This window comes from Sutcliffiella sp. FSL R7-0096 (assembly GCF_038595065.1).
Lineage (GTDB): Bacteria > Bacillota > Bacilli > Bacillales > Bacillaceae_I > Sutcliffiella_A.
Map to the genome: position 1 here is coordinate 2,535,127 of NZ_CP152003.1, position 57,671 is coordinate 2,592,797.

At 37.3% G+C, this 57,671-nt stretch carries 60 protein-coding genes (1 of these 60 running past the window's edge); 6 read left to right on the forward strand and 54 right to left on the reverse strand.

Translation table 11 applies throughout. The annotated features are described in order from the left end of the window. Positions 1 to 21, reverse strand: partial view of a S8 family serine peptidase gene (locus MKY77_RS12855; protein WP_339146240.1) — the beginning only. 804 nt of this gene lie to the left of the window's left edge; 21 of the gene's 825 nt are visible here — the first part of the coding sequence; it begins with the start codon at positions 19 to 21; its stop codon lies beyond the left edge, outside the window. 776 nt (positions 22 to 797) lie between these two features. Here MKY77_RS12855 and MKY77_RS12860 point away from each other — a divergent pair. Then, the gene (locus MKY77_RS12860; protein ID WP_342515348.1) at positions 798 to 1,994 is read left to right on the forward strand and encodes an IS110 family transposase; all 1,197 of its coding nucleotides are present in this window, start codon (positions 798 to 800) and stop codon (positions 1,992 to 1,994) included. A 200-nt stretch (positions 1,995 to 2,194) separates the two neighbouring features. Here the strand turns inward: MKY77_RS12860 and MKY77_RS12865 are convergent, their stop codons facing one another. The 25 genes from MKY77_RS12865 to MKY77_RS12985 all read right to left on the reverse strand — a co-directional run bounded on the left by MKY77_RS12865 (position 2,195) and on the right by MKY77_RS12985 (position 24,090). Continuing rightward, the gene (locus MKY77_RS12865) at positions 2,195 to 2,839 is read right to left on the reverse strand and encodes a kinase (RefSeq protein WP_064099872.1); all 645 of its coding nucleotides are present in this window, start codon (positions 2,837 to 2,839) and stop codon (positions 2,195 to 2,197) included. A 422-nt stretch (positions 2,840 to 3,261) separates the two neighbouring features. Continuing rightward, a complete protein-coding gene (locus tag MKY77_RS12870; RefSeq protein ID WP_342515349.1) occupies positions 3,262 to 3,711 on the reverse strand; it encodes a hypothetical protein in 450 nt (149 codons plus the stop codon). Between the two features lie 144 nt (positions 3,712 to 3,855). Further along, a complete protein-coding gene (locus MKY77_RS12875; protein WP_339146244.1) occupies positions 3,856 to 4,551 on the reverse strand; it encodes a GNAT family N-acetyltransferase in 696 nt (231 codons plus the stop codon). 257 nt (positions 4,552 to 4,808) lie between these two features. Continuing rightward, complete coding sequence (locus MKY77_RS12880) at positions 4,809 to 5,279, reverse strand: DUF5662 family protein (RefSeq protein ID WP_339146246.1); 471 nt, start codon at positions 5,277 to 5,279, stop codon at positions 4,809 to 4,811. Positions 5,280 to 5,459: 180 nt separating this feature from the next. Further along, a complete protein-coding gene (locus MKY77_RS12885; RefSeq protein ID WP_339146247.1) occupies positions 5,460 to 5,912 on the reverse strand; it encodes a hypothetical protein in 453 nt (150 codons plus the stop codon). 198 nt (positions 5,913 to 6,110) lie between these two features. After that, on the reverse strand, positions 6,111 to 6,560 hold the full coding sequence (locus MKY77_RS12890) for a hypothetical protein (RefSeq protein ID WP_339146248.1): 450 nt from the start codon (positions 6,558 to 6,560) through the stop codon (positions 6,111 to 6,113). A gap of 239 nt (positions 6,561 to 6,799) precedes the next feature. Beyond that, complete coding sequence (locus tag MKY77_RS12895) at positions 6,800 to 7,576, reverse strand: alpha/beta hydrolase-fold protein (RefSeq protein WP_339146249.1); 777 nt, start codon at positions 7,574 to 7,576, stop codon at positions 6,800 to 6,802. A gap of 206 nt (positions 7,577 to 7,782) precedes the next feature. Beyond that, positions 7,783 to 8,271 carry a hypothetical protein gene (locus tag MKY77_RS12900; RefSeq protein WP_342515350.1) on the reverse strand — a complete coding sequence of 163 codons (489 nt, stop codon included), beginning with the start codon at positions 8,269 to 8,271 and terminating at the stop codon, positions 7,783 to 7,785. Positions 8,272 to 8,283: 12 nt separating this feature from the next. Next, positions 8,284 to 9,240, reverse strand: coding sequence for an aminoglycoside phosphotransferase family protein (locus tag MKY77_RS12905; protein ID WP_342515351.1), 957 nt, complete (start codon positions 9,238 to 9,240; stop codon positions 8,284 to 8,286). Between the two features lie 363 nt (positions 9,241 to 9,603). After that, on the reverse strand, positions 9,604 to 10,140 hold the full coding sequence (locus tag MKY77_RS12910) for a rhomboid family intramembrane serine protease (protein WP_342515352.1): 537 nt from the start codon (positions 10,138 to 10,140) through the stop codon (positions 9,604 to 9,606). A 451-nt stretch (positions 10,141 to 10,591) separates the two neighbouring features. Beyond that, on the reverse strand, positions 10,592 to 11,059 hold the full coding sequence (locus tag MKY77_RS12915; protein ID WP_339146255.1) for a DUF4306 domain-containing protein: 468 nt from the start codon (positions 11,057 to 11,059) through the stop codon (positions 10,592 to 10,594). 281 nt (positions 11,060 to 11,340) lie between these two features. Next, entirely contained in the window at positions 11,341 to 11,709 is a 369-nt protein-coding gene (locus MKY77_RS12920; RefSeq protein ID WP_339146257.1) for a topoisomerase, read from the reverse strand. 43 nt (positions 11,710 to 11,752) lie between these two features. Further along, positions 11,753 to 12,724 (reverse strand): anti sigma factor C-terminal domain-containing protein, encoded by a 972-nt coding sequence (locus MKY77_RS12925; RefSeq protein WP_339146259.1) that lies wholly within the window; start codon positions 12,722 to 12,724, stop codon positions 11,753 to 11,755. Next, positions 12,708 to 13,220, reverse strand: coding sequence for an RNA polymerase sigma factor (locus MKY77_RS12930; protein WP_339146260.1), 513 nt, complete (start codon positions 13,218 to 13,220; stop codon positions 12,708 to 12,710). The genes MKY77_RS12925 and MKY77_RS12930 overlap by 17 nt, the downstream gene beginning before the upstream one ends. Positions 13,221 to 13,780: 560 nt before the next feature. Further along, a complete protein-coding gene (locus MKY77_RS12935) occupies positions 13,781 to 14,578 on the reverse strand; it encodes a hypothetical protein (RefSeq protein ID WP_339146261.1) in 798 nt (265 codons plus the stop codon). Beyond that, positions 14,571 to 14,810, reverse strand: a complete 240-nt coding sequence (locus MKY77_RS12940; RefSeq protein WP_339149811.1) for a sigma-70 family RNA polymerase sigma factor — start codon at positions 14,808 to 14,810, stop codon at positions 14,571 to 14,573. Before MKY77_RS12940 ends, MKY77_RS12935 begins: the two co-directional genes overlap by 8 nt. A 57-nt stretch (positions 14,811 to 14,867) precedes the next feature. Further along, on the reverse strand, positions 14,868 to 15,314 hold the full coding sequence (locus MKY77_RS12945) for a DivIVA domain-containing protein (RefSeq protein ID WP_339146262.1): 447 nt from the start codon (positions 15,312 to 15,314) through the stop codon (positions 14,868 to 14,870). Positions 15,315 to 15,490: 176 nt separating this feature from the next. Next, on the reverse strand, positions 15,491 to 16,114 hold the full coding sequence (locus tag MKY77_RS12950; RefSeq protein ID WP_342515353.1) for a DUF3885 domain-containing protein: 624 nt from the start codon (positions 16,112 to 16,114) through the stop codon (positions 15,491 to 15,493). Between the two features lie 246 nt (positions 16,115 to 16,360). After that, positions 16,361 to 16,747 (reverse strand): DUF6262 family protein, encoded by a 387-nt coding sequence (locus MKY77_RS12955; RefSeq protein WP_339146265.1) that lies wholly within the window; start codon positions 16,745 to 16,747, stop codon positions 16,361 to 16,363. Between the two features lie 22 nt (positions 16,748 to 16,769). Then, positions 16,770 to 18,743 carry a tyrosine-type recombinase/integrase gene (locus tag MKY77_RS12960; RefSeq protein WP_339146267.1) on the reverse strand — a complete coding sequence of 658 codons (1,974 nt, stop codon included), beginning with the start codon at positions 18,741 to 18,743 and terminating at the stop codon, positions 16,770 to 16,772. Then, positions 18,727 to 19,815: a tyrosine-type recombinase/integrase gene (locus tag MKY77_RS12965; RefSeq protein ID WP_339146269.1), complete on the reverse strand. Its 1,089-nt coding sequence runs from the start codon at positions 19,813 to 19,815 to the stop codon at positions 18,727 to 18,729. Before MKY77_RS12965 ends, MKY77_RS12960 begins: the two co-directional genes overlap by 17 nt. Positions 19,816 to 20,087: 272 nt before the next feature. Beyond that, positions 20,088 to 20,717, reverse strand: coding sequence for a cell wall hydrolase (locus MKY77_RS12970; protein ID WP_339146271.1), 630 nt, complete (start codon positions 20,715 to 20,717; stop codon positions 20,088 to 20,090). A 422-nt stretch (positions 20,718 to 21,139) separates the two neighbouring features. Next, complete coding sequence (locus MKY77_RS12975; protein WP_339146273.1) at positions 21,140 to 22,564, reverse strand: phospholipase D family protein; 1,425 nt, start codon at positions 22,562 to 22,564, stop codon at positions 21,140 to 21,142. Positions 22,565 to 22,659: 95 nt separating this feature from the next. Continuing rightward, entirely contained in the window at positions 22,660 to 23,769 is a 1,110-nt protein-coding gene (locus MKY77_RS12980) for a PQQ-dependent sugar dehydrogenase (RefSeq protein WP_339146275.1), read from the reverse strand. A gap of 117 nt (positions 23,770 to 23,886) precedes the next feature. Beyond that, complete coding sequence (locus tag MKY77_RS12985; RefSeq protein WP_339146277.1) at positions 23,887 to 24,090, reverse strand: DUF6501 family protein; 204 nt, start codon at positions 24,088 to 24,090, stop codon at positions 23,887 to 23,889. 105 nt (positions 24,091 to 24,195) lie between these two features. Here MKY77_RS12985 and MKY77_RS12990 point away from each other — a divergent pair, with 105 nt between their 5' ends. Next, on the forward strand, positions 24,196 to 24,894 hold the full coding sequence (locus MKY77_RS12990; RefSeq protein ID WP_339149812.1) for a class I SAM-dependent methyltransferase: 699 nt from the start codon (positions 24,196 to 24,198) through the stop codon (positions 24,892 to 24,894). Between the two features lie 25 nt (positions 24,895 to 24,919). Here the strand turns inward: MKY77_RS12990 and MKY77_RS12995 are convergent, their stop codons facing one another. Next, a complete protein-coding gene (locus MKY77_RS12995; protein ID WP_339146279.1) occupies positions 24,920 to 25,372 on the reverse strand; it encodes a hypothetical protein in 453 nt (150 codons plus the stop codon). A gap of 239 nt (positions 25,373 to 25,611) precedes the next feature. Between MKY77_RS12995 and MKY77_RS13000 the strand changes: the two genes are divergently transcribed. Beyond that, entirely contained in the window at positions 25,612 to 26,199 is a 588-nt protein-coding gene (locus MKY77_RS13000) for a cell wall hydrolase (protein ID WP_342515354.1), read from the forward strand. A gap of 49 nt (positions 26,200 to 26,248) precedes the next feature. On the opposite strand, the gene MKY77_RS13005 is transcribed toward MKY77_RS13000, so the two are convergent. Together MKY77_RS13005 and MKY77_RS13010 are read right to left on the reverse strand one after the other, a co-directional pair. Further along, entirely contained in the window at positions 26,249 to 26,440 is a 192-nt protein-coding gene (locus tag MKY77_RS13005; RefSeq protein WP_339146282.1) for a DUF2187 family protein, read from the reverse strand. A 57-nt stretch (positions 26,441 to 26,497) separates the two neighbouring features. Next, a complete protein-coding gene (locus MKY77_RS13010; protein ID WP_339146283.1) occupies positions 26,498 to 27,361 on the reverse strand; it encodes an alpha/beta hydrolase in 864 nt (287 codons plus the stop codon). Between the two features lie 148 nt (positions 27,362 to 27,509). On the opposite strand from MKY77_RS13010, the gene MKY77_RS13015 reads away from it, so the two are divergent. After that, positions 27,510 to 28,046, forward strand: a complete 537-nt coding sequence (locus tag MKY77_RS13015; protein ID WP_339146284.1) for a YhcN/YlaJ family sporulation lipoprotein — start codon at positions 27,510 to 27,512, stop codon at positions 28,044 to 28,046. 64 nt (positions 28,047 to 28,110) lie between these two features. Here MKY77_RS13015 and MKY77_RS13020 read toward each other — a convergent pair whose 3' ends face one another. The 10 genes from MKY77_RS13020 to MKY77_RS13065 all read right to left on the reverse strand — a co-directional run bounded on the left by MKY77_RS13020 (position 28,111) and on the right by MKY77_RS13065 (position 38,723). Beyond that, entirely contained in the window at positions 28,111 to 28,278 is a 168-nt protein-coding gene (locus MKY77_RS13020) for a hypothetical protein (protein WP_339146285.1), read from the reverse strand. 56 nt (positions 28,279 to 28,334) lie between these two features. Further along, positions 28,335 to 29,537, reverse strand: a complete 1,203-nt coding sequence (locus tag MKY77_RS13025) for a toxic anion resistance protein (protein ID WP_339146286.1) — start codon at positions 29,535 to 29,537, stop codon at positions 28,335 to 28,337. Between the two features lie 18 nt (positions 29,538 to 29,555). Beyond that, positions 29,556 to 30,203 (reverse strand): 5-bromo-4-chloroindolyl phosphate hydrolysis family protein, encoded by a 648-nt coding sequence (locus MKY77_RS13030; RefSeq protein ID WP_339146287.1) that lies wholly within the window; start codon positions 30,201 to 30,203, stop codon positions 29,556 to 29,558. Between the two features lie 202 nt (positions 30,204 to 30,405). Beyond that, a complete protein-coding gene (locus MKY77_RS13035; RefSeq protein WP_339149813.1) occupies positions 30,406 to 31,806 on the reverse strand; it encodes an NAD-dependent succinate-semialdehyde dehydrogenase in 1,401 nt (466 codons plus the stop codon). A 108-nt stretch (positions 31,807 to 31,914) separates the two neighbouring features. After that, a complete protein-coding gene (locus tag MKY77_RS13040; protein WP_339146288.1) occupies positions 31,915 to 33,117 on the reverse strand; it encodes an MFS transporter in 1,203 nt (400 codons plus the stop codon). 335 nt (positions 33,118 to 33,452) lie between these two features. Beyond that, positions 33,453 to 33,959, reverse strand: coding sequence for a YusW family protein (locus MKY77_RS13045; RefSeq protein WP_339146289.1), 507 nt, complete (start codon positions 33,957 to 33,959; stop codon positions 33,453 to 33,455). A gap of 52 nt (positions 33,960 to 34,011) precedes the next feature. Further along, positions 34,012 to 34,668 (reverse strand): phosphatase PAP2 family protein, encoded by a 657-nt coding sequence (locus MKY77_RS13050; protein ID WP_339146290.1) that lies wholly within the window; start codon positions 34,666 to 34,668, stop codon positions 34,012 to 34,014. A 300-nt stretch (positions 34,669 to 34,968) separates the two neighbouring features. Further along, on the reverse strand, positions 34,969 to 36,894 hold the full coding sequence (locus MKY77_RS13055; protein WP_339146291.1) for a VWA domain-containing protein: 1,926 nt from the start codon (positions 36,892 to 36,894) through the stop codon (positions 34,969 to 34,971). Between the two features lie 10 nt (positions 36,895 to 36,904). Continuing rightward, on the reverse strand, positions 36,905 to 37,747 hold the full coding sequence (locus MKY77_RS13060; RefSeq protein WP_339149814.1) for a MoxR family ATPase: 843 nt from the start codon (positions 37,745 to 37,747) through the stop codon (positions 36,905 to 36,907). Between the two features lie 193 nt (positions 37,748 to 37,940). Then, on the reverse strand, positions 37,941 to 38,723 hold the full coding sequence (locus MKY77_RS13065) for a TerC family protein (protein WP_339146293.1): 783 nt from the start codon (positions 38,721 to 38,723) through the stop codon (positions 37,941 to 37,943). A 413-nt stretch (positions 38,724 to 39,136) separates the two neighbouring features. Here MKY77_RS13065 and MKY77_RS13070 point away from each other — a divergent pair, with 413 nt between their 5' ends. Then, positions 39,137 to 40,501 carry an MATE family efflux transporter gene (locus MKY77_RS13070; RefSeq protein ID WP_339146295.1) on the forward strand — a complete coding sequence of 455 codons (1,365 nt, stop codon included), beginning with the start codon at positions 39,137 to 39,139 and terminating at the stop codon, positions 40,499 to 40,501. Positions 40,502 to 40,606: 105 nt separating this feature from the next. Beyond that, entirely contained in the window at positions 40,607 to 40,984 is a 378-nt protein-coding gene (locus MKY77_RS13075) for a hypothetical protein (RefSeq protein ID WP_339146296.1), read from the forward strand. Between the two features lie 539 nt (positions 40,985 to 41,523). Here the strand turns inward: MKY77_RS13075 and MKY77_RS13080 are convergent. The 15 genes from MKY77_RS13080 to MKY77_RS13150 all read right to left on the reverse strand — a co-directional run bounded on the left by MKY77_RS13080 (position 41,524) and on the right by MKY77_RS13150 (position 57,359). Further along, a complete protein-coding gene (locus MKY77_RS13080; protein WP_339146298.1) occupies positions 41,524 to 42,348 on the reverse strand; it encodes a CAP domain-containing protein in 825 nt (274 codons plus the stop codon). Between the two features lie 381 nt (positions 42,349 to 42,729). Then, positions 42,730 to 43,881, reverse strand: coding sequence for a homogentisate 1,2-dioxygenase (locus MKY77_RS13085; RefSeq protein ID WP_339146300.1), 1,152 nt, complete (start codon positions 43,879 to 43,881; stop codon positions 42,730 to 42,732). Between the two features lie 45 nt (positions 43,882 to 43,926). After that, complete coding sequence (locus tag MKY77_RS13090) at positions 43,927 to 44,838, reverse strand: fumarylacetoacetate hydrolase family protein (RefSeq protein ID WP_339146302.1); 912 nt, start codon at positions 44,836 to 44,838, stop codon at positions 43,927 to 43,929. Positions 44,839 to 44,857: 19 nt separating this feature from the next. Then, complete coding sequence (locus MKY77_RS13095) at positions 44,858 to 45,466, reverse strand: flavin reductase family protein (RefSeq protein WP_339146304.1); 609 nt, start codon at positions 45,464 to 45,466, stop codon at positions 44,858 to 44,860. Positions 45,467 to 45,485: 19 nt separating this feature from the next. After that, positions 45,486 to 46,574, reverse strand: coding sequence for a histidinol-phosphate transaminase (hisC, locus tag MKY77_RS13100; RefSeq protein ID WP_339146306.1), 1,089 nt, complete (start codon positions 46,572 to 46,574; stop codon positions 45,486 to 45,488). 58 nt (positions 46,575 to 46,632) lie between these two features. Beyond that, on the reverse strand, positions 46,633 to 47,751 hold the full coding sequence (gene hppD, locus MKY77_RS13105; protein ID WP_339146307.1) for a 4-hydroxyphenylpyruvate dioxygenase: 1,119 nt from the start codon (positions 47,749 to 47,751) through the stop codon (positions 46,633 to 46,635). Positions 47,752 to 47,870: 119 nt separating this feature from the next. Then, a complete protein-coding gene (locus MKY77_RS13110; RefSeq protein ID WP_339146309.1) occupies positions 47,871 to 49,307 on the reverse strand; it encodes an FAD-dependent oxidoreductase in 1,437 nt (478 codons plus the stop codon). Beyond that, positions 49,308 to 50,561 (reverse strand): dihydrolipoamide acetyltransferase family protein, encoded by a 1,254-nt coding sequence (locus MKY77_RS13115; protein WP_339146311.1) that lies wholly within the window; start codon positions 50,559 to 50,561, stop codon positions 49,308 to 49,310. It lies immediately after the preceding gene. Between the two features lie 17 nt (positions 50,562 to 50,578). Continuing rightward, a complete protein-coding gene (locus MKY77_RS13120) occupies positions 50,579 to 51,574 on the reverse strand; it encodes an alpha-ketoacid dehydrogenase subunit beta (protein ID WP_339146313.1) in 996 nt (331 codons plus the stop codon). Beyond that, positions 51,574 to 52,638, reverse strand: a complete 1,065-nt coding sequence (pdhA, locus tag MKY77_RS13125; RefSeq protein WP_339149815.1) for a pyruvate dehydrogenase (acetyl-transferring) E1 component subunit alpha — start codon at positions 52,636 to 52,638, stop codon at positions 51,574 to 51,576. The genes MKY77_RS13120 and pdhA overlap by 1 nt, the downstream gene beginning before the upstream one ends. 16 nt (positions 52,639 to 52,654) lie before the next feature. Continuing rightward, on the reverse strand, positions 52,655 to 53,791 hold the full coding sequence (locus tag MKY77_RS13130) for a Glu/Leu/Phe/Val dehydrogenase (protein ID WP_339149816.1): 1,137 nt from the start codon (positions 53,789 to 53,791) through the stop codon (positions 52,655 to 52,657). Positions 53,792 to 53,814: 23 nt separating this feature from the next. After that, positions 53,815 to 54,213, reverse strand: coding sequence for a thioesterase (locus MKY77_RS13135; RefSeq protein ID WP_339146314.1), 399 nt, complete (start codon positions 54,211 to 54,213; stop codon positions 53,815 to 53,817). Between the two features lie 322 nt (positions 54,214 to 54,535). Further along, positions 54,536 to 55,330 carry an ABC transporter ATP-binding protein gene (locus MKY77_RS13140; RefSeq protein ID WP_339146315.1) on the reverse strand — a complete coding sequence of 265 codons (795 nt, stop codon included), beginning with the start codon at positions 55,328 to 55,330 and terminating at the stop codon, positions 54,536 to 54,538. Beyond that, on the reverse strand, positions 55,308 to 56,330 hold the full coding sequence (locus MKY77_RS13145) for an ABC transporter permease (protein WP_339146317.1): 1,023 nt from the start codon (positions 56,328 to 56,330) through the stop codon (positions 55,308 to 55,310). Before MKY77_RS13145 ends, MKY77_RS13140 begins: the two co-directional genes overlap by 23 nt. Before the next feature lie 30 nt (positions 56,331 to 56,360). Next, positions 56,361 to 57,359, reverse strand: coding sequence for an ABC transporter substrate-binding protein (locus tag MKY77_RS13150; RefSeq protein WP_339146319.1), 999 nt, complete (start codon positions 57,357 to 57,359; stop codon positions 56,361 to 56,363). Positions 57,360 to 57,671: the final 312 nt, after the last annotated feature.

Genomic DNA, 57,671 nt, shown 5'->3' on the forward strand with positions numbered 1-57,671 from the left:
AAACAAAATGTTTTTCTTCATTATTATACCCTTTCCAAGTATAGAGTCTTTTTCCACCTCCCTATTATTAATAATTTCTAAATCAGAAATGGAATAATATTGAACAATTGTAATTATAGCGAAATTTATTAATGAAACAATACAACTTCATATTATTCGCAAAATGTTCACAAAGTATTTACAATTCATAAGTATATATATATATCTTCTAAAGTATTATGAGATTCCTTGCGAACCTCTTCTAGGATATGAAATAAATTTATCGCTTAATCCACGGATAATTATTGTTTATTTTGATCCGTGAGATCATCAGATAGTGACTTAGGTACCACATGCTTGCACATATTCCGCATTATGTTAATTAAGTCGCAGGTACCTAAAATATGAAGATAATAAATGTAGCTAATAAACCCCAACTATCCATAAAACTCATTTCCACTATCGCTCAATACAATTACTTCAAAATTTAGAGATTCCTAAAATAAGTTATTCTTCCTTTTCCTAATAAATCAACGCTGATCCTTGTTCCAGGATAGCGCCCTTCGTATTATAAGGTCATTCAGATTGCTTATTTATCTGGTTGGCCTATTTTTTATAGGTTATTCTTTAGGTAGTCGGGGTAGGACGTTCGCGCCCTTGGGACTAATTGATCCCGTCCGTTATACTGTCCACCCCCTACTTGTAGAAACATGTTTGAGGCTGGTTGGGGCTTGGACCCCGCATAACAAGCGAAGCTATGATACTACAAGATAGACAGGGGCTACCGACAAATCTAATAATTGGAGATGTGATAGACTATGGATCCAGTGATTGGCCTGGATGTCGCAAAAGGAGAAAGCCAAGTTCAAGCTTTCCTGGCAAGAAAGCGCCCCTTCGGAAAGAGCTTTAAGTTTAAGCATGATACTAATGGACTGCGAGATTTTTATGTATTTTACAAAGAGGTAGAACGGCAAGCTGACGCTGAACCTGTCATCATTTTTGAATCTACAGGTCATTACCACGAACCGATTTTACAGTATCTTGAGGAGAGAAGGATTACTTATTACTTAGTTAATCCCGTTGTTTCTTACGAAACGAAAAAAAGTAGCCTCCGAAAAGTAAAGTCAGACCCAGCTGATGCGAAACATTTGTGTGAACTGTACTACAAAGAAGACTTAGTAGCCTTTCACAGAAAAAGTGTTCAAACGATGAACTTGAGAAATTTGTGTAGGCAACACGATTCATTAACGCGTAATTATGTTCAACTTAAATTACAATTTCAAACCATTCTTGATCAAGTGTTCCCTGAATATAAAGGTGTTTTTAGTAATTTATATTCGCCTATATCATTAAAGACTTTACTCACTTACCCTACTTCAGATGACGTATTGAAGATACAAACTGATGAAATAGCTAAGGAGATGCATAGTCTAGGAGGTAGAAGATCATTTGGTTGGTTTTGCGAAAAGGCATTGAAGTTAAAAGAGGCAGCAGAACGGAACCCATTTAAGAAAACACTGTATCAAAGCCATTTAGTTACTCTAAAAATGTATATTCAAATGCTTCTTCAACAACGAGAATTTCTCAACGTACTTGAGCAGGAAATTGATAAATTAGCAATGCATTTTGAGGATTATGAGATCCTTCGCTCCATCCCAGGGGTGGGTTCTAAAATTGCAGCTACTCTTATCTCAGAAATAGGTGAAGTCACACAATTTAGTCACCCGAAAAAGCTAGTAGCTTATGCAGGCATTGATCCTCGGATTTACCAATCAGGGAAGTTTACAGCATCTATCAATCGCATCACCAAGAGAGGATCTACAAAGCTACGTCAAACACTCTATACAGCTGTTCAGTGTGGGTTAACAAACAACCGAAATGCGAAACTCCGAGAGTTTTATGACAAAAAAAGAAGTGAGGGCAAGCCTCACAAAGTAGCCATCATAGCTTGCGCCAACAAGCTATTGCATTGGATTTATGCCATCTTAAAACATAAGCAAAAGTATACAGCATAATCCTATACAAATAATCACATCATTTACAAAAACTTCAAATGAAATTATTGAAGTTTTTTTGTCATGCATGTTTTTATTATAACATCTTTAATCTAGTATTATTACTTAAAAAGTGTTGACTTATATTAGCTGGTATAATTGAATAAAGTCCTATTTAGTGAAGAAAAACGCTAAATTCTACTACTTGAAATAAATTATTTTTACTGGACATCTGTCTTTTCTACGATCCTATAGATGTAATCCGCATTCTCTATAGGGTTTTCTTTATTAAGGTAGTAATCTTCAGCTAACCAATATCTTTTTTGATATTTTTCCATTCTAGTTTGATAAGCACCAAGATAAACATCTCTGCCCAATACTCTCTTGGATCTTAACTCATGGCTACATTCAAGAAAAACACTAAAATCAAAGAAACTACGCCATTCTTTTCTTAGTAAGAAAACCCCTTCAATAATAATGATTGCATTAGATGGTATGTTTACATTTTTATTCCGTATAGCGTTTATTGAATGATCATAAAAAGGTAGAGTAATAGGACTATTGTTTCTATTCAACTTTCTAAACAATTCTCCCTGAATTAGTTCGACATCCCATTGCAGATAGTAATATTCGTACCATTCAGCATTACCTGTTTGGTAACGTTTCTCCCTTTCAACAATGTAATCATCAATATGTAAAATAACAGTTTCGTAACTAGCTGCTATTAACTCACGTTTAAGTTTGCAAGCAAGTGTGGTTTTACCAGATCCACCTAATCCATCAATTCCAATGATAAATGGTCTGCCTCGTGAATATTCACACTTATACTGAGCTAACAGTGTTTCTGTCAACTTCCCTATTTCCATATATACTCCTCCCACAATCCGTAAGTTACGACTCATAAATACAAGTCCAACTTATTTTTTGTGTATTCTTCTCACAATATAAGAAATTTGCTAAAAGTATTAAGCATTATCTTATCGATATTTGTTTCCACATTAGTAGGCTTTGCTTTAATAACTAAAAATTTTGAATTACTACCTTATAAATAATTTCTAGTTCTTCTTCAGAACCCTATAGAAACACACCTAGTCCAGTCCAATTCTTACTTCTTTGTAAGGTTGCGTCCCGAAAATACGGATTTACAACCTTATTCTGTTTGAAGTGCTAAAATGAAGGGTTTAAAAAAGGAAATCCACGGGCGTTGGACCCCGTCGTTTTTTCGTTTATATGTATTAGCATTGTTCAAGCATCGTTCGCCAATTAAAGTTATAAATTTTAGTTCAATCTATTCACTGAATGTTATCAACCATCTACCATCTTTTTCAATTAAGCGATACAAACCAATTCCACCGTTTAGCCCCTCGAATACAGCATAGGTATTTATAAAACAAACCGCTTGACCTTCTGTAAATGAACAGCTTGGTTCATTTATATGATACTTTGTAAGTTTTAATGGATCTGCTGCTTCTGCTTTTAATCTTTCGTAGGTTTCATCATTTAATGATTCTCTATCTAAATATTTAAGCGAATCTTCAAAATTATAGTCATCCGTTAAAATATGCAGATATTCTTCTAAAGCATGAATAGATTCTCTTTCATTAGAACCTTCTTCATAATTTAGATATTCTTTTACTTTAGTATCAGATGATACGAGTTTAGAATCATTTTGAGAGTCCACTAATAAAAATATAATCCCTCCTATTAAAAAAACAAATAAACAAGCAATTAATGACAATTTTAATTTTGACAAAAACATAAAGCACCATCCTTCTTATGTTTAATTATGTTGAAAATAGCCGAAAACTTGATTTCAAGATAACTATACATTTCTTCAACTATAGCTCCAGATTGCGGAAGATGTAATTTAAGTTATTCGCTGTTATTTTATTTGTAAATTATCTTCTAGTTCCATCTTTTTAAGACAATTATTAAGGACCTTTTTATCAATTCCATTTACAAAAGAATACTTTTCTTTATAAATCGCTCTTATAGCTATTTTGATTTCTTCTTTACTTTGTTTAATCATATCTAAATTCTTAATAAAAAGGTTAAGTGGTATATCTTCCATCTCATTATGTAGAGATGGTTGTAGATATTTAATTTCTTCGTACTTTTTATAGTTATTTCTAGCAAAAAATCTATCTCTTTTGATACAATCTTGCTTTTCTTCTTCCGTATGTACAATATCCTCAGTTTCTGTTTCTAAGAAAATAGCTTTAAGTGATGAATTTCCAGCTGATATGGCATCTTTAAACAATAAATCTTCTAATTCAGCTAATGTTTTCGATCCTAATCCATTACTTCGAACAAGAGGATTAGTTGCTATATATACAATGAATCCTGAATTTACATCAGCAAAATAGTGTCCTGTTGCAAATGAAACAAGCTGATTTCCTTCCAACCCAATCAAAAAATGATAGTTATTCGGTCTTCTTGTCTTAGCATATTGTAAACTTTGAAGAAAAACACTATGCGGTTCTCTCACTTCAATAGGAAATGCCTGATCATATAATTCCATAACATTTTCTAGGTTAATTAAATTATCCTCTGAAATTTCTACCCACTGTATCGTCATAACATAACCACCTGTATAATATTCCATCATTTGTGTTCAATTGATTCTTATATAATTCTTATTCAGGAATCCTGCCCTATTGCTTAATACCAATTATTTCAAATACCAACCATTTACCATTTACTCAATATATTTTTTCACATAAAAAACAAGCTTACCTTGTTCCAGATAAGCTGGTATTAGGGAAAATCATTTGTGTTAATTTAGAAGATATGCACAAATTAGGTTATTTAATAAAAGGAGTTAGTATGGATAATTCAGCTTATTTTTTTGGCATCATCTTCTCTTATATTTCTAATAATAATCTCAAGTTCTTTTCTCGTATCCGGATGTACTACAATCTTATCTGTAAGATCTAAGGTAGAATATTTGACTTTTCTTCCCCATTTCCTTGAAAACGAACGCCAATCACAGACCATTTCAATGAGATATTTTCTCGGCATAGGCAATGCCTGTTTATTTTTCGGATCCACAACCCAATATTCCCAGTGATGCTTATTTTTATGTTGATGGTGCAGCCAGGCATTTTTCCATATCAATTCATCTTCAGCACTTTTTTCTCCATAGTAAAAAAATTTTTTGGCATAGGGAAGAAACTCTTTTGGCGAAAACTTTGACCAATCATGAATAATGCCTTGTATGTATAACCCTTGTTTCCAACATTCAATAAGAACGTTTAGTTTATGGTCAAGGATGTATAGGAAATTCCTCCAACAAGCTTTTAACATATAGTTATCACTTCCTAACCGAAAATTGTTATGTATAAGTTCTTTTTTGATATTTCATATTCCTATTGTTTCAATAGTTAAAAGCTAACTAATAGGGTAGCATAATCTTCAACACTTGCGCCCTATAATGGAATAACTACATTGCTTCATTAGTTCAACGCAGTATACAGTTAAATAAAATTAATTATTCAAATGTGTTGAGAAATCATTAAATGCATCTAGTACATCATCACCTAAAGGATGCCCAAAGTCTTGTGTTTTCAAAGGTAATATTCCTTCGCTTTCAAGTTGTTTAAAATACCATTTAAATCCTTTGTCAATAGCTTCTAGATAGTTTTCTAAATTAAATTTATATTTATAAATATTTTCTTTGGGATAATTGGTAGTATATTCAATAAAAAGGTTTACACCATCACTAAGAAACCTATAATAATCAGAATTTCCATGACAATCTAATTGCGCTTCTTTGATTTCTCCTTTATAAAGTTGTACAAGAGTAAAAAAGAAATGTGGTATTGCTATAAAACCTAAACCCGATTTAAAACTAAATAACTGTGTACCATCTGAAACGTCAATTTGAATGTTGCCGCCTTCAAAATGAATATCAATAAAACATTTATAGTTTGATTCCATAAATTTCACCCCTTCAACAATATATACTTCAACTAAAGTCTCGTTTATTTAATTTTATTTCCAGTAAATTCTAATATTTTTACATTAATATCTAAATCAATTATGAATTAAATGGCTTACTATTTATCAAAGCACAAATCCTTTGTTCTGGAAATGCTCCTAGATTGCTGAATAATAATATCCTATAAAAATTCAACACTAATAATTTTCAATTGTTGTAACACCATACTCTGTAACTAAAATGCGATGCGATAATTCTTCTAACCATATTTTTTCATTAAGTTTAATTAATCCATACTCATATTGATATGTACGACTTCCAATATTGATATTGATGTGCTTTGGATTTTCTAAGACATTTCGAATGGGTTCTTGATACCATTGTTGTACAGGGATTCTATATAATTCAAGAACATCTCCTACTTCCATATACTTATCTATATAAGTCCAGAAGTCTTTGTTGCCCAATCCCCTTGCTTCATATAAATATGGCAAAGTTATAATTTCTTGAACTATTTTAATCCAATATGGATCTAAATCAAGAACAAAGAAACTCAATCCCTTTTCAAAAAAGCCTCCATTATTTTCCTCAATTTCCTTTGGAATAATAAAGGGCTTTGTTGAGGCTAAAAACTGAATTTCCGACAAAGTACCACTTCCTTCTTAACAACAATAATTTCCTCGTTATTCAGCTATCCTGCCCATTTGCTTAATACCAATTATTTCATAATCTAATAATTCCTACAATATGAAATTCCCTTTGACCACGACAAAAATGGCGCTGATCCTTGTTCCTGGATTGCGCCCGATTGCTGAAGATCGTTGATTTTGGTAAAGGCTACACATGTCTTCTAGTAAAGCTCCAGATTGTAGCATATTGGTGAGTATTAATCTTCATATAAATATTTAATAATGTTGGGAAAACGTTCTCTCCAAGATTCTTCGTTATGAACAGCATCTTCAATGATTGCAAAATGATAATTAATGCTTTTAATTTCTATTACATTTTTAAAGGAGATATTTGAGTTCAGGTAAGCACTTGAATCAAATGAGGCTGTTTCCTCTTTGGTTCCTACATCAAAATAAAACCTTTTAATATCTGTTAGGTCGCTTTTTTCGGCAAAGTTCTCTATGTCCTTTTGGTTTAGCCAATAAGCATTAGAAAGTGCAGCTACTCTTTTATATATGGAAGGATACTTACACATAGCATAGGTAGATATTAACCCTCCAGCTGAACTCCCAGCCATAGCAGTATCATCAACAATTGTTCTATACTTATTATCAATAAAAGGCTTTAGTTCTTTTGTGATAAATTCTATGTATTCTTCTCCTTCTCCACCTAAGTCAATTGAATTATCTATAAATAAACCTTCATTAACACTTTTCTCACTTACCCAAGGACCGAACTCATCTGAACGTTTTGTACCTTCTCCATTACAATCAATACCTACTACGATGATTTCTTTGCCGCTCTTTAATATACAATCCGCAATTCTCCAACTTGAACCAAAAAAGGAGTCTTCATCTTTAAATAGGTTTTGTGCATCGTGCATATATAACACTGGGTAATCCTTTGTTGAATTAACATATCCGCTCGGTAGTAATACGCTTATCTTCCGAGCTCTATTTAATGCTGTAATTTTAACTTCAAAAGTTTCAACCATACCTTTACTTCCTCTCAATTTTAATAACCATGTTATAAACAAATATTCAACAAACCCGTTTACTTAATTCCAATTATTTCATAATCTAAAAATCCCTTCAATAAGATATTTTCTTTGGCCAATATAAAAAAGGGTGCTGATCCTTACAGGATGCGCCCGATTGCGGAATAACAGTGAGGTATAGATTTCAGACCAAACTTACTTCCTTAATATGAATCTTTCATTAACTCTTGAATTTTGATTCTTAATTTCTCTTTAATTTCTCCATGACTTTCATCTGTATATTTATATTTTGGATCGCTCCATTTTTCACTAGAGTATTGCCAAACAGGATATGGAATTCGTTCTTTAGGTTCCCAATAATATCGGGGAAAAACATGTGCGTGTAAGTAAGCATCTGTGTTGCCATAAATGGAATAGTTGACTCTTCTAGGTTTACAAACTTCCAATATGGCTTCTCCAATCAAACTCATATCTAACAAATAATCACTACGTTCTTTCACATTAAGTGCTTCTAGTGATTCAAATGGCTTTGTGGGTAATAATACAGTATAACCAGGTAAGAATTGGGTGTCTCCAATAGCTGCAAAACCACTCTTCATTTTTACAATAACCATCGGGTTTTCCCCACTATGTGCGGTTGCAATCCTATCTTTTTTCCACTCTTCCTTAAAATTTGTTATCATCTTTTTCATCCCTAATAACCTTTAGTTAAAAAAGTCCCCTTCATTCATTAGTGTAATGTGGTTCTGTTGTTCATACCATCTTGGTTTAAATAGTTCGAAGTCGTTATGATCTTCTAATATAGTATGTAATCGATCAATCATTTCATTTACTTGGTCAGGTGCAAATCGTAGTGACCACACCACTGATGAAAAGATAACCATGGCAGCATAAACAGAATAGAGCACCCAAAAATCGTCTGGGACTTCGTTATTAAAATAACCTTTAATTTGACCGATGGAAAAGGGTACACTCAATTCTCTTTGAAATAAAGCTACTTTTACAAAATCGTGTATAGGGTCTCCCCAATCAAAGTTATCAAAGTCTATTACCCCGGCATATGTATTGTTAAATACTATAATGTTGCGTAAGTGAAAATCATCGTGCTGAAATTGATTGGGACGCTCTTTTAGCAAATACTTATTCTCTTCAATAAAATTTATAATTTTATCGTCATTTTTAATTTTTATTCCGCAGGATTTATAAGCATCGAGATATCGATAATGCTTCTCCATCGCTCGCTCAAACCACGGTTTGATTGACAAGAGGGCCTCAATATCATGCATTCTAGCTAGTTCCTTACCAGCTTCTATACCAATCACGTATTGTTCTTTATCTGTAAGGTTAGGTAATGCTTCTTTTACATCTACACCCTCAATATAGGAATAAAAAGCATAAAAAATATTTAAATCCGTAAGAATGCCCTTTTGAATTGGCTGAGGAGATTGAACATTGTTTTCTTGTATGTGTTTCAGCAGTTGAAACTCAATTTTCTTCTTCTCATACCCGTTGATATTCCCTATCTTTAATAAGTACTTTTTGTCTTCAAGACAAACTATGTATTTCTCATCTAGAGAATATCCTTTAGATAACTTTTCAATTCTATTAGCGCTTTGTAAGAAAGCTATTCTTTCCTGAAGAGTATGTAGAACGTCCTTCATTATTAACCTCCAATTTAATGAACTCTTGTCCACTTATCAAAGTTACTCAACATCCCCTTCCACGTTTTCTACGTTTGTTTGTGTACCTTCCTTCAACAAATCCCTTACAATCTTAGCATATGAAAGTGCATACCGTTCATTAATTTTTAAAAAATCCGTGTTCTTTTTCTAAGTTCGCAGCCCTAAAAATGTAAAATAAGCGCCAATTCTTGTTCCAGAATGGCGCCCGATTGTTGAAAATCTCTTATTAATATCTTATGAAGAGAACCATTTAGTGAAAGAAGAATTGATCTTAATCTGCAATCCTATTATTTAGAAATCCAATGAAAGCAACTTAGGTATATTAAGAAAAAATCATTACAGTTAAGAACACTTACTATGCTTTAATAAAGTACACAAGAAAGATAATAAAATCCCACTTATAAATCCACCTAAATGGCCAGAAACTGTTACCATTTGATGTGTTACTACAGAAAATATGATGGTTCCTATCCAACTGAACAGAGTGAACTGGATAATTAACTTAGAGTCAAACGAATTTAAGGTTTTATCTTTCTTCCCTACTAAAAATATAAAAAAACCCATGATTGCAAAAACGATTCCTGAAGCACCAACCCCTGGTTGTTCAGACACAATAATTACAAGTAGTGAAGTACAAATGATACTTATAAATAAAAATACTATAAATTTTATTTTACCAAGGATAATTTCTAAAGGTGGAGCCAGTACTAATAAAAAAAGCATATTAAATAAATAATGATATATTCCAAAATGCAAAAATGCATATGTTAATAGCCTCCAATAATCCCCTTCTAGAACATTATTTTTAACTAATCCACCCAATTGATAAACTACATAAGGATCTTCAATTCCATTAAGCCAAAACCAAATAAATAACATTACTAATGTATTAATTAATACTTATATTAAAGTTATCTGATACCTCCTCAAGTAGTCAATTAAACTTTCTGTTCTGATAAACATAGGATTCCCTCTTTTGATAAATAAAGATAGTGAACTATAATATTCTATAATTATTTTAGCTTCTGTAGATGGGTATTTATTCTTCTAAGTAATTTTTGTTCTTTTACAGAATAACTGCCTATTACTTAATACCAATTATTTCATAATCTAAGAATTGCTACAATAAGCTATTTACCATTTTGGCCATATAAAAACGAGCGCTGATCCTAGTTAAAGAATTGCGCCCGATTGCCGAAGACTCAATTTCGAGATAACTTGTATATGTTCTTCGATTAAAGCCCTAGTTTGTTGAGTTAAAAATTCCATATAACGGTAGTGGAAACTACGATTTCTTAAGTTGGTCAAATAATAATAATCTAATTGTCCCTTATTCTAACTTCTGCAAAAAGGTCACCTTTGGTCTTACATACTGGAAAAGAACTGCAATAACACAAAGTGCACTACAAGAAAGTAAGACATACGATATAATTTGAGCTCCTTCAGTAACAGAGGAGACCAGTTGCAATCCTAATACAAGCAGTACCAATGATATAAACGATAGGAAAATCGCAAATATATTTTTCTTGCTTTTAAAAATATAGTACCCGACAGTGATAATTAGAAATATACTACTTAACGCCATCACGACTGGGAAGGTCGGTTTATACTTTACGGCATAAACAAAGTAATCAAGTCTTGAAATATCACTAGCTATTAGTACCGAACCAGAGAAAGGAGTTGAATACTTCCATTCAAAGGGTCTATCCACAATTTCGGCACCTTCATACCAGGTTGCTAAGGTTGAAAAAAGAAAGAAAACTAAACCAATTCCTAATAGAACTATTAACCTATACACATTAAAACCTCCATACATAATTTCCAATTCCCTTGTAATACTTAGACGTTTATCAAGTACGTAAAGTTTAACCGTATTCCATTAAACTACCCTTTAACTTAATACCAATTATTTCAAATATACTCAGATCTGACAATCATTTTTCAAGACAAAAAGGACGCAATATTATATAAACGCGCCCTTTAAGGGAATAACCCACTTGATTCTTATATACATTTTTTCAAAATTTTATAAAACAACTGTACTTATAAGGTTGATTGTATCCTTTAAGAACTTCAGCGTTAGTATTTCTCGATTATTATTTTCACTTTCGTTTTTTCTTCGCTAGTTCCTTCTGGTTCAGAAATATTTTTAAGTGAATCTTCAACTATTTCTTGCATTAATATATCATCAATCTTGGCATCCTTTGGGGTACCTACCGAAATGGTAAATTCACCAGCACCACCATCTAACATTATTGCGAGTGAATCACTTTCAAGTTCCGTTTGCTCTGTAACTGATGCGATGATTTCGTTTTGTAATTCGGAAAATAATTTTTCTTGAGAAACTACTACTTCCTGCTCGCTTTCTACCACTTCATTTGTATTACATCCAACTAAGTGAATTGATGAACAAAATACAATTCCTAAAATTATAGCCTTTTTTATCATTTCTAATTCCCCCTTTTAAAAAAATTACCTATTCCACAACAAATTAATATAGGTCTGTTGTTGCTCCTAATGTAGCACCATGAATCATTGATTCATCACTAAACTTTAGTAAATCACTTGGTTTTCCTGTAACTATCACACCAATAATTTTTAAGTTCCCAGGTTCTAGGTTTATTTCACCCTCATTCGTTATATTCGTGATAATTCGCTTTGCATCTTCTTGATAATCGCCACCATCTTCTTTTACCTCCTCTAAGATTGAGATAAAGTTAGAGGCCGAATTGGATTCTGCAACTCGGTTATATGTAAAGCCATAAGCTTGAAAACCATGGATAGTAGCGTCTTGGAAATTCTTATCTTCGTTAAACTTATTATTATTTTCTATTTGATCTTTACTGAACGTATCTACCCAATACCATGCTAATTGATCCTTAAATACTTTGTTTACTTTTTCAATGGAGTAGGCTTCATCAAATGAAAAAGCCATTTCTACCACCGTGTTATCGTCAATCACATTAAGTAATGTTCGATCATCAAATATTTGCTTATAATTTACTTGTGGATGAAAAAATTCGACGACTCTTTCTCCTTCATAGTACATAGGAATTCGCTCATCATCTGAGTAGCCGAAGCCAGAAGGACCATGAGTTGAAATGAGTCGAGATGTTCCCAAAATAGTAAAAACTTTTTCCTGATCCCCCCATGGAATTGGTACTCCTCCAACCACTTTTACTAACTTGGTTTTTGCTGTTGCAGAAGTTAGAGAATAATTAAATAGAGTGCCTAGTTCTACAAAGTTGGCCCCCATAATTTTGTTCCAAGTCGAATCTAAGCTTGTCTCCTTTTCCATTTTTATTATCATTACTCTATTGCCAATAAAATAGAGCCCAAATAAAACGATGAGACTTATAACAAATGAAATGAGCACCATTTTTATAATGGAACGTTTCTTTGCTTTTTTTACTAATTTCTCAAACTCAAAATCCTTTGGAAGAAACTCATTTTCCTTGTTCATTTTCGTACCTCCTATATTGTTCTATAAATTCTTTCCTTGCCCTATGGAGAATAGTCTTAACAGATCCTTCTTTCATGCTATACAGCTCTGCTATCTCTTTTATTTTTAATCCTGTACTATATCTCAGAAGAAGCAATTGCCTGTATTTCGGTTTTAATTTAGTTAAGATTTCATGAATATCTCTTTCTAGTTCACTTTGCATGAGGGCTTTTTCAGGTGTTTCTTCCTCAAATATTTCTTGTACATTGAATTTCAATAATATATCTCTTCGTCTGGTTCTCTTACGGGACATATCATAGTATTGATTTACTGCTACTCTAAAAAGCCAACTTTGAGTATTATTAAACTGGACTGAGTCTATATATTGTAAAAATTTATAAGCAGTATCTTGAATAACATCTTCTGCATCCTCCTTTGAAGCACCCATTTTTCTTAGGTAAGAGTAAGCAAATTTTAGTATCTCATTTAGTTTTTCCCCCATCATGGAATCATTCATTTCAAACCTCCCACCTTTAAAACGTTTCAATAATAAAAAGGTTAACAAAACAATTACAAATTTAGGTTGCTAATTTCTCTTTAACGTATATTTCTTTAGTTGAGAAATAAAAAATGAACTTGGCAAGAAAGTTTTCGCTTCTCGCCAAATTCATTAGAAGATATTGTTTAGAAAATATATTGATTACATTTAACTAATCTTCGACAGCTACTGGCTATTTATTGTTTGTTCTGCCATTTGTATATTCACTCCAATTAATCTCAAACAACCTTTATATGAATTACCAACAAATCTCTTGAACTCTTCCTCCACAATCTGGCCCTAAAACGAAAAATAGGCGCTGATCCTTGTTTCAGGAAAGCGCCCGTTAGTTGGACAACACCTATTTAACTTTTGCACTAGTTGCTTACCTATGCAATAATGTTGTGTATATTTATATATAATTTGAAACTTGAAAACAAATCTGCCGCGACCATAAGTATTTCATTTTAGTATGCCAGAACATAAAACTTCACTTCAGTTTTCTTTATTAAAGTTATTTTCCCCTAAGGTTTTTTAATTTATTTAAACACATCAAAAACTTTACTTTCACCATCTTCATACTGGCAAATAACGATTTGTAACTTTTTTACATCCCAATCTAAGGAACGTAAATATATAAACGAATTATTCAACTCTACAATTTTGTCACTAGTATGATATTGTAAATCAAAATATTTATCGTATTGTTCGTTAAAACCAGGAGTTTCAATGGTACTTGGTATAAACACTCCAGAAGGCTGTTCTTTAGTTTCTTTGATGACTCTAGAACTAATATCGTATTGATGGGTATATAGAATTTCGCTAGAAAAAGACATATCATCATTTCCAATAAAGATTGTTGTACCATCTTGAGATACAGCTGCCAACATATTGGAGATGTCATATGATTTCATGTGTTCAAAGGAAATACGATTCGTAACAATTGAATCATCCATATTATATACAATGACCCCAAATGTACCCTGAATAACCGCTATGTTTTCATTAGCATATAAAAGTCGGGGCATTTCAGCACCTATATTCATATCTTCAATGTCAGACAGGTCTAGGGATAATTCTTCCCCTTCATTACCAGCACTCTCTATAACCTGCTTGCTTTCTGTACCTACAAAGGGACCTTTTAAAAAAGATATACTCAATATAAGAAAAATAGCTGCTGCAGAAGCTAATGCAGTCCAGTAGATTGGGTTTATCTTTTTTGATTTATTTTGTTTAATTTTCATTTGAATATCCTTCCTTTCTACAGTTGTAAATTCTACATTTTCATCTAGATAACTCTTCACTTTTTCTGATATCTTCTTATCAGAGTTATTCAAGTTTGCATCCCCTTTCAAGTTTTCTTTTTAGAGCATCTTTCCCGCGCAACAATCTTGATTTAACCGTATTTATACTAATATGGAGGACATCACTTATTTCTTTCATATTCATTTCCTGATAGTAATAAAGAATTAGGACTTCTTTGTATTTTCCTGAAAGACTAGCAATTTGCTGAATTATTTCATCGGAATTAAGTTGCTGATAAATTATGCGCCCGATAGTTGAAGATATTCAATTAATATCCTATTAAAGATAAGATCCAGTTAGTTGAAGAACTAGCATTTATTTCTAAAGCCCCCTTAATTTCTTCATGTCTTCTTTGAGCAATTTATTTTCTTTAAGTAGACCTTGTTCAATATATTTATAATCTTTAATGATTAAGTCTAAAAATAGGTTTACTTCGTCCATGTCAAAACCACCAAATATTTTCCTTTTGAATTCCTTATTGTGAATAAGCTCTTTATTTAATAGTAAATTAGGATGAATTTTTTCGCTATGAGAAGAAATTTTTTCAAATTCCATAGAATTGACTAGTCCATTAGTAAAATGTAGTAATTTTCTATCGCCAGAGTGATTTTCCATTACTATTTCTATCATTATATAATCAAGCTCTTCAGGAGATATAGAAGTTGTGGATATATTTACAATATTATAACCTTTCCTTATCATTTCATGGCAAACTTCATTTAATTTAGGGTAATCTTTAATATGTTCAGTTAACATTTTGAATAACATAATATCCTCCATCAATTAGAACTATTTATTATTTTCTCACGTAATAGTAATATAACCAATTAGTAATTAATGGTCTAATCAACTTAACTGCCACGTTAGCTAAATAACAAAAAAGGATCGCCGCTGCAAATCCCTCTGGAACTCAAGCAGATCGTTAGTTCAACAAGGATTAATTCTTATTTAAAAACTTTATCTATTTCGTCCTTGTCGTAATCTAATATCCAATCATTGTATGTATTATAAACGTCTCGTATGGATTCAGGTGAAGTAGCAAGCAAATCACATCCTCTATCATCGTACACGTGAAAAATAGTTTTCCTTTTGATATTTAAAAAATATATCCTATGAAAAATACTTGGTTGCATTCCTAAATCCTGATTGCATACTGCTTTTAACAATGGAATGTATTTCATATCAGATACTTTGCATTCAAGGGTAAACCTATGTGTTTTATATTTTCCGTGTTCATCATCTTCTGGGAAAATATAAGGTATTTCTGTATGTTTCAATTTATATAAGATTGATTTTTCATAGATATATGGAGAGAAAATCCTCGCTTTGTGCTTATAGGTTTTTCCATCTCCAAAATCATTCACATCTACTACAACAAAAATTTCCTCGTCTTGTGAATGCACTGATTCAAACATCGTGACAGCCCTCTTATAAACCCCCAGTACATAAGGACTGTTTTCGTAATGGTATTCTCTATCCCACTCTACCCCTAACTCGAACCGTATGCCGATTTCCCAGTTATAAAACAAGGGTGGTCTTAAATTTAAGTTAGGAAAATTTTCATTCATATAGTCATTTAAAAACATATCTACACCTCAATTTGTTTCTTTAATTTTACCATTTTTTCTTCAACTATCCTGCACTTTTACTTTAAGTACAATCCTTCACAATCTCTAAATATCTTAACATAAATATCCAATTTAACTGCAAAGTGTTATTCCATTATATGGCCCTTATATATAGTATCATGGTAAAAAATGAGGTTCGATCGAACCTCATTCTATGTTTACATGTTAATAAAGATATGGTTTATTTTAATTGATTTCCTTATAAATTGCGGCCCAATCGACCTTTAATTGTTCCTTCAATTTCTTATTTTCTTCTTCGAGATGCATCATTTTCTTTCGAAGTGATGCAATTATCACATCTTTAGAATGGTCTGTCATGTTTCGTTTTACTTGATTCGGTGAATCTAATTTTTCTTCTTGTTTTCTTAATGTTTCAATTCTCGACCTGATATCGCTGTGTTTATATAAAAATGGTTTTGATACCCCTGATTTTGCTGATACAGAATTAAAATTTATCTTTTCTTTATGTTTAATCATTTCTTTAATGGTACTTTCAACCTTTTGCTTTGCTTTTTGCTGTTTTTCTTCGATACTTCGAAGAAGTGGTTGAGTATTTGGGTTTATATTTGCCATTGTATTTCATCTCTTTCTATATTCAGTTTCTCAATTCTCTTCTTGTTTTAGGAAGTCCATAAATCCCACCATTTTTTATTATTCCATCTCTAATTTCTTTATACTTTTTCAATTTTGGCTGAATAATTTCAATTGATCTATTTCTACCTGATTTTTGATATATCTCAATATCAGATTCCATTTTAAGAATTTGGTCGTTATAGAAATCTAGAAACGTCAGATCTACATGGAAACTGCGGCAATTGTTTTTTATACATGGTGGTTCTAAAGTTTGTTCCAAAAAGTCACAATTATTTTTGGGGCTTTTAATACACAAACCGTGATCTAATCGAATGGAATCCAAATTGTGGCGGAGCCATTCTAACTCTAATCCATTTTCGTCTGCTTGTTTTTCTATACTAGTAGCGATAATTTTGCCACCTGGATTTAATCTTACAGCCCCATTACTTGTGGCTTTTTCCCATTCTTTTCGAAGGGTTGTATCATGAATCTGGGCGTATACCAGTGTCATTTCAGGGCTCACATGAGCCATCAGCTTTTGTACATGTAAAATGTTCATACCGTTATTAATAAGGTTTACTCCATAACGATGTCTAAATGCATGTGCTTTACATCGATAGATATCTCCGTTTTCATCCATTATATTATTTTCAATAGCTAGTTTATTTAAATTATTTACTACATTGTCACGCGAAATGGGCTGTCCTTTTCTTGTACCATGATAGGTTGGAAATAAATAATTTAATGGATTTGTTTCTGAAGTCGATTTTTCCCTTGTTAATTTTTGTTGGGAAAGCACAACCTTAGCTATTTCTTCCGAAATTGGGACCCGATGATTTTTCCCCTTTACTTTACGCTGATCTCCGGTAATCCACCAACCATCTTCTCTTTGAATCAAGCAATCTACTTTCAAAGAACACACATCTGAAATTCTAAAGCCTGATGTCTCTAACAATATTACAACCGGAATAATCTCCTGCGGCAGTTTTCCCATGTGATCAATGATCTGATTCCAAACAAAATCAGATATGTATTTAATTTCGTTAGATGCCTTTGGAGGTAGTCTAGGTTTATCTTCAGGTACAATTAGGATTCCTACAGGCTTTTTGGGAGCTTCATCCCATTCATATCTTTGAATATATACAATAAACGTTTCTAGTACAGATAATGAGCGATGGATGTGATTCTCAGTAGGGGGTTGACCTTTGTGAACGCTATCTCCACCCATTGGAGAGGTTCGCAAATAATGCATAAATTCCTCGATATCTCTCCTACTTAATGAGGTTAAGTCTTGCCAGTTTGGATACTTTTTATAAATATATTTAAAGAATTCTTGCAGCTTTGCCATGGTTTGTATGCCAGAACCCCAGCTTAAACTTTCTTGTATTAGAACACGTTTTTCGATATATCTTTTTGCCAAGTTTTGAAAAGGTCTTGGTACAGAAGTGAAATTTAAAGTGTACCCGCAATTACTGTTATTATAGTCAATACCTAGTTTTCGAACATCCCAAATATCTTTCTCTGTTTCCTTCCGTTGATCATACCAGTCAAAGAAAAATGAATAAATTCGGTTGTATAACTGGAGGTAGCCTTTTACTGTTAAGTCGCTTTTCCCATGTTCAAAAAGATAGGTTTTATAGTGAATTGAAAATTTCCCGTAAGGGATGTCTAGAATAGAACCAATATCAGAATAGAATCTGAAAATAAAATCTTGCAATTTATTAAATGCAGTAGAATTACTCCATACTGTTGCCATATTTATTTCTAAATTAGTCAACCGACTGAAGAAATAATATTTAAATTCATTTCTAATTCTTGGATTCAATGTTTCCTCAAATTTAATTATTGGGCTTTTTATTATTATTTCTTTTTTGTAAAGGGGACAATCTAATGCATCCCATTCTTCGTTTTCCCAATACCCACTTAACTCTTGTAAAATTTGCTCATATCTTACAGCTCTAGCTTGTTGTTCAGTTGCTTTATTTAATAAAATCATTCTTGTCACCTTTCATCTTGTCATGTGCTTTCTGCCACTCTTTTCGTATAGTGACATCGGTGGGATGAACATAAGTCTTAATTGTTGTTTGAACGTTCGAATGACCCAACAACTTTTGGATTATCGATATTTCTACCCCTTGTTCATGAAGCTCAGTGGCATAAGTATGCCTTAACATATGGGGGGTAATATCAATCTGGGTTTTCTTTCTTATACGTTTAATTACATCGAAAGCTGCTTGATAATTTAATGGTTCTCCCTTATTAGGACCAGTTAGATTTATAAATACATGATTGGTATCCGCGTCATGATAATCAATTAGGTAATCTTGAAAAACATTCATTGTATCGCCAGATACATATACTCTTCTTCCTTTGCCGTTTACAGTTTTAGATTCTCGTACTTGAATGGAGGTAGAGCCAATATCAAAGTCCTCGATCCATAAAGATAATGCCTCTCCAATTCTAAGACCGCCTTCATACAAAATTCGAACCAATAAAGCATCTCGAATATTGCTACACGCATCATGAATAGATTGAACCTGATCTTTTGTAAGTGTTAAAACCTCTCTCCGAGGTTCTTTAATTTTTAAAATGTTTTTATCAAGTGGCTTCCCCTTTGATATATGATGTAGAAAGGGTTTGAACGATCGGTAATTCCCAATCACTTGCTTCTTTGTTTTTTCTGATAGATCTTTTTCATAATCTTCAATTCGCATTAAATAATCGTAGAAACTCTGAACGCAAGTCACCATAGTATTAACTGTTCGCTCAGATCTCCTTGCTTTTGTTTGTTGAAATTGAATTACTTTAGTAGATTGATTAGGACTTCTTAGCCAAGATACATACTCCGCCAGAAGGTTAAGATCCACTTCCTTGTACTCTTTTTCTTTTTCGTTTAAAAATTGAAAGTAAAACTTTAAATAATGACAGTATGACTTTAAGGTATTTTCGGCCTTTCCAATGTTATCTAGATATTTAAGAAACCTTAAAACTGGACCGACAGGTTTGTTATCTCCATCAATAAGCAAATATCTTTTTCTGTCATTAATTAAAACCTCTTGCACTTTCATTAACATCACCTCCAAAAACAATAGTGATGTATTTTTGTTTCTCTTTCTATGAAAACTATGTTTACTATATTTATCTACTATATATATGTTGTAAATAAAGAAACAAAAAGGGCGTAGTAATTAACGTTATTAACGTTAATTACTACGCCCTGGTATACTACATATAATGGCCCTTTAATGGAATAAGAAAAATCCTCCTGTTAATACAGAATTTCAAAATCAAAAAGTACACTCCCATCCACAGGAGTGTACTTTTCTTTCCGTATTCCTTATCAGTAAGCAAATAAATGTCTTCCGATTCTTAAGTTTGGTGTAGTATTAACAAAAATCCACTCAGATGTAGCGGTTTGAGGATTATAATAATATGTAGATCCGTAGCTTGGATCCCAGCCTTTCCAAGCATCCTTGACAGCGTGGTATGCTATATATGTAGGGGTTAAATAGTATTGACCATCCTGCACAGCTGTAAAGGCATTTCTTTGGTAAATGACACCTTCTATCGTTGAAGGAAATTCAGAGGAATGCAATCGGTTCTTTATAACAGCAGCTACAGCTACTTGACCTTTATAAGTTTCTCCCCGGGCTTCCCCGTATACGATCTTAGCCATCTTTTCGATCTCTATCAGTCTATACATTGTTTCCGGATTAGCCACTCCATTGACGGAAAGTCCAAAATCCCGTTGCAAAAGCCGGACACCTTCCTCTGTTAAAGGTCCATAATATCCTGTAGGGGCAACTTCTAGATAACCCAACAATACCAGTTTTTCTTGCAGAGCGGTCACATGCTGTCCCTGATCTCCTACTTGCAGTGTATTCCAATTTGCATAGGATTCTTTTGGTAAAACCGACAGTGCTAAAGCGGAAACAAACACAAAGAAAATTACCTTCACTTTATTCGACATATAACAACCTCCTTTTTGTACATATACACCAACAGAAGAAATATAAAACTCAATTTCCATTTTTTAAGAAAATATTCCTGTATAAAACAGAGAGAAAGAACTAGATGGATTTACTTCTATACCAGCAAAGTACACTTTCTACCCACTGCTTTTTTATTTCTTGGGCTGGTACGATTTATACAGAGCGGAAGTGATTATCTTGTCGAAATTTATATAGCCTATAAAGTTTTTATAATGTTAGCGGTACCCTAAAAGCGAAAATACTACAGATTTCCCTAAGTGCTAAGTAACACTACTGTAGTTTACCTTGATCCCCAAAATAGGTATACTTTTTGGATCCTCTCAGCAAAGCCGAGGAAGATCCACAAGTGGAAAGTCCTTGCAAATATCAATCGGTGTAGCTCGAACCTAATTGATAAGGTTTAATAGGTTGTAAACCTTAATACCTTCTGTATACGATACATTGCTTTTTTAATTATTGTCATCTCATCCTTATAAGATTCAAAAGGCAATGTGTACATTTCATCCTCATTACTCCAAAGTCTTAAAAAGTACTCGTTCATATCCTTCATAACGTGCTCCTCATTTGAGGCTGTGATTTTAATATCGGTTTCCAAATTTAAGTCATAAAGATTTCTTCTTGTGAAATTTGCTGAGCCTCCTATGATCGTTGATTCAACGTCTCTTTTAAAATAAATCATTTTTGGATGGTATTGTTCCCCTTGGGTGTTGTACCATCTTAACTCAATATTTCCTTGTCCTTCCTCTACAAGTTCTGCAGCCACTGGCCTGTTAGGGAGTCCTATCTTCTGCTGCCCAAATGCATGTTCATTTGGATCAAGGATCAAGTTTACTGTCACTCCACGGTTCGCAGCAGCAATCAGTTCCTCGATAATCTTTCTCTCTGCTAAATAGAACATACCGACCCATATCTCTTCCTTATCTTTAGATATTTTAATTTCGTGAAGGGTGTGGTCTAGTATCTTGCGTTCGGTTAGAAGTTGAACCGCAATTTCGCCTTCCTCTGTGGTCCCTTTATATTCAGGCAACGTCCCACCACTTGAAAAATCTAGGACAGCTTGTTCTGTTTTTAATATGTCCGCAATGATTGGACCCTTTACTTCAAATGCGGTGTTTGAATGAAGTCCACTTGCATCATGCGGATTGGCAGAAGAGATGATGGCACTTTTATCTGTAGCGATCACCTTCCGATGGTTTGCCTTTATATTCATCAGTTTAAGATAGGAACGAACTGTCGTATCAGGGGCACTTTTAGCCATCGGATTCTGGATCCATCCCGAACCTCCTTGTCCAAACCATTGGAAGAACACTCTCCAAAGTCCCGAATACAAGGGGTTGGAATCCCTTAAAACTTTTACGTTCGTTTCAATCACTTTTATTCCATTCTCTTCTAACTTTTTTAGTTCTTCCGCTTCATGCGAGCCATATGTTGTGTTTATTTCATCTGTTATGAATACAATCTCCACCTCTGGATTCTCCTCTTTTTTTGAAAGCAGGGTATTCATTAATGTGTCACTTAATGGAGGATAGTCCATTTCTCCATCGTTATAACCATTGAAGAGAAACATATCCAACACAATAAATTCCTCGGCCTCTTCGATCACTTTGTAGATTCGGTCAAAAATTTCATGTTCCACTTGAATATCTTTCTCTCCATATGTTAAATCGTAGAGAAAATCCACGGCCGTTACATAGTGGATATCCCCTTCAAAGGAAACTCCTTCAGGTAATGGCTTATAACTGTGATAGATGCTTGTAACAGCAACAATAATAAAAAGCACTAATAAAATGGTTAACATTCTATTGTTCATTATCCATTTCTTCATATAATATCCCCCTAGATATTGTAGCAACAGAAACATAATAAAAAAGCTTGCCTGCTTTACAAGCTTTTTTGCATATCTTTTCCCACTTTGAATCCCTACTCAGGTGTTATCTCAAGCTTTATAAGTTGGTCGTCATCTGGTCCCGGGGTCCCTCTTCCATCTGTATTATTGGTTATAAAATATAGATTATTTCCATCAACGAATACATCACGGAGTCTCCCGTTTTGATTCCAAAGTGTTGCTTGCTTTCCAAAACGCAACTCGAATTCCTTGATCATTTCACCTCTAAGGCTTGCAACCAATAACACCCCATCTTTAAATACTAAACCTGACGGTGCCCATGTTTCTGATCCCGAGTGGAATAATGGTGCTTCCATTCCTTCAGGATGTTCATCTCCTGTGCCTTTTGGCCAACCGTAGTTCTTCCCTTTTTTGATTTGATTGATTTCATCAAAAGCAGAAGGGCCATGCTCAGTGGCATACATCTCCCCTGACTCCTCATTCCAGGCGAGACCTTGCGGATTACGATGACCAAAACTATAAATGTAAGAATTGGGATACGGGTTATCGCTAGGTACCGTGCCATCTAAATTCATACGTATTATACTGCCAGGTAGGGTCTCGGAGTCTTGTGCGAGAGCCGGATTGTTGGCATCACCTATTGTTGCATATAGTTTATTGTCAGGTCCGATCTTTACCCTTCCCCCATTATGGAATATAGCACCTTCTATCTCATCTAATAGCACTTTTTGTTCTGTCCATTTATCCTGATCGTATTTTATCACTACCATCCTATTCTTCACTACCTGCTCTGTCCCATAGGTATGATAAACAAATGCAAGTCCGTTCCTTTCAAAATCAGGATGCAATACCATACCGAGCAAGCCACCTTCCCCATAAACCAACAGCGGTTCATTGAGAATGACTTCCTCTCTTTTCATCCCTTCCGAATCTATCTTTACTACATGACCTGTCCTCTCTGTAATGAAGAAAGAATCCTCACTTTTGCTGATAGACCAAGGAACTTGCAATTTCGTCGCAAGCACTTCCATTTTGGATGCACTAAACACTAATTCTTGCACGCCTTCTTCCGGTCTAGCGTTAGTCTCTTTTGTTTCATTTTCGCTTTCCGACTGGTTTCCTTGCGTACAGGCAGTTAACAATAAACAAGTAAGAACACTTAATATAAATAGTTTCTTTTTCACAGATACACCCCTCTATTCTTTTCCCTCCCTAATTAGAGTCTAATCCAACTTTTAAAGGAAAATACAAAAAAACAAGACGTTTTTTCACGTCTTGTAGTCGTCAGGCTTTGTACTGACTTAAACCTGCTCAAAGTATGTTTTGTAATACCCTCCAATATGTCCGCTGTTATCTTCTACAAATATAAATTCTTCTGTCTCATTCTTTACATCGTATCTTTTCCCGACAGTAAGCATATTGCTCACAAGGTATTTTTTTGCGTCGGTATGTACACATTTCACTTTTTTGGTTGATTCCTTTTTATCCCAAGTATTATGTATCATTGATCAACACCTCCAAAATCTTTACGACTATATTTTACCTTAACCAATCCTGAAGAACAATCACAACTCCCTATACATATGATTACATGAGGTGATTTTTTAGTGATGAACCATACTTATACGGACCTACTTGCATTGTTTGGAATAGGTGGGGCACATCCTGGTGGGATTGAGCTTACAAAATCAATACTGCTGGAAGAGGGAATTTCCGGCAAGAGACTTTTAGAGGTTGGATGTGGGACAGGACAATCCTCCACATTCATCAAATCATTGGGAATTGATATTACACCCATTGATAGCCATCCTCTCATGGTGCAAAAGGCAAATAAAAGGTTTGCCAAGGAAAACATTGAATTAAGTGCACGGAAGATGAATATAGAAAAGTGTGATTTTGAAGATTGCTCCTTCGACTTTATTCTTTCTGAATCGGTCTTATCTTTTACCAATACAACGAAAACCCTACCCGAGCTTTTACGGATTCTTAAGGGTGACGGTATGCTAGTTGCTGTAGAAATGACAAAAAAAGCGACACTCCCTTCAGAACTTGAAAATAACATGAGAAGATTCTATGGTATGCCAGCTATTTTGACTAGACAAGAATGGAAAAGCCGTTTCAACTCATCAGGATTTCGCTCTGTATCTATTTCCACTTACTCATTACAGGACCTTGAGCCTTCGGAACCAGATATCGATCCTTCGACTGATATAGATGAAACCTTATTTGAAATTATGCACAAGCATGAAAAATTGACTCTGGAATCCCAGCAACACATAGAACTGAGTATTATCAAAGCAAAACGTTAAAAGCTAAAGCCTCTTCTTTCTGGCTTTAGCTTTCTTTTACTATTTCCTGCTCTTTGTGTTGGAAATCGTCCTTCATTACAATGGTAAGGAGATTTCTTTTCCCGAATAGTTGCAACTCATTATACAGGCTGTCAGGCTTGAAATTCACTAAACGGACAGGCAAAAACTTGTTAGTGAAAATATATGCACCTTTAGAGGAACGCCCTATCTGTTTAAAGACCATTTTGCGTATGTCTGTGCAGATAATTTCTTTATTGATAAGAACTATATGAAAGAACAATACTTGATAGTGAATAGAAAATTCATTCACCTTTACTTGATAACGGATGAAATAAGAAAAAACGATGATAAAAGCAATGGACAATTGTACAAGCGCTCTACCGTAATTAGCATGAAGAAGTTGATAGATACCTTGAACCAACATTAGTGATAGGATAAAACTGTGAACAACAGTGGGATATTTAGCATAGTAGGTCATAGAAATACTCCTCCATTCTTTCCAAAGTAGGATAACTTTGGTTTCCTGAACTTATTTTCCCAATAAAATCCCATTTTTATCCTTCTTTTTGTGAAAACTAGGTAATATCTACAATATATATCATCTCATGGCAACATTTATACAGTGAAACACTTGTACTTTCTTGTTAGGATGTTCATTAGAGTGTCCGAGAGTTGATGATTAAGTTGATGATTAACACAACAAGGAGGAACTTCTTTATGAAAAAACTTATTGCATTTTCAACTGCAGCTGTAGCATTATTTGCCGGCACAGGCTTTCATGCACAAGCGGCAGGATCACATAAAGTACAATCCGGCGATTCGCTGTGGAATATAGGTAAAACGTACGGAGTTTCCGTAAAGGAAATGAAAGAAATGAACAATAAAAATAACCATTTGATTTTCCCCGGAGAAGCATTGCAACTACCTGAAAAGGTTTCCGATGGAGAAAAAGAATTATTGGCTCGCCTTGTTCATGCCGAATCAAAAGGAGAACCATATGAAGGAAAAGTTGCAGTAGCAACGGTAGTATTAAATCGTGTAGACAGTGAGACTTTCCCGGATTCCATCAAGGAAGTAATTTATGAAACCTCTCCTGGTGGTATTTATCAATTCTCACCAGTCGGAAACGGACAAATAGATAAAGCTGCTGATGAAGAAGCACTTAAAGCAGTAGAAGAAGCAATTGCTTTCCGTGGGGACGGCAACAACTCTCTATACTTCTTTAACCCTGATAAAACAAGTGACCAATGGATTCGTACAAGAAAAGTAACGAAAACAATTGGTAATCATGTCTTTGCACAATAAGATAGTAAATAAAAACGAGGTGCTGGATCTCTTATCCAGCACCTCGTTTTTATATGGCTTTATAGTTTTTATGATTGATTACTGTGCGAATTGGCTCTCCTGTATTTGGATTCTTCCCTAACTCCACAATCACTGAGCTATCTCGTACAACAATAACTGTTCCCTTACTTCCTTTTTTTGATCCCTTATTTATCTGTATCATATCCCCGACTTGAACGTTGGTCGTTTTTGTTTCTTCCATGATTTATTCCACCTTTACTACTCAATTTTATTGTACTATCTATCCTCTATTATCCCCTTATTCCGCTAAATATCTTTTTATATGAAAAAAAGTTGTCTCCCTGATGGCATCAGTTTCATTAAAAAGCTGATGGTTTCCTTCATCTATTAGGATACATTTCGAAAGAGGATATTTATCCAATAGAAAACGGATATTGTATTTCCAATCAACCGTCGTGTCTTTATTCCCCTGTATAATGTATAGATGCTCATTACTAATTGGAGATTTTGGAAGGTTATTATACCATTTCGTGAAAGAATGCAGCCAATTTACTGGCAATAGGGAAAACTGAAGGGGATCATTTTTAACGAATTTGAGATAGTCCAAATCCGAAGAGTTTTTACGGAATGTCCTTTTTATATGCTTCACTTTCTTCCCAATGATTTTAACACCAATTTTCGAAAAAGACCATAAATATGGTTGTACTAAAGGAGCAACCATGATTGTTTTATTGAAAGACATTCTTTCACTGTTGATATAATCGAGAATAATTGCAGCTCCTGTGCTATGTCCAATGACAGACCATTTCGAATCGTTTAAACCTTGTTTTTTAAAATGAGTCTGCACCGCATGGAGAGCTACTGAATAGTCATTAAAATCCTTGATATCGCCTCTTTCACCAAAGGAATGGCCATGGCCGGGTAAATCAAATGTAACAATTCCATAGCCCTCAGACAATAAAGAATCAATGAGTTTTGAAAAGGATCCAGAATGATCAAGATAGCCATGCACGATGGTAACTAGCCCTTTTCTCTTTTTAGGAACAAAGGATTGGACGAAAATTTCAAGGTTTTTATGAACGATACGATTGCTTTCATGAATGGAAGTCCAATGTTGAAGCTCGTAAAATGACAGATACTCATCCTTTTCAAAAACAACCATAATTAACCATCCCCATAACTAAAAACTTTATTTCAATGCTTTATAAGATCATTCATCACTATCTTACCTTATTATGAGCAAAAAATCGTATAAACCTATACAAATTGACAAAACATAACGTTAAATCCTAAGAAAGAGGTGTAGAATTATGAGGTTAAAAGGTATCGTCGTTTCTGGGCTTGCTCTTACAATGCTTGCTACTGGTTGTGGGAATGTAGATGATTATGGAACTGCTAGAAGAAATAATCAAGGAGATGCGCTTAATGTCAACTATGATAACATGGGGCGTTATACAGAAAATGTAAGAAGAGATGGGGTCAATCCAAGACGTGTCAATGAAACAAACCAACCACGACTAGAGGTTGCCGACGAAGCATCCAAACGTATCACGGATCTTAATGAAGTAAGGACCTGCAATGTTCTCGTTACCAACCGTAACGCATATGTTGCAGCTGTATTGGAAGGTCAAGAAAATACGGATTTGAGCAAGGATGTTGAAGAGAAAATCGCTAATGAGGTTCGAAAATCCGATCGCAGCATCCGTAATGTATATGTTTCCGTGAACCCTGAGTTTGTTGACCGTATGGAAGGTTATACAAATGATATTAATCAAGGCCGTCCAATCAGAGGAATTTTCGATGAGTTTACGGAAATGGTTCAACGTGTCTTCCCAACTCCTAGATAACATTATAATGAAAAGTAAAACAAGAGGGAATGTTTGGTATCCCTCTTGTTTTTATTTCAAAGAATTATTCATCTTCGTATATAATTTCGTCCGCTCTTGCTTCTACTTGATCAACTGTTGATGTATCCATGACTTCTACCATCTTGTTCGTTATTTTTTCAATATCCGAAGCAGAATACCCCAATTTCTCCAATGCTATGGTTGCAATTGATATGGCTTCCCCTATACGCATATAATCACCTCTACTCCCTATTCTTCACAGGAAAGGCGATAAATATTAGGAAGGTGTTAGTCTCTCTTAGCTTTGGAACGGACTTCAAGCAGTTTGGTCTTCAGATCGTTTTCCATCTGGACTAGTTCAAGCTCCACCTGATGGCGTTTTTCACGGCCTTCTTGTTGGATTTGCAACGTTTCCTCCAACGTTTCGATTAAGTTCTCTTGGGTTTTCTTTAGTGTTTCTATATCTACTAGTCCTCTTTCATTCTCCCTTGCAGCTGAAATGGTATTCTGTTTCAGCATTTCGGAATTCCGTAAAAGTAGTTCATTGGTGGTTTCGGAAACGTTCTTCTGCGTGTCAACTGCTTTTTGTTGGTTATACAAGGATACTGCTATAACAAGCTGATTCTTCCACAATGGAATCGCAGTAAGAATGGATGATTGTATTCTTTCCACCAATGTTTGATTAGTATGTTGGATCATTCTGATTTGAGGAGCCATCTGCAGGGTAATCTGCCTACTGATTTTCAAATCATGGGTTCTTTTTTGAAGTCTATCTGCAAATTGCATCATGTCACTGACTGCCTGTACATCCATCTGATTATTTGTTTCCCTTGCCTTCCGCTCAAGCTCAGGAATTATGGTTGCTTGGATTTCATCAAACTTGTGTTCTGCAGCTGCAATGTAAATATTCAACGCCTGGAAATAGTCTTTGTTTTTATCATACAGGGATTCCAGCATAATATTGTCCCGTTGCAGTACTTTTTTAAAGCTTTCCAGCTGGTCGGAGATTTTATCTATTTCAAAACCGATTTTTCTATATTTGGCGAATAGCTGTTGGACAGAGTTGTTTACATTTCCAAACAGTTTGCCGAAAAAACCTTTCTTTTGAGGCTCCAGCTCCCCAGGTTTCACTTCTTTGATCTTTCTCATCAAATCTGATACAACTTCACCAACTGGACCGGCATCTTTTGCCTGCACATGGGACAGGATCGAGTTGGAAAAGGTAGAAAGCTCGTTCTGGGCCGTAATTCCATAGGAGGAAATGGCTTGTTGATCTGTCGGGTCTATCTGTTTGGAAATTTCCAAAGCACGGGCCTTATATTCTGCTGATAAGGAATCCATCACTTTTTCTTTCTGCGGTTCAGGTTGCGCATTGGTTTCCCGGTGAGGAATCATTTCATTTTCCACCTCTGGAGTGGAGAATGGATTTTTCAACAGGTCGTTCAGCGTCTCATCTTTAACTTGTTCTTTGAATTTATCATTATTATTCATTGTCATTCACCCCATAAGCTACTTCTTTTCAATTATTTTGTTATTCACGTCCATCTGTTGAAAGTTTTTTTGGTTCATCAGTTGTATTTCCGTGTTGAGGTTGTTCATATCACCAGAAAGGACCGATATCATTTCTTTTTCCATGTTACGCTCCAATTGTTTCAATGCCTCTTCCGTTTCACGGAGGGCCAGGGAAACTTCATGGGTGCGGACTGGTTGATTTAATAAATGGACATATTTTTCTGTGATGATTGCCGACGAATCCAAGTGTTGATGAAAGAAGTTCTGTGCAGTCCGGTAACGAACAGGTTCTTTTTCCACCATTTTTATGATTTTAGTTGATATCTTGGAAATTTTAGTGATGGTCTGATAGACAAAGATGGATCGGACCCGAAATCTTGAACTGTTGATTTTCTTTGCTTTATCCTTCGCCTGCCTCAATTGTGCATGGACATATTTCTTTTCTTTCCGCTCAATCTTATCCAAATCGTTATTTGGAAGCAGCTTTCTTTTTAAAGCCCAATAGCTCAGAAGAAATCCAGCAAAAGCTCCCAATACACCTAATTGAAGTTGATTACCCATCAGTTGAAATGCTATAAAAAAACCTACAATTGCTAAATTGATAGAAACAATTACAATGAAGCTCTGCAGCATGAAGCGTTTCATATTTTCACTCCTCACCTATTGAAAAAAATCCTTAAACTGTACCTTTATTTACGTATCACTGAGGAAAAGGTTTCATCTTTGTTTAGTTTTATTATATAGGAAATTTGTTGGAATACGAAATGTTTTGTTAGTAGAAGGTTGGAAAAAGAGAGGAAACTAAAAAGAATCCTTGATACCAGGATCAAGGATTCTTCCACACCATTTATATTCCGATGGAAACATACTTTACTTCCAGATATTCTTCTAAGCCATGGTGGCCACCTTCACGTCCAATTCCGCTCTCTTTCAGTCCACCGAATGGTGCTTGCGCTATAGAAGGCCCCCCATCATTTACACCTATAATTCCATAGTCAAGACCTTCGGTTACACGATAAATTCTTGACATCTTTTCCGTAAATACATAAGCTGCCAGGCCATATGGTGAATTGTTTGCTCGTTGTATAACTTCTTGTTCGTCTTTAAAAGTTGTAATCGGCGCAAGTGGCCCGAACGTTTCCTCCTGCATACACTGCATGTCATCATTCACACCTGTGATGACAGTAGGTTCCATGAACGTCTTATCCTTCACTACACCACCATACGCAACGGAAGCCCCTTTCCCTTTTGCGTCATTTAGATGTTCTTTCACTTTATCAAGGGCATCTTCATCAATTAGGGGTCCAAGGTCCACTCCTCGTTCCATTCCGTTTCCAACTTTCAATTTAGAAACTTCATCCACAAAGTAAGAAGTGAACTTTTCTGCAACACTCTCCTGAACGTAGATTCTATTGGCACAAATACAAGTTTGGCCTGCATTTCTGAATTTAGATTGTACAAGCCCTTTCGCTGCCTTTTCAAGGTCAGCATCCTCAAATATTATGAATGGAGCATGCCCTCCAAGTTCCAGTGATAGTTTTTTAACGGTATGTGCCGCCTGTTCCATCAATTTCTTCCCAATTTCCGTGGATCCGGTGAAAGTCAGCTTTTTGACATCCTGATGTTTCATCAAGGACTCACCAATCACACTGGACTTTCCTGTTACAACCTGTAGGACCCCTTTGGGGATACCTGCCTCATCTGCATATTTCGCTAACAATAGTGCAGTAAGTGGAGTTTGCCCTGCAGGCTTTACAATTACCGTACACCCTGCAGCAAGGGCAGGTGCCACCTTTCTGGTAATCATGGCAGCAGGGAAATTCCAAGGTGTAATGGCCGCCACCACACCTACTGGCTGTTTCTGGATGAGCACACGCTTATCTTTTGAAGAGGAAGGAATCGTCTCCCCATAGATTCTTTTACCTTCTTCTTTATACCATTCTACAAAACTGTTGGCATAACCAACTTCTCCAAGTGCTTCCCGGAATGGTTTTCCTTGTTCTTTTGTCAATGTTTCGGCGATTAGTTTTTTATTTTCCTCCAATAGCATAAACCACTTGTTCAGCAAATCTGCGCGCTCATAAGCCGTATAATTTCTCCATGTTTGAAAAGCATCATTGGCATACTGGATTACTTCTTCCAGTTGTTTTTCAGAGATGCTTGGTACCGTACCGATTACTTCACCTGTTGCTGGATTGGTCACCTCAATCACTTCATCGGTTTTGACCCACTCGCCGTTTATGTACATTGAATACTGTTCCACCTTCATCCCTCCTATCAAAATGTCAGGTACTACTCTTTTAATATATTCACTCTTTCATGGTCATTCCCTTTATTCCAACGAAAAAAACACCGGTTACGGTGTTTTTTGTTCGGCTATAGCAACCGGCTGGCGGAATAATTTTAAACCATAGAAAAGTATCAAGGTTAAAGATAAAAGTCCAAAAACAATCGCCATCATCTGAAGGCCAATGGTGTCCAGAAACAAACCCGTTCCAAGGAGGACAACTTGAAAGAGTACACGGTCTAACATATTACGGAATGAGAAGAATCTGCCGTGATATTCTTTTGGAATTTTCGTTTGGAAAATGGTCGCTGCAATCGGAAAAAAGCAGCCAACTGCCAAGCCAAAAAGTCCAAAGGAGAATAAGGTCACCCACTTGATATCTGCAAAATAAAGGCTTAAATGTGATATGGCGATTAGTGTTACAAACCCGAACATTAACGGAATCATATTCCTATCATTGGATATACGTTTCACGGCAAAGGCACCGATCATAAAGCATATTCCTTCAATGGTATAGATAAGACTTTTAATCGTTTGATCATCCTGAATTTCACTGATATTGATGACCATCAAGTTGAAGCCCCCAATAAATAAAAAAGGAATAAACGTGAGTATCAAAACAGTCAAAGCAATCGGTGTTTCTCTTAATACAGGCAACACTTCTTTGAAACTTCCTGTTTTCTTCCCCTTTCCAACCTCCTGCTTAGTGGAAGAGTCCTCAAAGTTCAATAAAAAAGTGATGGCAAAAAGGATTCCATATGCAACCATGGATGCCATATACAAAGAGGATAAGCTCATAACTACAAGCATTGCCCCTGCTAGAGCTGTACCAGCGATTCGGGAAACCGTGGAGACGTTCATATGGACTCCATTCATTTCCAATAAATCCTTATCTTTTACAATCATCGGGATGGAAGACTGTAATGCAGGGAAATAGAAGGCCGCTGAAATCTGAATGGCAATCATGAATATTATCATGAAAATTATGGATTGAAATTCAATAGCCATGAACATGAATACAACGCTGACCATACGTCCAAAACCTGATATCAACATAACTCTTTTTTTACTTGAAGCATCTATCATCTTACCGGCAAATGGACCTACCATCACTCCAGCGAGAAGTCCAGCAAACAGGATGAGTGACTTGGCAAAGTCAGAAGGCACCAAAGCCTGCATAAACTCCAAGTTTCCTATAATACCTGTCCATAGCCCTAAGCCAGCTATAAACTCACCAATTAAAATAATCCATACATTACGATTTTTCCACATATTGTTTTCTCCGTTCACTTGGGTTGTTGTAAGAAAACTATACCATGGAATGAATTAATTCGCCACTCGAAATTTCTACCCTACTTGTTTTTTTATTCAAAGGCTCAGTTAAACACCGCTGTTGATCTTCCCACTAGCCTCCCCTTTACTAGGGGCGTTCGGGGAGCCTCTTCGGCTTGCGCGGTGTCTCCCCTAAACGCTATCTCCCTCAGGAGTCTTCGCCTATTGCTCCAATCAACATCTAGGTTGCTACAAAATCAACAGTATGCTTTAACAAATTCATTCAAAAAAACACTTGAATCAGGCCATTTTGCCTTCTCCAAGTGTTTTTTGATTTATCGTTTATCTTCATATTTCTTTTTGGTACCATCTTCGAAAGTGACTTCCAATTCAAACTCCTTATAATCGCCCTGCAGCCCAAATACTTCCATTACCTGTGACATAACTTCCTGATCGTCTGCGTTGCTGTCAAAGTTCAGCTGTTCCAAAAGAGGAGAAAGTTCTGTGTAGGCATCGTCACCTTTAAGGGAGACTTCGTTCAAATCATCTTCAATTTCTGCCTCTCCATTTCCTTCTGCTTCGTATTCTGCTTCATACTTCACATTGTTATCATATTCCACTTCAAGATCAAACTTGGTAAAACTATGACCAGTTCCTGCCTGTCCTTCTTCCGTCGTTGTTTCTTGATTCTTTTCTTCTGTGCCTGTTCCCTCATTTTGTGCAGGTGCATTTTCCGGTGGTGCAGATAAATCATCGTTGCCTGTTCCGCACCCTGTAGTAATTCCCGCAGTCAATATCAAGCTCAATACAGCCATTATAGGCTTTTTATTAAACCATTCCATTCCTATTCAGCTCCCTTATGTATTAAAGTTATTTTTACCAACTGTATCTTATTTACCCATTATTATGGAAAGAAAACAATTTTCTATTCTGCTGTTCCAATTTAAGCAAAATAGCTGAAATAAAAAACAGCCAAGATGCCCCCATCAAGAATCCACCAAGAACATCAAGAGGAAAATGAACACCTAGATATACCCTGCTACATCCTATCAATAAAATTAATAATATACATGACATGACGACAGTTATTCTGATCCAGTCGGAACGGACCACTATCAGAACCAGGATGGCGATTGCACCGAAGAATGCCATTGAATTCATGGAATGCCCACTCGGAAAGCTGTAATATCCCGCTTCGACAATATGGTCCAATGTTGGCCTTTCCCTCGTAAATATGCTTTTCAAAAAAGTATTTAAGAGGCGGACACCAACTAAGTTGCACCATATGAATAGCACCAAAGACCACTTCTTCTTAAAAAGTAAGACAACTGATAGGACAATAAGAGCTGGATAGAAAAACAGCCTAGATCCGATATATGATAAGAAAATAAAGAACCTATCCATATCTGCAAACCTATACATATTTTCTCCAAGCATAGTGTCGAAAGAGACAGCTGCCTCAACCAAGGTTAATCCTGCCACCAAAAGAAAAAGAAGAAAAAGTATGATGCTTGTTTTAAAAAATGCTTCAGGTCTTATTTTAAAATACATAACTATTCACTCCAGACAAAAAGGCTAACTCCTTATCTTTTAGAGTTAGCCTACAGACTGTCGACAAACCCTAATATGATTAACATTTACTTGTTGATCTTCGTTTCAGGCGCTTCGCTTTCCTGCGGGCGGTCCGGAAGCCTCCTCGGGCTACGCCCTGCGGGGTCTTCCCTGTCCCTTCCTCCCGCGGGAATCTGCGCGCCTTCCACTACGATCAACTTGAAAACTGTTATGGAATTTGCAATGTCTACAAATTGAAGGCTAACTCCTTATCTCTTAGAGTTAGCCTAATCACCTGTTTTATAAACTTTTCAATAATAATTTTTTTAAAAGTGGAAAAAGTACATCTGGCAGTTCCTCAATATCCGGGACTAAAATACTATACTTTCCGTACATGTTTTGAATGGTTTTGACTTGTCCTTCATCGATTTCACCATTTGCCAAAAATACATTGATGACTTCCAGGCCAGTCTTTCTTGCTTCCATGATTGCTTGATGAGTGTCTACAATGCCGTTTTTCTCATAGTCCATCGCTGCAGGTTCCCCATCTGAAAATACAAGAAGGAACTTCTGTTTTTCACTTCTAGCAATAAGTCTCTTGGTCATATGCCTTATTGCATATCCATCCCGGTTATCCTCTTCAGGTTCCAGTTGCAGGATCTCAGGGCCGGAAGCTTGTCTCAAACTAGAGGAGAAATCAATGGCCGTTTTGAAATAATTTGGTTGACTTGTGGACGTTGCATCATTGGTATCTTCCCAGAATCCTACGACTTCGTGAGGAACAAATACCGATTTCAATGCTTCATGAAAAAGAGTGATTCCGTATTTAGTCTGTTCCATTTTATCGAACATGGATGCTGAACAATCTACCAGCAGTGAGAACACTGCATCGATTTCAATGGATGGATTATCCTTTTTATAGAAGACTCTCGGGTTATCATCTGTGAACCAAGGGATGAGTTTCTTACTGAGTCTGCCGAATGGAAGATCGCTTCTTGGCATAATTTTTTTATGTTCCAATGTCTTTTGAATCAACTGCTTCAGTTTCTTTTGATAAGAAGCCACGAACTGCTTATACTCTTCATATTCACGGTTTTGTTCTTTAGAAACAACATCAGGTTTTAAAAATACTGGGTAAGCATACTTGTTCTCTTTCCCAAACTCCGCGCCATTTCCGCCTTCTTTTTTTGTATCGTTGAGTACATCCAGCGCTTCAAGCTTCGAGTAATCGTTTCTATTGGTTTGTTGACTCTCGCCTTGTACGAATCCCATTGCCTGGTCTCCATCTTCGCCTTCTCTTACCCCTTCCCCCATCAAGTCCGTTTTAGTTCCTTGCTCCATATCGAATTGGAGGAAGCTTTTATTGTTACTTTCTGATTCTCGGTGCCAGGTCGGAAGCTTGTCTTCTTGAACATCTTCCTCATCATCCTGCTTATCCCTCTGCTTGATATCATCATTCTTCAATTCACTTTTTCTTTTCATCTCATCAAAGGTTGGACCATGCTCTTCTTCTAGTTTTTCCGTAAAGTCTGGAAGGAAGAAATAAGTATTAAGCATATCCCTTTCCAGCAGATCTTCCAGCACTTCCACCATAACCTTTGTACTTTTAAGAATTTCCCTCGTGCTTTTTGCTTCGTAAGATTTGGAAGCTTCTTCTCTTAAAAAAGGAAGCGCAAGATCAAGATCCTCATTCAATGAAGGCACTTCTTCCAACGGATTATCTGTCGTCAATAGTAGGTACAGCAAATTATATAGTGCATCAGTCAGGATGTTTCTCTCCGCATTGACTGTTAACTGGCTGCGAAAGTACTTCCTGTACTCCGCTCTTCTGATCAGAAAGGTCTTGGTTGTACCCGGGCGTTCCCTTTTGCAGTATTCCTCAAGTCTCAAATCTTCGAGAAGCATGAAAAGCTGCCTGCAAAAGCTGCTCAAATGAGTCTTTTTCATAAACAGAAACAATTCATGGATTACTTCATAATCCGTATGCGGGACAGATCCGATGCTACGCAAATAAACATCACTTTTCATCCCTTGCAATTTCTCGTATGGTGGGTGATTATCCCAAAACAGGCTGATAAACAGTTTATTACTGTAGGGATCATAGTACGACTTGAACGCATATTCCACCTCTAAATTCTTTTTCTTAGAAAGGGAAGTTGCCAAGTCGGATAGTTCCATAAACAGGAATGAGTCGATTTTCTTATCATTAAAAACGATCGGTCTCATTATTCATCCCTCACTCAAACAAAGTTTGTGCGATATTCAAGATGGCCGCTTTTTCTCTATCATCTTCCAACTTCTCTGCAATTCCACGCTTAATGGCACGGATTGGAGGCAAGTAGACACTAAGGTCGCATGTATCTAAAAGGGCGCGTACGGAAGCTGCTTCTTCCGAGAGGTTGCCGTTTTCCACCAAAGCTATGAGATCGGATGACAATGTGACAAATTTCTTCAGCAATTTCTCATCTTTCAAACGGGATTGACTTTTTAACACTTGAAATAAAATATCCCCTTGCACATATGGGACATCTACGACCACAAACCTATTCTTCAATGCTTCATTAAGTGGAACCGTTCCCACATATCCTTCATTGATAGCTGCAATGACACCAAAGTCCTGTTCCGCTTTTACAACCTCACCTGTAAATGGATTGGTAATTGTTTTCCGGTAATCCAATACTCCATTCAAAATTGGTAATGTCTCTGGCTTTGCCATATTAATTTCATCGATGTACAGCAAGTGACCTTGTTTCATCGCCTTGAGGACAGGCCCAGATACAAATTCGATGGAAGCTTTCCCTTCCACATTATCTATGGTTTTGAAACCAAGTAATGCCTCGGCATCAAGGTCGACCGAACAGTTAATACTGTGCATTGGTTGATGAAAGATGGAAGATAACGTTTCGGCGAGTTTCGTCTTTCCGGAACCGGTTGGGCCTTTTAAAAGGACGTTCTTTCCCATCGACAAGGCAATGATGCAATCATACATGATATCATTATCAGTTGCTGTGTAACCCGTCGTTCCAATAAGGGAACTATCTTGTATTTTATCTTTATTTCTTTTGAATTTTTCTTGAATTTCTGTTGGTAATTGATTTATTGTAAACACACTTCAGTCTCCTTTTTCAAATAGTACTATTAGTATTTCACATTTTGTGGGAGTTATGGATTGTCATATTTCACCTAGGTAAAAAGGCTGCTGACAATAGTTTGTCAACAGCCTAGTACATTATATCAACTATTCCAATTTTCTTGAAGTGAAAAGAATTATCTTACTTAATGCTGTCCACTTCTTGAACCACTTTGTTCTTCCCTGATACAATCCAACCACCAACAGCGATACCGATTAAGACTATCCAGAACATCGCCTTAAATACTGGGCTGTGCGGGAAGTGGTAAGGAAGTACCCCAACACTTGGATGCGCTAATGTGTACATTGCCAATTTGAAACCAACCCATCCCACAATCAGGAAAGCTGCGGTTTCCAAACTCGGTCTTTCTTTTAACAATTTAACAAACAACGTAGCAGCAAAACGCATGATGACTACTCCGATAAATCCACCTAGGAAGATGATGATAAATTGTCCTCCATCAATGCCCCCGATTTGCGGAAGGTTTGTTTGTGGTAAAGTCATGGCCAAAGCAAAAGCTGCCAGGATGGAATCCACCGCGAAAGCGACATCCGCCACTTCCACTTTAAAAACTGTCATCCAAAAACCAGATTGCTTTTTGGGCTTGTCAACCGCAGCTGCATGCTCCACTTTCGCCACTGCATACCTTCGCCATATATGGTTGAGTGCGATAAACAGCAAATAAGCAGCTCCAAGGGCTTGCACTTGCCATATTGATACTAAAAATGAGATGGCAAATAATGATCCAAGTCTGAAAACAAAGGCTCCTGCAAGACCATAAAATAAAGCCCTCTTGCGTGCCTCTTCAGGGAGATGCTTTACCATAATTGCTAGTACTAGTGCGTTGTCAGCCGCTAAGATACCTTCAAGTGCAATCAGGACAAGAAGAACCCAGCCGTATTCCAATAATAATGATAATTCCATGGTTTTCCTCTCCTTTTTACATAACAAAAGCCTTACCTGGAAACGGTAAAGGCTCTTTATGAACACATAAAAAGACCTTTACCTAGAACTGTACAATTTCCAGTTTAGGCAAAGGTCTTGCTAACAACATAATTGTTGCCGATAAAGCCGGTGCTGATTAATCAGTCACGTCATGACGACTATATCGTTCTCATAGCTACTCCCCTTTGATTGGGCTTGTGCGTATGTAGTTTTAATATATACCTATTCTAGTAGCTTAACAGATATGTGTCAACACATTTATATAGGTAGAAAGATCTTTATATAATCAAAAAAATCCGAATAAATTATTTCTACACTCTAAATAAAAATAATATGTTATAATCCTTTCATTATTGATTTCATCATTCCAAAAATAAAGGTCGTGGCAAGAGATGCATCAAGCGTTTTCCTATAAAGAGCGTATACATATTTTCATTAAAATTGTTGTCCCCATCTTAATTACGCAGCTCGGACTTTTCTCCATGAATCTCTTTGATATCATGATGACAGGAAATGTTGGAGCAAGCGACTTGGCAGGTGTGGCCATTGCCGCAGGACTTTGGGTACCTGTATACACTGGACTCAGTGGCATTCTTCTATCCATCACACCCATAGTGGCTCAATTGGTCGGTGCTAAAAATACAGATAATGTCCCATTTTCGATAACTCAGGGTATGTATGTTGCTGTAGCTATGAGTGTACTCGTTATCGGGATTGGAGCCATTTCCCTTAATCCGATCCTTTCTGCCATGAGCCTTGAATCTGAAGTAAGACACGTGGCAAAATACTATCTCGTTGCCCTTGGATTTGGTATCGTCCCTTTATTTGCATATACCGTATTAAGATGTTTTATCGATGCATTGGGGCATACTCGAACTTCCATGATTATCACATTGCTCTCCTTACCAATAAATGTTCTGCTGAACTACTTATTGATTTTCGGTAAACTTGGACTCCCCGCCCTTGGCGGAATCGGTGCAGGTGTGGCTTCAGCATTAACTTATTGGCTTATCACATTTATTTCGTTATATATTGTTCTAAAAAAGAGTCCATTTACGGCATTTCCTCTATTTAAGAAGCTATATCCCGTTTCCCTATCCAAGTGGAAAGAAATTTTACTTATCGGGGTACCAATCGGACTGTCCATATTTTTTGAAACAAGTATCTTTTCAGCTGTAACATTGCTAATGAGTTCATTTGATACCATTACTATTGCTTCGCATCAAGTTGCACTTAACTTTGCTTCGCTGCTCTATATGGTTCCATTGAGTATTTCAATGGCATTAACCATCTTGGTTGGTTTCGAGGTTGGAGCGGGACGCATTAAAGATGCCAAACAGTACACTTATATGGGAGTGGTATCCGCGGTTCTACTATCATCCGTCTGTGCTATCTTCCTGTACTTTTTCAGAACTGAAGTCGCCTATTTATACACAAAAGACCCGGATGTAATCACCTTAACGACAGCGTTTTTATTATATGCTATTTTCTTCCAGCTTTCAGATGCCATTGCCGCACCAATCCAAGGGGCGTTGCGAGGGTATAAAGATGTGAACGTCACCTTTATGCTTGCCTTTGTATCATATTGGATCATCGGCCTCCCGATAGGATTTGTTCTGGCCAACTATACTCAGTTTGGTGCTTTTGGATATTGGATCGGCCTAATTTGTGGCTTAGCTGCCGGTGCTGTTGGACTCGCCTGGCGGTTATACATCTTACAAAATAGATATATGAAAAAGACCCTCTCTTACTCGTAAGGAGAGGGTCTTTATATGTAACTATTCTTATAGGAATAACGAAAGGGATTTGTAGTATATTGTCGAAATAAGTCATATAACAATTTGTAATAGAGGGGTTGTATTATGACCAATTACGATAATGAAAAAGTGTTATCTTCTTTAAGTTATTTTCGTCAACAACTCAGCATACTCTTATGCCTGCTCGAAAGATATGAAACGGCGGATTTTGAAACGAAGAAAAACTTATATCCAAAATTGATCGCTGAATTTAAGAGTTATAAGAATGATCTAAAAAGAGAAGTCAAAATCTTGATACAACATGACGTTAATCTATGGGTTTCTGACCACTTGCTACCTTCGTTGGTAGTTACTTTGGCCATTCTTCAGGATATAGGAATCAACCGTATAAACCCTAATAGTATTCATAAGGTTGTCCAACAGGTTAGAAAAGCATATTTCTTCATGGAACGTTTTGATAGTGATTTGATTGAAAAAGAGTAGGATCCTCCCCCCTCTTCTTTACTATGAAAGTCTTTTTAAAGAGCTATAAACTTTAGTTAATTAGTTTATCGCTTTCCGCCCATGACTGCCCGTATAAGGCCGGCTTCAATCGCTCTATGAAGACCTCTCCTTCTCCATTCCCGCTTCACAGAGGTCTTCATTCGCTTTATGAGGACCTCTCCTTCTCCATTCCCGTTTCACAAAGGTCTTCATCCACTCTATGAAAACCTCTCCTCCTCTATTCCCACTTCACAGAGGTCTTCATTCGCTTTATGAGGACCTCTCCTTCTCCATTCCCGCTTCACAAAGGTCTTCATCCACTCTATGAAAACCTCTCCTCCTCTATTCCCGCTTCACAGAGGTCTTCATTCGCTCTATGAGGACCTCTCCTTCTCATTTACCAGTTCACAGAGGTATTCTTCTGCTCCAGATAGATTACATTAACCCAAGTTAATTGCCTGGAACGAAAATTCACCGAAAATTATACTTTTGGCTTTCAAAAAAGGCAGCCAATTTGGCTGCCTTTAAAGTTTCCCATATTATTTACCGATGAACATTTGAGTCCAGTAGTTTCCTTCTGCCACATGACCTACACCGATGTGTGTGAAGTTTTTGTTCATGATATTTGCACGGTGACCTTCAGAATTCATCCAAGCATTTACAACTTCTTCAGGGCTTTGTTGACCTTGTGCAATGTTTTCCCCTGCAGTGTTGTACTGAATTCCGAATTTTTTCATCATATCAAAAGGAGAACCGTGAGTCGGGCTGTTATGAGAGAAATAGTTGTTTTGTTTCATGTCTTTAGATTTCTCTTTTGCTACTTTGCTTAATTCTTCATCCAATTTTAACGGAGCTAAACCTTGTTTTTGACGCTCAGCGTTTGTTAATTCTACAACTTTCTTTTCAAATTCACTTACAGCCCCAGCAGTTTGTTCAGTTGCTGGTTTTTCAGCATTTTGCTGTGGTGCTGGTTGTTGTGGTGCTTGAGCTTCTTGCTTTGGTGCTTCCTGTTTAGGAGCTTCCGCTTTTTCTTCCTTAGGAGCTTCTACTTTTTCAGCTGGTTTCTGCTCAGCTTGTTTTGGAGCTTCTTTTTCAGTTGCTTCCGCAGCTGGTACACCATTTAAGTTTACTTTTACACCGTATTTTTCTTCAAGCTCTTTTACATAGCCATCTAAGAATGCTTTTGCATCTTCTTGATTAGTAAAAGTTTTATTGATATTAAATGAAGTGACTTTATTTGTTAAGTCACATGTTGGAATTGTTGGTGCATTAGATTCTGCTTTCGCATTCATTCCGAATGGTGCGGCAGTTAATACAGCTGCAGTAGTTACAGCAGTGATGATAGACTTTTTGTTGATTTTCATAGGTGTGTTTCCCCCTTGAAATTTTTTTGTGTTGCTTTCTTGCTACACGAAAATCATAACACGGGTTCTGTGTAATATTAGAGGAATAATGTGGATATCAATTATATCATTTTTCTATAATTATCCATATACTACAAGAATCTTTATGTATCAACGGATTATATAAAAAGTATAAATCAATAACTTTTAAGTATTTTTCCAGTAAAATGAAACAGATTAAAATTATACTAAAAAAATGGTGTTGACAAGTTTTGATACAGTCCATTTTATTACAAGATAGTACTTTAATGTTACATTCTTTACAGGAATTCTAACTTTTTTTGGATAATAAAACCATAAAAACACCAAGCTTTTTTGGAAAGCATGGTGTTTCACACAGATTTACTTATCTATCCAAGTAAACATATACTTTTTATCTTCGATACCGTGAGCTTTTTTAACCACCTTCAAAGGCTTGAATGTATCTATCATGACTGCAAGCTCCAAGGTCTCCTTCTTTCCGATACTAGCCTCGGTGGTACCAGGATGCGGGCCATGTGGGATACCTGATGGGTGTAACGTAATGGATCCTTCCTCAATTCCTTTGCGGCTCATGAAGTTTCCTGCCACATAATAAAGCAGTTCATCACTGTTCACATTACTATGGTAATAAGGAGCCGGTATTGCTTCTGGATGGTAATCGTACAATCTTGGTACGAAGGAACAGACAACAAAGTTATGCCCTTCAAAGGTTTGATGGACGGGAGGTGGCTGATGAACCCTGCCTGTAATAGGCTCAAAATCTTCTATATTGAATACCCATGGATAGAGATAACCGTCCCACCCCACTACATCAAGTGGGTGATGTCCAAGTACGTGTGAGTGCAAATAACCCCTTGTTTTGGTGATTACTTCATACTCACCTTTGTCTGTATATGTTTCTAACGTTTCTGGCCCCCTGAAGTCACGTTCGCAAAATGGACTGTGTTCCAACATCTGGCCATATTCATTGCGATACCTTCTAGGTGTGGTTAGTTGACTAAAAGACTCAATGAAGAGAATTTTAGATTCTTCATTAGGTACGACACGGTAGATGGTACCGATTGGGATAGTCACATAATCCCCCGGACGGTAAGTTATCGTCCCGAACATGGTTTCTACTTTTCCTGAACCATAATGGATGAATAGAAGTTCGTCTCCGTCTCCATTCCGGTAGTAATTCTCCATCTTCTCCGTGACCAGAGCTGTTCCTATTAATAGATCACTGTTTCCTAATAAGTACTCTCTGGCATCTAACGCATTTCCTTTGGTCTCTATCGAAGTGGTGAGTAGGTGGCGGTGATTCAAGGCTTCTTGTTCTTCATATTCAGGCATATAGCTGCCAAGTACCGTGGATTTTACCACTTCTGTTGGCAGGTAGTGATGATACAGGATGGATTGTGTACCTGAAAAACCTTTGGTTCCCATTACCTGTTCTCTATACAATGTGCCATCCTCTTTTTTGAACATCGTATGGCGTTTATGTGGTATTTCTCCCATTCTACGATAATACATGAGCTCACCTCATTATATTGTTTAGTTGTTACCTTCTAAACACACTTATTTTATAGTGTTTTTCAATGTTCCTAAGCCGGTGATGGATAGTTCTACTTCATCACCAGGTTGTAACCAGCGGTGTACTTCTGTACCTAGTTCTAGGATGCAGCCGGTACCAACCGTACCCGATCCTATCACTTCTCCAGGGAATACTGTTACATCGGCTGATGCTCTTTCAATCATTTGAGCAAATGTATAGTGAATCTGCTCGAAATTCCCTTTTGAAAGTAAACTTCCATTTACAGAAGCAGTCATTTCTAAGTTGTAGCCTTTACTTGTTTTAAATGATTCAAGTTCGTCAGGTGTCACAATGACAGGCCCTAAGGATGTCGCAAAATCCTTTCCCTTTGCAGGACCCAAACCAACCTTCATCTCTGTTGCTTGAAGGTCCCTTGCACTCCAATCATTCATGATGCAATAGCCGAAAATGTAATCCTCGGCATCCTGCGCTTTAATATTTCTGCCTTCTTTTCCAATGATGCAGGCAATTTCCAGCTCATAGTCCAGCCACTCGCAAGTGGATGGTTTATCGATCCCTTCCCCGGGGCCTTTAATGGCCAAGTGATTGGAAAAATAAAAGACGGGGATTTCGTACCATTCTGGAATTACATCCAGTCCCCTTCTGGCCCGCGCAGTCTTTACATGTTCCTCAAACGCGTAGAAATCACGAACGCTTACAGGTTTAGGTAACGGTGCAAGGAGCGTGACTTCCTCTCTTTTATATCTTCCTTTAGTTACATCATTTTCTAAATAAAGTGTTACTATATTTCTATATTTGTCATAGTGGTTTATCAATGTAAGAAGGTCGGTTGGTAAAAGACCATCTGATGCTTCGTTCATGTCGACAACAATGTCATGATTTATCCAGCCGGCTTTGATCTCACCAGAGCTATTTTTAAAGGTAATATACTTCATGACAAACCCTCACATTTCCTTATTTGCGTTGAAGTTCGAACATATCACTTATGGCCTTTGTATACATACTTCCTGCCATTCTTCCTACAGGGTTCAATTTTGTTGTATCAATCTTCCCCTCGAAATACAAGTCATCTGAAATGTGGAAACTCTCTACTTTTCCGATTACAAGGCTGCCTGAACCTGGTATTTCACCGAAATGGAGCACTTCATGTAGTGAGCATTCCATTTGTACAAGGCTTTCCTTCACTCGCGGTGGTGTAACCATGAAACTAGGTTCTTTCGTGAAGCCTGACTCTTCAAACTCATCCACATCGCTTGGAAATTCAGTTGCAGTAATATTCATTTGTTCCACAATTTCCTCACTGACAATATTGATGACAAACTCCTTTGTGCTTTCAATATTCAATAAGGTATCCTTTTTCGACCCATCAGTCCCTCTTCGCATAGGAGAAAAGCAGACAAGCATCGGCTCTGCACTGATGGCTGTAAAAAAACTGAAAGGAGCGATGTTTGCTATTCCTTCCTTATTAATAGAAGAAACAAGTGCAATGGGTCTTGGCAAGATAGAACCCACCATCAGCTTGTATGCATCTTTCCAGGCAAGATTGCTTGGTTGAATATCCATGTTTGTCACCTGCACTTTTTTACAAATTTTTTAACGCCTCAATAAAAGAAAGGTTATCCTCCATGGAGCAAATGGTGACCCTTATACTGTTCGGATACCCCAAAGCTGCTCCTGTTTTAACCATGATCCCTTTTGTTAGTAATTCTTGAGTGATTTCATTTCCATCTTTGCCGATATGTATCATCATGAAATTTGCCTGTGTAGGGAAATAGGTATAACCTAATTCGTCTAGTTCTCTCTCCAAGTATGCTCTCCCTTTTTCATTGCGAAGGATACACTCTTTTCTAAATTCCTGGTCCTTAATGGCTTCCATCGCAGCTGCTTGAGCAAGCTGATTTACATTGAATACCTCTTTCACTTTGTTTAATTCTGCCGTTATGGAAGGGTCCATGATGCCATAGCCAATTCTTAATCCGGCCAGGCCATAGACTTTAGAAAACGTTCTTAAAATAACAAGATTGGCATGTTTCTTTAATAGAGGGATGGATTGGAGATATTCCTCACTTGTTGCATATTCATAGTACGCCTCATCTAACACAATCAAGATATGTTCCGGGACATTTTCAATGAAGGAAATAAGTTCTTCCTTTTTTACAATTGTCCCTGTTGGATTGTTAGGATTGCAGACAAAGATCATTTTCGTCTGTTCTGTAATATTAGCAAGCATTGCCGTCAAATCATGCACGCCATTTTTTATTGGAACGACCACTGGCTTGCCGCCTTCAATGGAGACGTTGGTTTTGTATCTCGGGAATGTAATATCAGCCATAATCGCCTCTTCTTCTGTATTCAGAAAAGCTCGAATCAGCAGCCTGATTATTTCATCTGAACCATTTCCAATGAACAACTGATTTTGGGCTACTCCTAAAAAATCCGCCAATTTGCTAGAAAGAGCTCTCGCGGAACCGTCAGGGTAAGTAAATAAATGATCTAGCCTTTGCATTAATTGTTTCTTTACAAGCGGGGAACAACCGAACACGTTTTCAATTTCAGACATGTTTCTAATCGTCGCGATTCCTAATTCCGACTGTATATCCTGCAAACTTTTCCCTAAAGGGTAGGCAGCAATATGTTGGAGTATTTCTCGGCTTTTTACTTTTACCGCCATTGGTTAATCTACCTCCTATAAAAAAGGGAGGAAACTGGCCCTCCCTTTTGTGACTTGCTTACAGATTTCCTCTTAACTCTTGTTCTCTTTCGATGGATTCAAATAATGCTTTGAAGTTTCCTTCACCAAAGCCCTTTGCACCCTTACGTTGGATTACTTCGATGAAAAGAGTCGGTCTATCTACAATAGGTTTAGTAAAGATTTGAAGCAGATAACCCTCATCGTCTCGGTCAACAAGAATGCTCAGCTCGCGAAGCTTTGCAATTTCCTCATCAATTTCCCCTACTCTTTCTGATAACATTTCATAATATGTGTCAGGAGTATTTAAGAACTCAACACCATTTTCTTTTAATTTGCTTACTGTCTGAACAATATCTTCCGTCAAAATTGCAATATGTTGAACACCGGCACCATTATAGAACTCCAAGTATTCTTCAATTTGCGACTTTCTTTTTCCTTCAGCAGGTTCATTGATTGGGAATTTGATTCTGCCGCCATTGTGCATCACTTTTGACATTAGCGCGGAATATTCAGTGTTAATATCTTTATCTGTGAAATGAGTCATTTCTTTAAAGCCCATCACTTTTTCGTAATAAGCAACCCATTCTTCCATTTGCTCTACGTTCCCTACCACATGATCGATTCCGATAATTCCTGCATCTTTAACCGGTGTGGAATTCGTGTATGCTTTGAATCCAGGCATGAATACTCCCTTATAATTTTTACGTTCAACCAATGTGTGAATGGTATCTCCGTATGTACCAATTACCGCCTTTTTCAATGTTCCGTTCTCGTCTGTCAGTTCTTGTGGTGGCTGGATGGCAATTGCCCCTCTTTCCACCGCACCGTTGTAAGCACTTTCAACATCTTCCACGACTAGCGCAATATCCTTTACTCCATCTCCATGCTTTTTAACAAACTCAGAAATTTTTGTATTCTGTTTAAGTGAACCTGTAATGACCAGGCGTACATTACGTTGCTTTAAAACATAGGAAACCGTCTCTCTATTGCCTGTTTCTAAACCAGAATAGGCTATAGGTTGAAAACCGAATGTGGTAGCAAAGAAGTGTGATGCTTGTTTAGCGTTGCCTGTGTAGATCTCCAAATAGTCAACATCTTTTACTGGAAATACTTCTTCTGCTTGATCTTTTACTTGCATCGTTTTTTCTACGTTCATAAATACCCCTCCTGATTTTTATCTAAAAAATATTATTATTCTGAATATAATATAATCTATAATTTTCATCGTCTGCAAGAGTCTCGTTTAAAGCTAGAATGCTTTGACGCGACAACGTGTCATGAGGATGTTAGTTTTTGTTTTGTGACTCTCGGGCCCTTATGAATTGCTTTTCCATCGAGATCCTCCACTGACTCCCACATACTTTCGTTTACAGTCGGGTGCGGGTAGGAAGGAAACAGCAAATCTTCCTGTCTTGCAACCATTTCTAAAGCAAGCGTTCCCGTACTGATCATCTCTACTGCTTGGGCGCCCATTATATGAATACCCAAGACCAAATCTGTTTTCGCATCTATTACCGATTTACTGAAGCCTTCTTTTTGTCCCAAAATGCTTGCATACCCATTTGTTTGGAGAGTGCTTTCCCCTATTTTCACTTCAAACCCATTTTCAACCGCATTTGTTTCTGTCATTCCGACTGCCGCAATCGGAGGAATGGTCTGAACGATTCTAGGTAGAAACGTAAAATCGCACTCAGATTGATGGCCCGCAATGTTTTCCGCTGCCACTTTTCCCTGTTTAATTGCTTTAACAGCCAAGGCAGGGCCTTCTGTTATATCACCTATTGCATAAATGGAAGTATTATTTGTTCGGCAAGCTTCATTAATTTTTATAAAGCCTTCATCACTTAAATGAATTCCTGCTCGCTGAACACCAAGTGATTCCGTTACTGGATTTCTTTCTTCGGCACAATAAAGATGTGAACTTTCCAAAATAACTGATTCATTCTTACCGTGCTCAAATGCCACTTCCCACAGATTTTCATTCAACCTGAACTGAGGTGTAGTTTCAGTTTTGTAGAGCCTTATTTTTTGCTTTTTTAACTGTCTTTGCAGCTCTTTGTTTATAGATGGATCAAATGTAAATTCATGCTGACCTGGCGGAAGAATCAATGTCACTTTTGAACCTAAACTGTTAAATGTTGTTGCGGCTTCAAAGGTGAAATCATTGTTTCCATATAAAATAAGCTCACTTGGCAATTCTTCCAGATTCCATATTGATGTAGGTGTTAGAGCTTGCGGGTTTATTTCAGCAATTGGCTTCTTGTTGCACCCAGTTGCAATAATTACATCGTTAAAAGTGAAAGTATCATATTGATGCCCATTCTCCACCCCTATTTTACTGGCGGATATAAAAGAGGCTTCCCCCTCAATGACCTCGATTTTATTTGCTTTACACAATGCCACAACCCCTTGAAGCAGTTGCTCGACTACCTTTTGTTTGTGTTCCTGTAACCTTGACAGGTCGAATGTAACTCCGCTAGTATCCAGTCCGAGCTGCTGAAAAGGTTTCATCCGTTGGAAAGACTGGGCTGCTGCAGTATGTACTTTTGATGGAATGCATCCTTCATTTAAGCAGACGCCGCCAAGCTTGTTTTTCTCAATGATGGTAACCTGTCGGCCCAACTGAGCCGCTCTAATTGCAGCGTGATAACCACCCGGTCCGCCGCCGATCACCATTACATCCCGTTCTTGAGTAAGTTCGCCTACAACCATTTAAACCAGCTCCAGCATCAATAATTTTGGTTCTTCTAAAAGTTGAGTCAGCCGGTTGGTAAAAGCGACTGCTGTAGCTCCATCTGCCACACGATGATCGAATGACATGGAAATGTTCATGATGGACCTTATAACAATCTCTTCCTGCTCATTTACAACCGGACGCTTTTTGGTTTTATGAAATGAAATCAAGCCTACTTCCGGCTGATTAATAATCGGTGTAGCGCCAATACTTCCTCCTAGAGGACCAACATTACTGATGGTGAAACTACCTCCGGTCAATTCCTTCATGGAAAGCTTATTGTCCTGGGCCTTTTTGGTTAATTCTTTTAAATTGGCATGGATTTCTTTTAATGACTTCTTTTCCACATTACGAATCACAGGTACAATCAAACCGTCTTCTGTATCTGTGGCGATTCCAATATGATGTTCCTTTAGCAGCTCTATCGTCTCTTCCTCTTCATTCAATCTTGCATTAAAGATTGGATAATCTTTAAGGGCGATAGAGATTGCTTTTAAGAATAAAGCGGTTGCTGAGATGCTTTGATTGCTTTTCTTCCAAGTTTCCCTGAGTTCTAATATGTTTGTCACATCTACTTCTTCAAAATGAGTGCAATGCGGGATTGTAAGCAAGGACTGTGACATTTTTTTGCCTATTTGTTTTCTGCGCCCTCTGTATGGAATGATTGTAGAATGTTCTTGCTGGTTATTAGATTCTGTTTTTGTTTTAACTTGTTGAACTTCCTCTTCTTTCACTTCCACTTTAGGGGCAGGCTGCTCTTTACTTTCTATAAATCTATAAACATCTTCATCTGTAATTCTACCAGCAGGACCGGTTCCTTCAATCTGTTCAATATCAATCCCTGCGTCCCTCGCAATCTTTCTTGTATAAGGGGCAGCCATGATTCTAAATGAATGTAACTTTGTTGGAGGTTGATGCTTTCTTGTTGTTTCGGTAGCTTTTGTGGCAGTGTTTGTATGGGCTGAGTTGGGAGGAGTGATTGATTCCTTCCCTGCTGATTCAGCTTCTAATATAAGTAAGGTCGTACCAACTGGAATGGTTTCCCCTTCTTTAACCAATATTTCTTTAATTACACCAGCAAGTGGCGCAGGTATTTCCGCAGTCATTTTATCTGTCTGCACCTCAACTAAAGGCTCATCAGGCTTCACTTTATCTCCTTTTTTAACAAAGAAAGATAAAATATCAGCCTGTGTCATACCTTCCCCAATATCATGAAGTTTGACCTCGATCATATGTGAACCCCCTTTCACTAAAACTTCATCACTTTATTTACTGCCGCAACTACCCTGTCAGCAGTTGGCAGATAGTAGTCTTCAAACCCGAAATATGGGACAGGAACGTCAAATCCTGTCACTCGTTCCACAGGCGCTCTTTGATAAAGAAACGATGTTTCATTGATGATGGCAAGCACATCACCACTTACACTTGTTGCCGCATGGGCTTCATGCACAATAACCGTTCTCCCCGTTTTTTGAACCGAATCTGCAATGATATCTTTATCAATCGGGTAGAGACTTCGTAGGTCGATCACTTCGCAACTTACACCCTCAGATTCTAGTTTTTTTGCAGATTGTAGGGCTACAGGAACCATCGCTCCCCACGCGATAATGGTCACATCCTCACCTTCTCTACATATCTTTCCTTTTCCGATCTCAACTGTATATTTTCCTTCAGGCACATCCTCCCTGACAGAACGATAACAACGCATCGGCTCCAAAAATAGTACAGGATCTGGATCCTCGATTGCAGCAATCAATAATCCTTTGGCGTCATATGGGTTAGACGGGCAAACCACTTTGATTCCCGGCATATGCGTAAATATTGCCTCTGTACTGTCTGAATGGATTTCAGGCGCCCTCACTCCTGCCCCATATGGTGCACGGATGACCATAGGGACGGTATAATGCCCCATTGTTCTTGCCCTGATTCTTGATGCATGCGTCATGATTTGTTCGTATGCAGGATAAATAAATCCAAGGAATTGTATCTCTGTAACCGGACGGAAACCATTTATCGCCATACCAATTGCAGCTCCAATGAAACCTGCTTCACTTAACGGGGTATCTATGACACGGTCTTCGCCGTATTTTTGTTGCAGGCCTTCTGTTGCCCGGAAAACACCGCCGTTTACCCCAATGTCTTCGCCCATTAGAAGGACATGTTCGTCTTCTCGGAGCATAGTATCCAGTCCATCCGTGATCGCTTGAACCATTGTCATTGTTTTCGTTTTCAATGCCGTTTCCACTATGCTTCACCTCTCATCAGTTGAAGAAGTTCCTTTTTCTGTTGCTCAATTCCCCATGTCGGCTTTTCAAATACGTAGTCGAACATATCAGCAGGGTCTGCCTTTGGAAAATTCTCCATTTCTTCTATTGCAGTATCGACTTCTTGAGATAGCTCCACTAACATTGATTCTTTCCAGTCTTCTGTAAACCAGCCTTGATTTTTCATAAAGCGCTCCAAGCGAAGGATCGGGTCATTCTCGCGTCTTTTCTCATTTTCAGATTGGTCTCGATATTTGGTTGGATCATCCGCAGTGGTGTGGGCGCCATATCTCCAGGTTACAGCTTCAATTAAAGTTGGCCCCTCCCCGTTTCTTGCTTTTTCTAATGAATCCAACGTATGAAAATAAACGGCAAAAACATCATTTCCGTCAATACGGACGCTTCTCATATCATAAGCGAGGGCTTTCTGAGCAATTGTTTCCGTATTCATTTGTTTGGATAGGGGTACGGATATGGCAAAATGGTTGTTCTGATTAAAAAACACAACCGGCGCCTTCAGAACACTTGCAAAGTTTAACCCTTCATGAAAATCCCCTTCAGATGTTGCTCCATCCCCAAAATAAACAATACTAGCATTTTTAGTGCCTTTTCTTTTCTCTGCATAGGCTGCGCCTACAGCATGTGGCAGTTGAGTTGCAATAGGAATACCCGGCGGAAATACTTTCTTTCCATTAGCCGGAATACACCCTTCATTTCTCCCGTTCCAAAAAAGAAGGATGTTGCGAAGGGAGTGACCGAACGTCATGGTTGCCCCGTGGTCCCTATAAGAAGGAAACAACCAGTCATCTTCATTTAGAGCCAACGCACTACCGACTTGTGAAGCTTCTTGACCCTCATAAGGTGCATATGTCCCGATACGTCCTTGGCGTTGAAGACTTATACACTTTTTGTCAAAGGTGCGAATTCTAAGTAAATGTCTATACATGGACTTAGCCAAATCTTCCGTGATTCCTTCTTCATACGTTTTATCAAGGATATTGCCCTGATTATCGATTATCTGAATGATAGGAAATTGATCTTTCAACATATTTCCTCCTCTATTAAACTCGTACAGACCATTTTGGTCGTTTGGAATGTGTAAAGAAGCTATTTCTTCTACTTCGGTCCACCAATCTTTGCTCACAGAAATTATTGGCCGCTTCCACTGTGGTGATATTCATTTTCTCCGCTTCCTTATAAACATCCATCAAAGAATTGTAGATGGCCATCGTTTTGCGAAGTACCCGCTCTTTGTTTGGTTCATAAAGTTCATCAGCCACTTGAATCAGTCCACCTGCGTTGACGATATAGTCTGGAGCATAGAGAATTCCTTTTTCTTGAAGCATGGCACAATGATGATTTTCTATCAGCTGATTATTTGCTGAACCTACAACCGCTTTTACCTTCAGTTGTTCCACGGTTTGATCATTGATTATTCCTCCAAGTGCACAAGGTACAAATACATCCGCATCCACAGAATAGATTTCATCCCCACCTACCACTTTAATGCCTGCTCCTATTTCCTTAGCTTTCGCTACAAGTTGATTGATGGCAAATTCATTAATATCCGATACATATATGTCAGCACCGGCATTCATCAATTGTTCTGCCACTTTTGCCCCAACTTTTCCAAGCCCTTGGATTGCATAACTTTTTCCATATAAATTCTTAGAGCCCCAAAGGGTAAGGTTCGTTGCTTCAATTCCGTAGATGACCCCTTGTGCTGTTGGAACGGAAGAATCTCCGCTTCCACCATAAACCTCATCTACTCCGACGATACAGTTCGTTTCTTTTAAGGCATGCACAAAGTCCTCAGGAGATGTCCCCATATCTGTTCCAGTGTAAAACCTACCATTCAATGATTCTACAAACTGACCGAAGGCGCGGAATAGCTCCGGTGTTTTATCTTTGTTCGGGTCGCCGATGATTACCGCCTTCCCGCCACCGAAATCCACATCCGCCGCTGCACATTTATATGTCATCCCTTTTGAAAGGCGAAGAACATCATATAGTGCTGCGTCGACAGTTTGATAAGGCTGCATACGGCATCCACCCAGAGCAGGACCCAATGTTGTGTTATGTATGGCAATAATGGCCCTTAACCCAGTATCCGGATCGTTACAAAAAACTACTTGTTGATGTTGTTGAATCTTATCGAACATTTCCATTCCCCCAACTTCGTAAGTAAGCGTTTTCATATTTGTCAAAAGAACCACCCTTTTTATCTATTATTCTTGTTACTAATCATCTGTTCAATTTTGCTTTTAGGCAAAATGACTTGTGTTACTTCCCCTTCACCAACCACTTTTTCTTGTGAGCGCACTAGTACTCTTGTAATGATGAAATTCTTTTTAAAGGAGATCACTGTCGCTTCAAGTGTTAAAATGGACCCCTCTATTGCCGGAGCCATATGTTTCACTTTCACTTCTGCACCCATCCCTTCTTCCTCTTCGGCAAGAATCCCCAAAATCATTTGCCTAGAGACCCATTCCATGTGGTAAACCATCGTTGCAGTAGAATAGACAGGATGAACCAGTTTCCCTTCAAACTGTGCAAACATATCTTGTGTAACAGTAATCTGGATGGAATGCTTTGCACCGACCCTCAAATCCGAATTCATCTTTTTCACCTCAAACGTATAACGTTTATTCAACGCTATAATAACATTCCGTTAAATAAACAGTCAATAAATTGTAGAAATTTTATAAATAGTCAATAAAAAAGAGTAGAACGGAGGGTCCATTCTACTCTTGGTGTATACCATTAACGGTTGATCTTCGTTTCAGGCGCTTCACTTTCCTGCTGGCGGTCCGTGAGCCTCCTCGACTTCGTCTGCGGAGTCTCACCTGTCCCTTCTTCCAAGCGGGAGTCTGCGCGCGCCTTCCACTACGATGAACTAGGTTTCTACCTATAAATCAATGTAACTTCTTTATTTAATCAGTTTAGCTTAGTAACGCTCTGTCGTTGGTCATTTGTTGGCCGCGTATTCGCTGGAATTCGGATAAAAGTCGTTCGATGGTAAGGGTTTTCTTTTCCTCTTCTTCTACTTCGAGAATAATTTGGCCTTTGTCCATCATGATCAGTCTATTACCTAGATCGAGTGCCTGTTGCATGTTATGGGTCACCATCAATGTGGTTAAGCCTTTATCGGCCACAATCTCTTTGGTGATTTTTGTAATTAATTCTGCACGAGATGGATCTAGGGCTGCCGTATGCTCATCCAATAAGAGGATATCCGGTTCGGTAAATGTCGCCATTAATAAGGACAGGGCCTGTCTCTCTCCTCCGGATAACAAGCCGACTTTTGCAGAAAGCCTGTTCTCAAGGCCAAGGTGAAGTGTTTCGAGCACTTCTTTGAAATAAGTTTTTCTCTTTTTAGTAACACCCATTTTCAATGTGCGATTTTTATTACGGGAGTAGGCCATCGCAAGATTCTCTTCAATCGTCATAGTTGGGGCGGTCCCCGCCATTGGATCCTGGAACACCCTCCCGATATACCTTGCTCTTCGATGCTCAGCCATATAAGTAACATTTCTACCGTCAATTTCTACTTTCCCCGTATCCGGTGTAAGGACACCTGAAATCATATTCATCAAGGTGGATTTCCCTGCACCGTTACTTCCGATGATGGTGACAAAATCCCCTTTTTTCATAGAAAGGTTTATTGTATCTAGTGCATTCTTTTCATCTAGAGTGCCTTCATTAAATACCTTGTTAATCTGAGTTAAGTGTAGCACGTTGCTCCCCCTTTCCATTCGCGGCACCAAGAGATTGGAGCTTTAACATCTTCTGCTTTTTCCGCTTTCTCTCTTTATAGCTCTCAATGAATCTAGGGGTTATAAGTGCTAAAATAACAATGGTAGCTGTAATGGCCTTTAAATCACCTGTTTCCAAGAAATCTACCCTTAGTGCCAAGGTGACTACTATCCTGTAGATGATCGCCCCACCTATAACTGCAAAGGTTGTCCATGCAATGGTTCTAGTGCCGAAGATGGCTTCCCCGATGATGACAGATGCCAATCCGATGATGATCATTCCGATTCCCATACCAACATCTGCATAACCGCCGTGTTGTGCAATCAGTGCACCTGAAAATGCAACCATCGCATTAGAAATGCCCAATCCCACTATGACTAGTCCGCTTGTATTGGCGGACAAGCTGCGAATCATTCGTTTATTGTCACCAGTAGCCCGGATTGCCAACCCTATCTCGGTTTTCAAGAAAAGGTCCGTTAAGATTTTGATGGCAAACGTGACAAGGAGCATGATGATAATAATCGCCCAAGTCCGTGGTACGAAAGCTCCTAAGCCGATAGATGAAAAGATATTATTCAAAAACGGATCGATTCCCATATCATTCCACCAGGAGCGAACATTTTTAAAAAACGTATCGCTGTTCATTAGGGGAACGTTCGATCTGCCCATTATCCGTAAATTGATGGAATACAGGGCAATCATCATCAAAATACCAGATAGCAAAGGATTGATTTTACCGAAAGTATGTAATGATCCGGTTATGCAACCTGCAATGAAACCGGCTACCATAGCCACCAATGTTGCCGTAACAGGGCTATAGCCACTTACAATCATAGTCGCAGCTACTGCTGCACCTGTAACAAAACTTCCATCTACCGTCAAATCAGGAAAATCAAGGACCCTAAAGGAAAGATATACCCCCAGGGCCATGATTGCGTAGATGATTCCCAATTCGACTGAACCAAAAATTGCTGTAATCACGTAAGAATCATCTCCTTGTTGTCTTATGCATTATTTTTCATCATAGAATTCTGCAATTTCCGTCCAAGCGTCCTGTACTTCGACACCTTGTGCTTCTGCAGCATCTGTATTAATGGTCAATTTCAAGTTTTGAGGGTAGGATACAGGAATCTCAGAAGCTTTCTTTTCACCTTTTAAGATCTGCACCGCCATCAATCCTGTTTCATATCCAAGATCATAATAATTGAATCCGCTCGCAGCCACGGCTCCTGCTTCCATGGAGTCAAGATCCCCTGCAAACAATGGAATCTTTTCGTTACTTGCAACCGTAACAAGTGATTGTAAGGCTGATACAACTGTGTTATCTGTAGGCATATAGATCGCATCCACTCTACCTATCAATGATTCAGCAGCCTGTTGAACCTCAGCAGAAGTCGACACGGAAGCTTCTACTAGGGAAGCCCCTTTTCCCTCTACCAGACTCTTAACAGTTTCCACTTGAACAACAGAGTTCTGTTCACCGGTGTTATAGATTACACCAATGTTTTTCGCACCAAGTTCATCCACCATAAAGTTGATGGTAGTGGCAATGGCCTCCGGATGTGTATCAGATGTACCGGTAATGTTGTCCCCTGGTTTATCAAAAGATTCTACCAACTCTGCTCCAACCGGATCGGTAACAGAAGTAAAGATGATAGGTATGTCTTTTGTCGCTTGTAAAGCACTTTGCGCACTTGGAGTGGAATTGGCAAATATCATATCCACTTCATCTGCAACAAACTTATCGGCTATTGGCTTATTATTGTTTGGATCTCCTTGTGCATTTTGAACATCGTACTTAACGTTTTCGCCTTCTTTGTAGCCATTGTCTTCCAGCGCCTTCTTAAACCCTTCAAATGCAGCATCTAAAGAAGGATGTTCAGCAATTTGAGTCACACCAATTACCACTTGGTCCTTTGCATCTCCACTTGTTGCATCAGAGCTGCAACCAACCAGCAAGGCAGCACATGCAACACTTGCCAAAATGGATTTCATCTTGATCTTTTTCATCGTTTATCCCCCTTATATATGTTTTAAGCCACATAAGAAATATGTAAGCTTTGAAACCGTTTACAATAAATGTATATCTATGATGTCAATTAAGCTTAACGTTTTTTCAACGTTATATTAACACCAAAATTTTAAGAGTGTCAATATATTCTAAAAATTTAAATAAATTTATTATTGTACAATAAATACGCCATTTGTCCCAAAAACCCTTTTTATTTTTGAAAATAAAGGCCCTTTTCTAAAAGATTGTTGGTATTCACTAGTGAAAAGTCGGCAATTAGACTTTTCACCGCTTAAAATATGCAGGTAGTA

Coding starts and splice junctions, on each gene's coding strand:
- MKY77_RS12860 (WP_342515348.1), top strand. CDS start 798: ATGGATCCAGTGATTGGCCTGGATGTCGCAAAAGGAGAAAGCCAAGTT.
- MKY77_RS12865 (WP_064099872.1), bottom strand. CDS start 2,839: ATGGAAATAGGGAAGTTGACAGAAACACTGTTAGCTCAGTATAAGTGT.
- MKY77_RS12875 (WP_339146244.1), bottom strand. CDS start 4,551: ATGACGATACAGTGGGTAGAAATTTCAGAGGATAATTTAATTAACCTA.
- MKY77_RS12880 (WP_339146246.1), bottom strand. CDS start 5,279: ATGTTAAAAGCTTGTTGGAGGAATTTCCTATACATCCTTGACCATAAA.
- MKY77_RS12885 (WP_339146247.1), bottom strand. CDS start 5,912: ATGGAATCAAACTATAAATGTTTTATTGATATTCATTTTGAAGGCGGC.
- MKY77_RS12895 (WP_339146249.1), bottom strand. CDS start 7,576: ATGGTTGAAACTTTTGAAGTTAAAATTACAGCATTAAATAGAGCTCGG.
- MKY77_RS12900 (WP_342515350.1), bottom strand. CDS start 8,271: ATGAAAAAGATGATAACAAATTTTAAGGAAGAGTGGAAAAAAGATAGG.
- MKY77_RS12905 (WP_342515351.1), bottom strand. CDS start 9,240: ATGAAGGACGTTCTACATACTCTTCAGGAAAGAATAGCTTTCTTACAA.
- MKY77_RS12910 (WP_342515352.1), bottom strand. CDS start 10,140: ATGTTATTTATTTGGTTTTGGCTTAATGGAATTGAAGATCCTTATGTA.
- MKY77_RS12920 (WP_339146257.1), bottom strand. CDS start 11,709: ATGATAAAAAAGGCTATAATTTTAGGAATTGTATTTTGTTCATCAATT.
- MKY77_RS12925 (WP_339146259.1), bottom strand. CDS start 12,724: ATGAACAAGGAAAATGAGTTTCTTCCAAAGGATTTTGAGTTTGAGAAA.
- MKY77_RS12930 (WP_339146260.1), bottom strand. CDS start 13,220: ATGAATGATTCCATGATGGGGGAAAAACTAAATGAGATACTAAAATTT.
- MKY77_RS12945 (WP_339146262.1), bottom strand. CDS start 15,314: ATGTTATTCAAAATGTTAACTGAACATATTAAAGATTACCCTAAATTA.
- MKY77_RS12950 (WP_342515353.1), bottom strand. CDS start 16,114: ATGAATGAAAATTTTCCTAACTTAAATTTAAGACCACCCTTGTTTTAT.
- MKY77_RS12955 (WP_339146265.1), bottom strand. CDS start 16,747: ATGGCAAATATAAACCCAAATACTCAACCACTTCTTCGAAGTATCGAA.
- MKY77_RS12960 (WP_339146267.1), bottom strand. CDS start 18,743: ATGATTTTATTAAATAAAGCAACTGAACAACAAGCTAGAGCTGTAAGA.
- MKY77_RS12965 (WP_339146269.1), bottom strand. CDS start 19,815: ATGAAAGTGCAAGAGGTTTTAATTAATGACAGAAAAAGATATTTGCTT.
- MKY77_RS12970 (WP_339146271.1), bottom strand. CDS start 20,717: ATGTCGAATAAAGTGAAGGTAATTTTCTTTGTGTTTGTTTCCGCTTTA.
- MKY77_RS12975 (WP_339146273.1), bottom strand. CDS start 22,564: ATGAAGAAATGGATAATGAACAATAGAATGTTAACCATTTTATTAGTG.
- MKY77_RS12985 (WP_339146277.1), bottom strand. CDS start 24,090: ATGATACATAATACTTGGGATAAAAAGGAATCAACCAAAAAAGTGAAA.
- MKY77_RS12990 (WP_339149812.1), top strand. CDS start 24,196: ATGAACCATACTTATACGGACCTACTTGCATTGTTTGGAATAGGTGGG.
- MKY77_RS12995 (WP_339146279.1), bottom strand. CDS start 25,372: ATGACCTACTATGCTAAATATCCCACTGTTGTTCACAGTTTTATCCTA.
- MKY77_RS13000 (WP_342515354.1), top strand. CDS start 25,612: ATGAAAAAACTTATTGCATTTTCAACTGCAGCTGTAGCATTATTTGCC.
- MKY77_RS13005 (WP_339146282.1), bottom strand. CDS start 26,440: ATGGAAGAAACAAAAACGACCAACGTTCAAGTCGGGGATATGATACAG.
- MKY77_RS13010 (WP_339146283.1), bottom strand. CDS start 27,361: ATGGTTGTTTTTGAAAAGGATGAGTATCTGTCATTTTACGAGCTTCAA.
- MKY77_RS13015 (WP_339146284.1), top strand. CDS start 27,510: ATGAGGTTAAAAGGTATCGTCGTTTCTGGGCTTGCTCTTACAATGCTT.
- MKY77_RS13020 (WP_339146285.1), bottom strand. CDS start 28,278: ATGCGTATAGGGGAAGCCATATCAATTGCAACCATAGCATTGGAGAAA.
- MKY77_RS13025 (WP_339146286.1), bottom strand. CDS start 29,537: ATGAATAATAATGATAAATTCAAAGAACAAGTTAAAGATGAGACGCTG.
- MKY77_RS13030 (WP_339146287.1), bottom strand. CDS start 30,203: ATGAAACGCTTCATGCTGCAGAGCTTCATTGTAATTGTTTCTATCAAT.
- MKY77_RS13035 (WP_339149813.1), bottom strand. CDS start 31,806: ATGTACATAAACGGCGAGTGGGTCAAAACCGATGAAGTGATTGAGGTG.
- MKY77_RS13040 (WP_339146288.1), bottom strand. CDS start 33,117: ATGTGGAAAAATCGTAATGTATGGATTATTTTAATTGGTGAGTTTATA.
- MKY77_RS13045 (WP_339146289.1), bottom strand. CDS start 33,959: ATGGAATGGTTTAATAAAAAGCCTATAATGGCTGTATTGAGCTTGATA.
- MKY77_RS13050 (WP_339146290.1), bottom strand. CDS start 34,668: ATGTATTTTAAAATAAGACCTGAAGCATTTTTTAAAACAAGCATCATA.
- MKY77_RS13055 (WP_339146291.1), bottom strand. CDS start 36,894: ATGAGACCGATCGTTTTTAATGATAAGAAAATCGACTCATTCCTGTTT.
- MKY77_RS13065 (WP_339146293.1), bottom strand. CDS start 38,723: ATGGAATTATCATTATTATTGGAATACGGCTGGGTTCTTCTTGTCCTG.
- MKY77_RS13070 (WP_339146295.1), top strand. CDS start 39,137: ATGCATCAAGCGTTTTCCTATAAAGAGCGTATACATATTTTCATTAAA.
- MKY77_RS13075 (WP_339146296.1), top strand. CDS start 40,607: ATGACCAATTACGATAATGAAAAAGTGTTATCTTCTTTAAGTTATTTT.
- MKY77_RS13080 (WP_339146298.1), bottom strand. CDS start 42,348: ATGAAAATCAACAAAAAGTCTATCATCACTGCTGTAACTACTGCAGCT.
- MKY77_RS13085 (WP_339146300.1), bottom strand. CDS start 43,881: ATGTATTATCGTAGAATGGGAGAAATACCACATAAACGCCATACGATG.
- MKY77_RS13090 (WP_339146302.1), bottom strand. CDS start 44,838: ATGAAGTATATTACCTTTAAAAATAGCTCTGGTGAGATCAAAGCCGGC.
- MKY77_RS13095 (WP_339146304.1), bottom strand. CDS start 45,466: ATGGATATTCAACCAAGCAATCTTGCCTGGAAAGATGCATACAAGCTG.
- hisC (WP_339146306.1), bottom strand. CDS start 46,574: ATGGCGGTAAAAGTAAAAAGCCGAGAAATACTCCAACATATTGCTGCC.
- hppD (WP_339146307.1), bottom strand. CDS start 47,751: ATGAACGTAGAAAAAACGATGCAAGTAAAAGATCAAGCAGAAGAAGTA.
- MKY77_RS13110 (WP_339146309.1), bottom strand. CDS start 49,307: ATGGTTGTAGGCGAACTTACTCAAGAACGGGATGTAATGGTGATCGGC.
- MKY77_RS13115 (WP_339146311.1), bottom strand. CDS start 50,561: ATGATCGAGGTCAAACTTCATGATATTGGGGAAGGTATGACACAGGCT.
- MKY77_RS13130 (WP_339149816.1), bottom strand. CDS start 53,791: ATGAAAACGCTTACTTACGAAGTTGGGGGAATGGAAATGTTCGATAAG.
- MKY77_RS13135 (WP_339146314.1), bottom strand. CDS start 54,213: ATGAATTCGGATTTGAGGGTCGGTGCAAAGCATTCCATCCAGATTACT.
- MKY77_RS13150 (WP_339146319.1), bottom strand. CDS start 57,359: ATGAAAAAGATCAAGATGAAATCCATTTTGGCAAGTGTTGCATGTGCT.